Below are 57,671 nucleotides of genomic sequence, written 5' to 3' on the forward strand. Positions count from 1 at the left end.
TTATATAATCCTTCCAAAAACCTTTATTTATATATAAATCTAAAGCTCTTTGCATCAAACTAGATGTTGATATATCTGTATTTATTTTCGAATTTTGTATGCTTTCTTTAAACTTAGCTGGTGGTATTAAATATCCTATCCTTATACCTGGTAAAAATATTTTCGAAAAGCTTTTTATATATATTACCCTATCGTTTTGATCTAAACTTTTAAAACTCTTATAGATCATATTTTCATCATAAATTAACTCTGACAAATAGTCATCCTCTATAATATAAAAGTCATATATTTGTGCTAGTTTTAAAATCTGCATTTTCTTTTCAATGCTATAACTCATAGCTGTAGGGTTTTGAAAATAACTCATAGTATAAAAGCATTTAACGTTATTTTTCTTTAGTATCTTTTCAAACTTTACAATATCAACTCCATCCTTTTCCATGGGTACTTCAAAAATATCTGCTCTTCTCCATTTAAAAACGGATAGTGCTCCACTATAGGTTGGCTTTTCTATTATAATACTGTCATTTGTATTTATTAATGCTTTTGATATTATATCTATTCCTTGTTGTGCACCAGATACTATCAATATATCGTTACTACTTACCTTGTCATTCCAAAAAACATGACTTATGCTTTTTCTTAGCCCCTCATATCCTAATGCTTCTTGATAGATAAGAGCATCTGCACCATCTCTATCTAGCACCTCGTTTAATACATCCTTGAATAAAGCTACCGGAAAAAAGTTGCTTGAAGGACTTTCTCCTGTAAAATCTACATACTGCTGCAGTGATTCCCCAGATACCTTTTTTAGAATCTCCGAGTACTCTCTTCTAAAATTTTTACTTATATCTTTTCTCTTAGCATAAGTTCCACTTCCCATTTTTTGAACTGCATAGCCCTCATTTTCTAGTTTTTTATATGCATTAACCACAGTTATATTGTTTACACCTAGTAATTCTGATAATCCTCTTATCGATGGTAATTTTTCTCCATCTTCTATTTTATTAATATCTATAAGCTTTTTAATATGCTTTTCAATTGTAATATACTTAGGTGTTTCTTCTTCACCTAGTTCAATAAAATACTTTTTCATAACATCCTACTCCATATTTTAACCTAATATTAAAAATTAAACGAACTTAAATTTATGCACCTAAAATTTAAGTTCGTTTAATATATCCTAATTTATATTTAAAACACCATTATAGATAATCTATACTTAAAATAACGCCGATTTTATAGAGTTTGTTAAAATAAAATATCGATATAACCAAAGTATTATAGCTTTTCCATCATATTTTTAGTTTTATTTTAACAAACGCTATATACAACATTATTTTAAAAGTTCCTTTTAAATAAAGTACACATTTTCCTTAAATAAAACTTTGCCGTCCTCTGTTTTGTAATCTCTAGTTTCCCTTTTAATTAAGCTCTTTTCCCAAAGCTTACTTAGTATTTCTTCCATATTTATATCATAGCTAGAAAATAATTTATCATTTTTAATATCTTCTGCACTTAAGAAACTATCTTTTTCCCTCATATAGTCAATTAAAACATTTGTTAGATTTCTCATAGATGTATCTATATTTTTTTGCAAATAATCCAGTGTTTTATTTATAGTCTCTTCCGTATTAGTTGTATTAAAAAATAGTTCATCTACACACTTTCTAAAATTATCATTTAGATTCATAGCCATAGTCATAGCATCTTTACTTATCATATATCCTGAAGAGTTAACATACAATCTTGCAAATTCTTCCGAACATTTTACTGCTGCAGTGTATGCTGTATAAATTCCATTGTTATATAGATATTTTTTACATACTCCCATATGCTTTAATAGATCACCCAAATATACCATATTCCATCTTTCTCTATCTAAATCAGGATAATATCTTCCATTGTCATATCTAGCAGTTAGTTCCATATCTTTAGAAAATACAAGTCTTGACGAAGCAAAGATTCTATGTATAAATCCGCCTCTTAAATCTTCCTCATGAAGCTGCAAAAACTTATTTTTACTCATTAATTTAATATGAACAGGCACACCTTTTTCTTCAGTATAAATATTTTCTATATCTGGATTTTTTTTATTGAGTATAACAAAAAGGTCTATATCTGATTCGTCCCATAAGTCTCCCGTAACCATACTACCAAAAACCATTACTGCTAGAACAGATTGATTGCTCTTTAGTCTTTCAACAATACTATTGAATGCCTTTTGATACTGCAAGATTGTTCTTTCCATTTCTTAAATGTCCCCCTTTTTTAATTAATACGAATTAAATGAACATTGAATTTTTTTTTATTATATAATATATTTTAGTGTAATTACAATAGTAAAATTGCACAAATGAATAATTTCTTTCAACAACTCACATAATTACTTTTAATATTTTAGCCTTTTTTTTATCATTGCACTTTTCGCATTTAAACAAGTGAATGCAGTAGCTATCAGCATCATGTATTGGATGCTGAGGGCCATACGGATCAGAGTAATCCTGTACTCTTCCCATATCTAACATAACTCCACCACATATGTCACAGTTTAAATTTATTTCTTTCATTTTATTACACAAAGGGCATACGTTTTCCAAATTACTCACTTCTCCTTAATATCGATTTAAACAAATCCATTAAACTAATGATATTTTTCCTAATTATTTTAAATTAATTACAATTATTCTATAAAAATTTAGCACAAACAAACTTTATACTAAAATTTTTATTGTGAAGGATAAAACAATAATAAAAAGAAAGGCGTAATGCAAAACTGCACCTCGCCACTTATGTATATTTTACAGAAAATAAAAGTTTTCAGTTTAATATCGGTATATTGTGAAAATTTAAAAATATCATCATATTTAGTAACTCATTAATTTACGAGTTGTGTAAATTAACAATATAATCTTTACTTTTATTATAAACCTCATCATCTACTAAAGCTAAAATGTAAGTCCCCTCATCTTTATATTCTTCACTTTCAATCTTTGCATTTCTATGTAGGAAAGCCACAAGGGACTGTTCACTATAAGGTATAATATATTCTGCTTTTTTTAACTTATAAGGAATCAACTTGCAGATCTCAGATAACAATAAATCCAAATTTATTTCTTCTCTCGCAGATATCCTTATAGTTTGGATATTTTTATATTTTTCTTCAATATTATTTATGTTTTCCTCTGTAGTTTTATCAATTTTGTTTAGAACTAACATAATTGGCTTATCTTTTACACCCAACTGGTTTAGGACATCATTAACTGCATCAATCTGCTCTTCTACAATTTCAGATGAAACATCTACTACATGTAAAAGCAAATCAGAATAAGTTACTTCTTCTAACGTTGATTTAAAAGCCTCAACTAAATCGTGAGGAAGTTTCCTTATAAATCCTACTGTATCAGTTAAGGTAGATATTCTTCCATCTGGTAACTCAATAGCTCTCGTAGTTACATCAAGGGTTGCAAAAAGCATATCTGCTTCAAATACTTTTTCCTTTTGTACTGCCTCCTTTGGCATAGCTAATTCACATATTTTATTTCTTAGAGTTGACTTACCAGCATTAGTATATCCAACTAACGAGATTTTAGGCAAATCATTTCTTTTTTCTCTCTGAGTTTCTCTAACCTGCTTTATTTTTTTTAGTTCTCTTGCTAAATCATATATTTTTTCTCTTATATGTCTTTTATCTACTTCTAGTTTCTTTTCACCAGGACCTCTAGTTCCTATACCAGCTCCTGTTCTTGAAAGCACAGTTCCAAGTCCTGATAATCTTGGAAGCCTATATTTTAACTGTGCAAGCTCAACCTGTATTTTTGCTTCTTTGCTTCTTGCTCTTCGAGCAAATATTTCAAGTATCAGTGTAGTTCTATCAATAACCTTTGCACCTAGATTTTCTTCAAGATTTCTTACTTGCGATGCTGACAGTTCATCATCAAAAATAACTACATTAGCTCCATATGTCTGTCGTAAAAGATCTATTTCTTCAACTTTTCCTCTTCCTACATAAAAAGCAGAATCTATAGTTGACCTTTTTTGAATTACTTTGTAAACCACATTTACATTACATGCTTTAGCTAACTCAGCAAGTTCATCTATACTTTCTTCACTTTCTACTCCAACCAAAACCGCTCTTTCACTATCATCATCAATAATTTCTTTATTTTCCATAAAACCTTCAATATAATTTATTTCATCTAATAGGTTAATGTTTAAAACTTGCTGTATACTCAAAGGTTCCGTCATTTCCCCAATAAGTAAATCGTTTTCTACAGCACAAAATCCTAACGTTATATCAGTATAACCATTATCACCCACTCCAATAGCAGTCATACAGTCCAATCTAAGCTTTATTAGCGCAGATATATCTACAGCGGAAAGCCTTGAATTACCATTAGGATGTGTATGTATTATTCTGATACCTGACAGTTTCTTTTCTTTTACATCTATTTCCGGCATTTCTACAGTAGTGCTATCTCCGATAGCAACACTAACTACGCTTCCTTTTCTGTTAATTGCTACACTAATCTCTCTGTTTAAATATCGGGTGACATCGCACAGCAGCTCTATTAACTCTTCATTACATACACTATTTCTGGGAATCTTTATATCATAAGCTCTTTCTAATCTTTCTAATATTGAGTTTCTTATTCCTTCAATATTTCCGTATATCATAGCATCATCTCCACTCTTATATTATTCCAGTAACCTTGCAAATCAATACACAAAATATTATATTTTTCCAATACCCAAGTTTACTTGACAACTTTCATATAATTTTATACTATAAAAGCAATATTGTAAATATGCATGGGTTGGAGGATCACAATGGAAGATAAAGCAAGAAACATATTAATGACTCAAGAACAAATTGCCAAAAGAATACGTGAATTAGGTGAGGAAATCAGTAAAGAATATGCTGGTAAAAATCTATATGTATTATCACTTTTAAGAGGAAGTTTTATATTTGCAGCGGATTTAGTTAGGGAAATAAGTGTTCCTGTTAAAATAGGATTTATGACAACTTCTAGTTACGGCCATTCCGAGGAATCCTCTGGTTGCGTAAAGGTTGTAAATGATATACCAGATGATATAAACGGATATGATGTCCTTATAGTTGACGATATTGTGGATACTGGCATAACAATGGATTTCGTAGTAGGCCATGTAAAAGCATTAGGTGCTTCTAGTGTTAAGTGTTGCGTGCTATTAGATAAGCCAGAAAGAAGAAAAATAGATATAAAGCCAGACTTCTGCTGTTTCCAAATTCCAGACCTATTTGTAGTAGGATATGGATTAAACTACGGAGATCATTATAGAAACGTACCATATGTATTTAACTGGGAAGAAAAGTAACGCTTATAATATAAAGCTGTTGTGTGTAAGAATCACAGCAGCTTTATATTATTTTGTAACTCCAAAGCCACATCAGAGGCAGTAATAATAGATGGAGTTAATCTTAAATTAATGAAATAAATTGATGATATAAAGCATACAAATAATATTATAGCTATATCAATTGCTTTTATTTTATTATCTATTTTTTAGTTCTATTTATTTTATTCAAATCTTTAAAATTTGCTCTTATGTATTTATAAATGAAACTCCTTCTCCTTTAGTCGAATGAGTACTCGCTGAGTAAGCGATCATCACAGAATCAGCACTCTGTGTAAGTGATCATCTGAAAATCACAGATTTTAGATGCCTACTTAAGATTTTGGATGCCTGCTTATGTGTAATATTTATTCTTTATTTGATAAAATTACCATACTGTAGTTCATAATTACTTTCATTTATGTTATAATAGTTAAAAATTATTAAATAGACGTAAAAAAATGAGGAGGACAATTATGGGTAAAAAGCACAAAAAAGCCCCCTATACTGCTCTACGAATTACCCTTATTACTATATTTAGCTTATTTGTAGTATCAGTAATAGTTTCAACGGGAGTAGTCTTAGCTATGATTAAAAATGCTCCTGCATTAGATATAAATCAACTTCTAACTTTAAATGAGCCATCCGTTTTATATAATGGCAAAGATGAATTTATGGATGTTGTAGTCACTAATGAACAAAGAACTGTTATACCATTTAAAGATATGCCTCAAGACCTAAAAAACGCTTTCGTAAGTATTGAGGATGAGAGATTCTACAAACATCAAGGTGTTGATCCTAAAAGAATAACGGGAGCAATATATATAAATGTAAAAAATAAGCTTAGAGGTCAATCCTCTTTACAGGGTGCATCTACTATAACTCAACAACTTCTCAAAAATACTCTTTTGTCTTCTGAAGTGTCCCTTAAGAGAAAAGTCCAAGAAATATATCTTGCTCTTAAGCTAGAAAATTATCTAACAAAGGATCAAATCTTAGAAGCCTATATGAACACCATTTTTTTAGGGGGAAAAGCTTGGGGTGTTGAAGCAGCATCTGAGCAGTATTTCAATAAACCAGCAAAAGATTTGAATTTAATTGAATGTGCTTTTATTGCAGGAATAACACAAAGTCCATCTGTATATTATCCCTTTTCATCTGCGGCTAAAAAAGATCCTTCTTTATATTTAAATAGAACTCAAACAGTTTTGATGAAAATGCATGAAAATGGATACATTACACAGCAACAATACAACAGTGCTATAAATGACCTGACAAACAAAAAATTAACTTTTCAACCTCCTTCATCATCTAAAAGCAGACTTAATTATGAATGGTTTTCACTGCCTGCTATAGACCAGATAAAAAAAGATTTAAAATCCCAATATCGCTATAGTGATACGGAAATTCAGCATCTCCTAATGTATGGAGGTCTTAAAATATATACTACTATGGACAAAGATGTTCAGGACAATACTCAGAAAATTTTAAACGATGATAATACCTTTGGCATTACGTCTAGAAAAGATAAAAACGGTATAATACAACCTCAAGCCTCAGCAGTGATAATGGATTATCACACTGGAGAAGTAAAAGCAATCATTGGAGGTAGGGGTACTCAACCACCAATGTCTTTTAATAGAGCTGCCTCAGATAAATATTTAGTTGCTCCTGGCTCAAGCATAAAGCCTTTAACAGTGTACGGTGCAGCCATAGACTCAAAACAAGCTTCTGCCGCTACTTCAATAGAAGATTCTCCATTTTCAGATAATATCGCTAAATTGTATGGCCAAAGTGGTAATAGCTATCCAAGAAACGATAATGGCCAATATGGCCAATATGGTGAAACCATAACGCTAAGAACTGCTATAACGCACTCGGTAAACACAATAGCTGCAAAACTCGAACATGAAATCGGATTGAAGACTGGAGCAGAATATGCAGAAAAATTTGGGTTAACCTTAGATCCTAATGATAAAGTAAGTGTAGCCTCTCTTTCACTAGGAGAGCTTACTCACGGAACAAATACTTTAACAATGGCAGCAGCTTATGGAGTTTTTGGCAATAATGGTTCATATTCATATCCTAAGCTCTACCATAAAGTTGTTGATAGAAATGGAAGAATTATATTAGAAAATAAATCTGAAACTAAAAATGTTCTTTCACCAGAAAGTGCTTATATAATGTTTGATCTTTTAAAAGGACCTGTCAGCTCAGGTGGTACAGGGCCAAGTGCGAATTTCGACTCTATGCCTGTTAGAGGAAAAACAGGTACTTCTGGAGATAAAAAAAATTTATGGTTTTGCGGACTTACACCTTATTATTCTGCTGCTGTATGGATAGGAAATGATGATAGAAGTCCACTAGGTGGAAGTGAAAAATATAATTATGAATGGAATTTAACAAGTAACACTGCCGCAGGAGTATGGTCAGCTATAATGCAATCTGCTCACGGAGATCTTCCTCCAAAGGATATCGAGATGCCCTCTGGCATAGTGAGTGCTGCAGTATGTAGTGAATCCGGAAAAATAGCTACTTCCCTGTGCTATAGAGATCCAAATGGAAGTACTGTATATACTGAATTATTTATAAGCGGTACCGAGCCAAAAGATTATTGCAATATTTCTCACACACCAGCTAAAAGTAATTCTATTATTGACAAGATTTTAAAGCCATTTAAAGACAAGTCTGATACCAATACAAACAAAGAGACGAAAACGGATAATAAAAATTCTGACAATAAGAATACTAATACCAATAGCACTAATGTTAATAACGCTAATGTTCCTCCTGTGGAAAAATCCGTAGAAAAGGACAAATCACAGGATACTACTAATTCAAAGAATACTACGGATTCTAATAAAGAGTAAAATCTAACTATAGATATATATCGCAGTATTCATCAGTTAATATTTGATCTCTGTTATAAAAATAAAGGGCGTAGATCAATTGTTTTTGATCTACGCCCCATTTTTAATTATATGTTCTATCCACTTAATCTCTCTCTCATAGTCTTTAAAACCTTCTTTTCAATTCTTGAAACTTGAACTTGGCTTATTCCTAACATTTTAGCAACTTGAACTTGAGTTTTATCCTTGAAATATCTAAGCATAATAATTTGTCGTGATTTTGTGTCTAAACTTTTCAATGCTTCTTTTAAAGCTATTCTATCTATCATTTCGTTGTCTTCTTCAGGATTTTCACTTAGCTTATCAATAAGAAGAACAGGTGATCCATCATCTTGATGTATAGTATCATATAAGTATTGAAGACTATTTGCAGACTCTACTGCAAATATAATATCCTCCACGTTTACACCAGAATACTTAGACAATTCTTCTACGGTAGGATCTCTATTAAGCTCCTTAGTCAAAGCTTCTTTATCATAATGCAGTTTTTTGGCAGTATTTTTCACACTTCTACTTACCTTTATCATACCATCATCTCTAATAAACCTTTTAATTTCACCAAGTATCATAGGTACTGCGTAAGTAGAGAACTTAACATTATAGCTTTCATCAAAGTTATTCACAGCCTTAACTAATCCCATACAACCTATTTGAAATATATCTTCATATTCGTACCCTCTATTTAAAAACTTTTTACTTATTGTAGAAACTAACGGTAAGTTAACCTCTATTAACTTATTTAAAGCGTTTTTATTACCCTTTTTAGCTAGTCTAATCAGTTCAATATTATTTTCATAGTCATAGCTCACATTTTTCATCGCTTCTTCATTCATATTGTTCACCTAACTCAAAGACTTAAAAATCTTTTTCATTGTTAATCTTGTCCCTTTATTCTTCTCAGATTCTACTTTTAGACTATCCATAAAGGTTTCCATAACCGTAAATCCCATTCCTGACCTCTCTAATTCTGGTCGAGAAGTATATAAAGGCTGCATAGCAAGTTCAACATTTTCTATTCCTATTCCTGTATCCTCTATTACTATGGTAAGCTCATTGTCTTTTATATATGCTTCAATCTTTACTGTACCGTCCTTACTTTCATAACCATGAATAATAGAGTTTGTTACTGCTTCTGATACCGCTGTTTTTATATCTGTTAGCTCCTCTATAGTAGGATCAAGTTGTGAAGCAAAGGCCGCTACAGCTACTCTAGCAAAGCTTTCATTTTGTGATTTGCTTAAAAACTCTATTTTCATCATGTTTTCGTACATTTTTAATCCCCCCCGTTAAATACTCTTAGCTGCTTCTTCAATGCTGTCATATAATTTAATTATTTTGAACATTCCTGATAACTCAAAAACTCTCTTTACAGAGTCACCAACCCTAACTATACAAATGTCACCTTTTTTCATACTAAGTTTTTTGTATCTACCAATTACTACACCTATACCAGAGCTGTCCATAAAACTAACTCCTGAGAAGTCCATAATTAATTTTGTGATGTTATCCCTATCCAGTCTATCATCAATTTTATTTCTTACTTCTTCGGCACTATGATGGTCTAATTCACCAGCCATGGAAACTATAAGTTTATCATTTTTGTTTTCAAATTCTAAATACATATTACTCTTCGCTCTACTAAAACTATCTTTTTTATGTATCTGTCATCTGTAGTTTTAGCGTTAAGACCTCTGTCTTAACTTTAATTTCATATATCACAATCTATGACTTGATTATGATATAACTGTAATTGTATTACAAAATGTTAATTACAGTATATGCAGAAGTACTCTGCATAGTCCGAGCCAGACCTTCATTTCCCCCCCTTCTTTCTATCTTTATGTAATAATAATTGAAAAGTGTACATATAATAGAGTACTTTAATTATATTCTACATATGTAATATTTTTCCTGCAATTTTACATAAATGCTTCTAAAATTTATTATTGACATATTATTTATTTTTTATACACATAAAGCATTTCTTAACACCAAAATAAGATAAATTCTACTAATGAATCTGAAATAAAATATACTAGCATACTGAGTAGTTATTTTATTTCAGATTCATTCATTAATTAAAAGACAATTAATTAATGAATTGTCTTTTAATTAAATCATTGCTATAATATTATTTGTTTAATTATATAATCTACAATCATACAAAGTTACATAAATTTTGTAGATTTTTTTATTTTAAAGAATAATTTAAATTACTAAGGAGGTTAGTACTATGGATATGTGGTTAAAAGAAGGTCAAATAGAGGATGCTGCTATGACCTACAAGATAAAAGAAACTCTTGTTACAAAGAAAACTGAATATCAAGATTTGGCTATAGTTGATACATATGCTTTAGGCAGAATGCTGGTTCTTGATGGTATAGTACAAACTACGATAAAAGATGAATATGTTTATCATGAAATGATAAGCCATATTCCACTATTTACTCATCCAAATCCTAAAAAAGTTCTTGTAGTTGGTGGTGGAGATGGAGGCGCTATTAGAGAAGTGCTTAAACATCCATCAGTAGATAAGGCAGTACTATGCGAGATAGATAAAGATGTTGTTGATGAATGTAAGAGATTTCTTCCGGAAATAAGCTGTGCATTAGAAGACCCAAGATGTGAAGTGTTTATTGGTGATGGTATAAAATACGTTCATGAACATAAGAATGAGTTCGATGTTGTAATTGTAGACTCAACTGATCCATTTGGCGCTGCTGAAGGATTATTTGGTGGAAGTTTTTATAAAGAAATATTTGAATGCTTAACTGAAGATGGAATATTTATAGCGCAAACTGAAACTCCATTCTACCTTCCAGATGTAGTAAAGCGAGTTTATGAGGATGCTAAAGCAGTCTTCCCAATTACAAAACTATTCATGGCAGGTATTCCAACTTATCCGAGCGGATTTTGGAGTTTCACTGTAGGTTCAAAGAAATATGATCCAGAAACTGCTGATCTATCAAATACCATAGATATAGAAACTAAATATTATACTAAAAAACTTCATAATGCATGCTTTGTTCTTCCTAAGTTTGTCGAAGATCTAACAAAATAAAAATTTTGCATCGCAAAATTTTTATCAATTGACAATTGACAGAGGACAATGGACAGTGAAGGTGAGTTTTCTTCCTTACGTCAGAAAACTAATTTATATTAATAATACCCGTTTCACTAAGGTGAAACGGGTATTATTAATATAATTAAAGATTTTTCATAGTGTAAGGTCGAAAAATCCTCCTTCATTGTCAACTGTCAATTGTCCTCTAAAAATTGCGTCGCAAAATTTTTATATTATAATTCAACCTTATCCATTGTTATTTATAAGCTTAATCTCTTCTTCAGTTAAATCAAAAAAGTTGTATAGTAAATTTTCATCTTTAAACTTCTCAAAATCTTCTATTAGTGGAATATACAATTTGTTAAGATTATTAGGATAGTATTCAAACAGATCCTCTCCTAACTTCTTAGCAAAGGTTTTAAAATAAAACTCGTACAATTTACTGTTTAGTATGTATAAAAGATATTCATATGAAATAATAGAACTATTCTTTAAAGTTAAGCAATAAACATCTGCACTAAAATAACTACCTTTGTCTAATGCAAATCTGTTGCTACTTGACTTATAAGGAAAAACAATTTTTTCTTTTTCGAATATATCCTGTGTTCTTCCCCATTGAAGATGATACCATATTCTTAATCCTTTTTTACATTCTCTTCTATTTATAAGCCTTTCTTTGTAGTTTTTAATGTACCTTATAGCATTAGGGTACTGCTGCTCTTTTTTAATTAAATTTGAATATATAATATACTTATCCTCTCCAAGGATGTTGTTTTTCTGTATAAAACTGCTTTTTATCCAGGGCTTTATAATATCTACTTCTATATTTTCATTTCTTATAATGTCATGATCTACAACAAAAGCCCTATCACACCCAGTTATTATTCCTTGATGAAAATTGCACAAATTCCCGAGCAAATCAAAACCTTTTTTCTCTATTTTTTCTACTATATTTCTCTCAATTTTATCAACTAATCTCCAACTCTTGTTATCTAAGTATTCTCTATCTACAAAAAATTTTTTATGACAATTATCTTTTTTTAAAAAAACTGATTCATAAAAATCATCTTTAAACTTATTTTTAAGCTTTATAGGTTTTATAACTTCTATTTTGTTATTTTTCAATATATCACTATGTAGAAAAATGATTACCGGATCTATTCCAGCTTTCTTAAAAGGTCTTATTCCATAAAAGTCAACTATTTTATAAATAGATGTCTTATTTATAAGTAGATTTCGTAATTCTTCTCCACTTGGAGATTCTAAAAAGTATCTGGATGTAATAAAAGATAATTTCCCATTTTTTTCAAGTTTCTCTAACGCACTTTGAAAAAAGCAGTAGGATATATCTCCTTTATCTTTATATATTCCCTTATATTTTACTTTAAGAAGCTTAGAATATTCTCTATCTATAGCCTTGTGTCCTATATAAGGAGGATTTCCAATAAATATATCAAACTTTTTATCGATTGAATCTAGCAAGAAATCCTTAACTATAAAGTTTTTTTCATAAACATTATAGGCTATATTAAATAAGTCTATAATTAAAATCTTTACTGCATCCTTATCTATATCAAATCCGTGCAAATTGTTACATATGATGTGCTTATCAATATTGGTAACTGTTAAATTCATATTGTGCAGCTTATTTATTGATTCTAAATTTCTTATGTAAATCTTTCTTAGATGATTAAAACAAGGAATTATTATATTTCCGCATCCACAAGCGGGATCAACAATTTTTAAATATGGATTATTAACAATTTCTTCATCACTTATTATATTTTCTAAAATAAATGTTGAAATTTCTTCTGGAGTATAAATTATACCCTTTTCTTTATCTCCTTCTCTTAATCTACAATATTCTTGAGAAAAACTCTGCTTTTCATCGACTTTTAACATTTTTTTATAATTATATATAGCCGTTTTCTTGTATATAATATCCAACGGTTGTAAAATTATATCATAAAGTTCATTGATCTTATCAAAAAATCTATTGCACATTTTTTATCTCTCCACTATACATTAAGTATAAACTACAAAATTAAGCACATGATAAAGTATATCATATAATTGGCAGGTGATAACGTATATGAATAAAAAAATACTTAGTTTATCTATTGTATGTGCGCTTTCTCTTTGTTCTTGTAGTAGCAAAAATTCTATTTCTAAAGATAAAGCTCCAAATAACACTATTTCAACTTCCGTTAGTGAAAATAATAATGAGGAAGATGGCATTGTAGAAGATAAAGAGATTGAGTCTAGTAATATACAAAATAATTCCCTTAATAAAAATACTGAACCTACAAAAGAACAACAAAACAATGCTGATAATAACTCCACTTTAAGAAACCTTGATATTTCTAAGCTTGATAAAGCAGAGAAAAATTGGTTTTTTCAACCTAAAAAAAATAATGAACCTTCAGGCGAGCCTCAAGATATACTCAATCTGATAAATAAATATTCAGCTTACTATCTAGGAGATACCTCAAAAAAAGTCTTATTTTTAACCTTTGATGAAGGTTATGAAAATGGCTATACACCTAAAATCCTGGATGTTCTTAAAGAAAATAATGTAAAAGCTGCTTTCTTTGTTACAACGCCATATATAAAAAGTAATAGAGAATTAATAAAAAGAATGGCTGATGAAGGACATTTAGTTTGTAACCATTCCACATCGCATCCTTCAATGGCAGCTGTAGCCGCAAAGGATTCAGCTAAATTTGAAAAAGAATTTTACGTTACTGAAAAAGCTTACGAAGAGGTTACAGGGAAAAAGATGCCTAAGTTCTTTAGACCTCCTATGGGAAAATATAGTGAACTTTCTCTCTATTATACTCAAAAATTAGGTTATAAAACTATATTTTGGAGTTCAGCATATCATGATTGGGATGTAAATGATCAACCGTCTCTACAAAATGCTAGAAAAATTATAATGGACAGAACACACAATGGTGGAATTATATTGCTGCATGCTGTTTCAAAAACTAATACCGAACTATTAGATTCTGTAATTAAAGAGTGGAAAAATAATGGATATCAACTAGAAAGTTTAGATAAACTACCATAGTGCGGGTAATTATGCTATAATAATATATCAACAGTGTATAAAGTAAGTACATTTTACGTTTGGAGAGATGTTATGAGAATTACCCAAGAAGTAGATTATGCTTTAAGAGTTATACTTTACCTATGCAAACTAGGTTATGGAGAAAAAATAGAAGCAAAAGTTATCTCAGAACAAGAGAATATACCTTTAAGATTTCTTCTAAAACTTTTAAGAAAGCTGACCCATTCTGGTATTATTAAATCTTATAGAGGAGTTAACGGTGGTTATGCTTTAAATGCACTACCACAAAACATAAGCTTAAAGGATGTTATCGAGGTAATAGATGGTCCTATATATATGAATAGATGTCTTTGTGACCCTAGTTATTGTAATTTAAATCGTGCGAATAAGTGCAATGTGCATAATGCCTTAGCTAAAGTTCAAAGCAACTTAGTTAATGACTTGAGAAATATAAATTTTAAAGATATTCTCGACGGAAAAGTATAATATTTCCTTGCATAATCTTAATAAAAATAGTTTATATATAGAAGTTCTTATAAATATCATAAAAGGAACTTAGAATTTTTTGCAGGATTTTTAAATCTTGCATTCAAAATTCCAAGTTCCTTTTTGCATTTTTTAAAATATTTCACTGAAATGTATATATAAATTTCAAAAAATCAAGAATAGATTAATATTATAAAGTTACATTTAGTTGTATACATTTACATTAATTATGATTTAAGAATAGCAACTTTTATCATATTATTAATAATTACACATATGTGTTACAATATTTCACAACACTCTATAAGTCTGAAAAATGAATTTTAATTTAATAATTTATTCATTTGTATATTATATTTATACTTTTATTTTATAAAGGGGATGGTTCACCATGAGTAAAAATAATTTTCCTAAGCCACAAGGACTATATGATCCTGATTTTGAAAAAGACAGCTGCGGGGTAGGTTTTGTAGCTAATATTAATGGAGTTAAATCGAACTCAATATTAGATAAAAGCCTGGAAATACTAAAAAATTTACAACACAGAGGCGCTGTTGGCGCTGATGCCTCCACTGGTGATGGTTCTGGCATTATGATTCAAATACCACATAAGTTTTTAAAGAAAGAAACAAAAAAAATTGGATTAGTATTGCCTGATCCTGGAGACTATGCTGTTGGAATGGTGTTTTTGCCACGAGAACCACATGTAAGACTTTTCTGCGAGGGAATATTTGAAAAGGTAATACAAGAAGAAAATCAAAGATTACTTGGATGGAGAGAGGTTCCGGTAGATGAAAAGGCTTGCGGAGAATCAGCTAGAGCTACAATGCCTGTAATAATTCAAATCTTTATAGCTAGAAACAACCAGTCACAAAATACATTTAGACAAAAACTTCTAATCATAAGAAAACAAGTTCAAAACTTAATTAAGAATTCTCAAAGATCAAATATAGATGGGTTTTATATTTGTAGCTTATCAGACAGTACAATAGTTTATAAAGGACAAATTTTAGGACATAAACTTAGTGAGTTCTACTTGGATTTACAGAACTCAACTATGGAAACAGCAATTTCAATTGTACACGAAAGGTATAGTACAAATACTTTTCCATCATGGAATCTAGCCCAACCTTTTAGATATATTGCACATAACGGTGAGATTAATACTATACGGGGAAACATAAATAAGATGAATGCTAGAGAAGGTGTTATGTATTCTAAAACATTTGGAAATGACTTTAAGAAAATACTATCTGTAATCGAGGATGGTGGAAGTGATTCTGCCTCACTAGATAATGCATTTGAATTATTTGTTCAAAACGGACACACTATGGAATATACAATGATGATGCTTGTTCCTGAAGCCTGGCAGAATGACTTAACCATAAGTGATAATAAAAAAGCTTTTTATGAATACCATGCTAGATTAATGGAACCATGGGATGGTCCTGCAACTATTGCATTTACAGATGGTGTTAAGGTTGGTGTCGCATTGGATAGGAATGGATTGAGACCAGCTCGTTATTTAGTAACAAAGGACAATCTGGTAATTATGTCGTCAGAGACTGGTGCAGTAAATATTGATAATCATTTAATAACTAAAAAAGGTATAGTAGATGCCGGAAATATACTTTTGGTTGACACTTCTCAGGGAAGAATAATATATGACGATGAGATTAAAAAAAATATATCTAAAGCAAAGCCTTTTGAAAACTGGATAAAAAGAAACAAGTTAACTCTTAAAGATATAAAACAATCTTATGAGACAAAAGTAATGAGAAAAGAAACTTTATTATTAAAACAAGAGATGTTTGGATACACAGAATCTGAACTTAGACAAATAATTGCTCCAATGATTAGTACTGGTAAGGAGCCAATTGGCTCTATGGGTTTAGATATTCCTTTAGCTGTATTATCTGATAGACCTCAACTTTTATTTAATTATTTTAAACAAACTTTTGCACAAGTTACCAATCCGCCTATAGATCCTATAAGAGAATCATCAGTGATGTCTTTAACCCAATATATCGGAAATCATGGAAAACTTCTTGATGAAATAGAAACAGAAACAGATAGAAAATATATTGAAATTAAACTTCCAATTATATCTGATTCAGAACTAGAAGATATTAAACATCTTGATAACGAGGATTTCAAAGCAATTGCGATTCCAATAACCTTTGAAACGGACCGTAAAAATGGACTTAGAGAAGCTTTAGAATATTTATGTAAGCGTGCAGAAGATAGTATCATAAATGGTTATAATATTTTAGTGTTAAGCGATAGAAATACCAATATATATAATGCACCAATTCCTAGCCTATTGGCCTTAAGCGCTGTTCATAATCATCTTATACAGAAAAAATTAAGAACTTCTGCAGACTTAATAGTAGAAACTGGTGATGCTAGAGATGTTATGCACATGGCCCTTTTACTTGGCTACGGAGCAAAAGCTATTAATCCATATATGGTATATCATATAATTTCGAACATGGTTGAAAGAGGCAAATATACTAAAAATATAATTAATGCAGAGGATGGATTTAAAAACTACTGCAGCGCAATTTGTGATGGATTATTAAAAATTATTTCAAGAATGGGTATATCTACACTACAAAGCTACAATGGTGCTCAGGTATTTCAAAGTATAGGAATAAGTACAGATGTAATAGATCAATATTTCCCACACACTTCTTCAAGAGTTTCAAGTATAACATTAGATGACATAGCAAGTGAAGTTATTCAAAGGCATTGCTCAATCTATGAAAATGATAGAAATTTAAGCAATAAAGATGAGGGTCTTTTAAATCCTAGTGCAGTAAAATCCCTTAGAGATTTATCTATCAACAATCATTATAAATCTTATGTTGATTATCGTAATAGTGTAGATGAAAAATTTGTAACTATACGAGATTTGTTAGAATTTAATACTGGAAGAGCTATCCCTTTATCAGAAGTGGAATCAGTAGAAAGCATTTTAAAACGCTTTACAATTTCAGGTATGTCTTTTGGTTCACTAAGCAAAGAGGCTCATGAAACAATTGCAATTGCTATGAATAAAATTGGTGCCACTAGTAACTCTGGAGAAGGTGGTGAAGATCCTAATAGATATAAATTAAAAGCTACTGGCGAAAATGTTAAGAGCGCAGTTAAACAAGTTGCTTCAGCAAGATTTGGAGTAACTACTAATTATCTTGTGAATTGTGATGAACTTCAAATTAAAATAGCTCAAGGTGCCAAACCCGGAGAAGGTGGTCATTTACCAGGCAATAAAGTAACTGAAGAGATTGCAAAAGTTCGTAATTCTGTTCCTGGAATAGATTTAATATCACCTCCGCCTCACCATGATATATACTCAATAGAGGATTTAGCTCAGCTTATATTTGATTTAAAAAACGTAAATCCTTCTGCTAGAATTGGAGTAAAATTAGTATCTGAAGTTGGCATTGGTACTGTCGCCGCTGGTGTAGTAAAAGGACATGCCGATGTGATAATGATTAGCGGCCATGACGGAGGTACTGGTGCTTCACCGATTAGTTCAATGAAATACGTAGGGCTTCCATGGGAATTAGGAGTTGCAGAGGTTCAACAAACCTTATTATTAAATAATTTAAGAAGTAGAGTTACTATTCAAGTAGATGGCAAACTAAAATCAGGCCGTGATATCGTTGTCGCAGCTCTACTTGGAGCAGAAGAATATGGTTTTGCTACAACTGCTCTTATATCTCTCGGCTGTGTAATGTGCAAACAATGCGCTTTAAATAGATGCCCTGCTGGAATTGCAACTCAAGATCCAGACCTTAGAAGAAAGTTTAAAGGTAAGCCAGAGCATTTGATAAACTATCTAACTTTTATCGCACAGGAAACAAGAGAAATAATGGCTGAGCTTGGTTTTAGAACAATAAATGAAATGATTGGTAGAGTTGATATATTAAAGTCTAAAGAAATTATTAATGATAAATTAAAACAATTAGACTTATCACAGATTTTATATAAACCAGAGCTTCCTTCTCGTATTATAGGAAAGTGTACTATTCCTCAAAATCATAATATAGATAATATATTAGATAGAGAATTAATTAAAATATCAAAACCTGCACTTGAAGAAAAAGCCAAGGTTGAATATGTATTTAATATTAAGAATACTGATAGAACTGTAGGTGCTATGTTAAGTGGAGAAATAGCTAAAGGATATGGTGATACTGGATTACCTGAAGATAATATTGTAGTGAAGTTTAAAGGTTCTGCTGGACAAAGCTTTGGAGCCTTTGCTGTTAATGGGCTTACTTTAGTTCTTCACGGAGAAGCTAATGATTATGTAGGAAAAGGATTGTCTGGAGGGAAAATAGTGTTAGTACCAGATGAGGATTCTATCCTTAACCCTAGTGAAAATATCATTGCTGGAAACACTATTCTCTATGGTGCGACCTCTGGTAAGGTATTTATATCTGGAAAAGTAGGTCAAAGATTTTGTGTAAGAAATAGTGGAGCCATAGCCATAGTTGAAGGCATTGGAAATCATGGTTGCGAATATATGACAGGAGGAACTGTTGTTATTCTTGGCTCTGTTGGTAGAAACTTCGGCGCAGGAATGAGTGGTGGAATAGCTTATATACTAGACGAAAAACAGGATTTTATTAGTAAATGTAATCAAGAAATTGTAAAAGTAAATCCTATAGTTAATTCAGAAGACATTATTGAACTAAAAAAACTTATTACTGAGCACTATTATTATACTAACAGCATAAATGCTAAAGCGCTGCTAGATAACTGGGATAATAGTATTAATAAATTTCTAAAAGTCACTTCTCCTGTATACGAAGAACAATTAAATATAACTAAAACACATAATTAAATTTAGATAAAAAGCTGCGGCAAACTCAAGTTTCCGCAGCTTTTTTATTTACTCCGCTAATTCTTTAATAGCATTAGCATAAACAGGCTTCTATTTCTATCTATCTCTAATTACTTTCAATAAAAATTTAGGAATAGATGTTAATCTTTTTATTCTCCACGGTTCTTTTGATACCCTATAAAGCCACTCTAGCCCAAAGTTTATCATCCATTTTGGGGCTCTATTAACCTTACCTGAAAAAACATCAAAGCTCCCACCGACTCCCATAAATATTTTGCAGGTAAGTTTATCCATATTATTTATAATAAAATTATCCTGTCTTGGAGAACCCATAGCTACAAATAATGCATAAGGCTTCTTTTGCTGTATATCTTTTATAATTTCTTCACAGTTATTTAAATCGAAATATCCATTATGGCTTCCGATTATGTTTAAATTCCTATGTTTATTTTTTAAGTTATCTATACAACCCTGCAGTATGTCATCTTTTGCACCTAAAAGGTACACACCTTTATTTTCTTTTTCGCATTTTTTTATTATTTCTTCCATTACTTCTATACCTGCTATTTTTTCTTTCACAGGTGTCCCTATAATTTTTGATGCTACTACAGTTCCAATACCATCTGGAATTATCACAGCTCTATCTCCTGTAAAATTTGAAAATAAGGAAGTATTATTAAGTCCATTATATAGAACTTCCGGGTTTCCAGATATTATATTAACTTTTTCAAACTTTTCAACATAATTCATAAGCTCTTGTTTTGTATCGCTAAAAATATTATATTTTAATATTCTTACAAACATAAGTTCCTCCAATTTTAAATTTCTTACGCTAAAAATAAGGTTACATTATATTAGCTGTTAATGTTAAAAAATTAAGTAGGTTATTACCTACTTAATTTATAAAATATTATTAAAATGCGCCTTCTTTTTTAGCTACTGAAAATACTGTTCTGAATAAGATTTTTATATCAAACCATACTGAGAATTCTTTTATATATGTTAAATCAAAATAAATAGTTTTTCCTAATTCTATTTCTCCTCTTCCACTTACCTGTGCTAAGCCTGTTATTCCTGGCAGCACTAAAAGTCTCTGTTTATATGCCTCTGGATAAAACTTAACCACATCTGGAATTTCAGGCCTTGGTCCCACTAAACTCATGTTTCCAATTAAAACATTAAATAGTTGAGGAATTTCATCTAAGCTTGTTTTTCTTAAAAAATCTCCTGACTTTGTAATTCTATTATCACTTTTGCTTTGAAATACAAAGTTTTCTAAGTTGCTAGGATCTATATCTAGCTCTCTTTTTTTATCTGCATTTACAACCATAGTTCTAAACTTATATATAGTAAAATTTTCTCCGTTTAATCCTACTCTGGTCTGCTTAAAAATAGCTGGTCCCTTCGAGTCCATTTTGATCCATATGGAAAGTATTATAAATAAAGGGGATAGTATTATTATACCTATAGCTGATAATACTAAATCCATCATTCTTTTTATAATGAATTGCGCCCTTTTATCTCTAATATGCTTTTGCAAATCTATTTTTATACTTTCAGCTTGCATGAACATCCTCCTATAAATTTATATAAATATATCTACAAGTATACAATATACCAAATATAAAGTAAGTTTACAAGGTCTTTATATGAATTACAGATAATATTTATGTAAATTTTATAAGAACCTCTTTGACTCATTTACTAATATGGATCCAGTAAGAGTTACAATAAAGGCTTTAACTCCAAATTCTGCACTCCCTACTGATAAGGACAATCCTATATAATATCTCATGAAATAGAATAATATTAATGCATGAGATAAATATATGGCATAAGAATTTTTTGAAATATAGCTTATTATCTTCATAAAAATATTTTCTTTCCATTCTATACTAAATATAAAGAATATAAGAAATATAGAATATAACACCACAGTAGGTCTCATAAATGTAACTGCATACTCAAGATCTTTTCCAATTCTAATACTGGATGCAGCATCATATAACATTATACATGTTGATGCCAAAAATAAAATCAAAATTAAAAACTTATATTTTTTGGTCAACATTAAAAACTTTTCTAGGTTCTTTCCTATGAAGGCACCAAATGAAAAATAAAAAATCCAATCTAATAAGTTTTTTTTATCAAAAAACCACTTGAGTTCATCTGATATTATATAGTAACGTGTAAATATGATTATCCCAAATGTAATAACGAAACTTACTAAAAGCCCTCGCTTTGTTTCTACAAATTTATAAATGAGAGGATAAACAAGGTAAAACTGAACTATTAAAGGAATATAATAAAAGTGATAAAATGCTTTTCCATAAATTAAACTATTTACAACATTATTAATTTCAAAATTTTTATTTGTAAAGTATATATATATCAAGCACCATAAAATATAGCTAGGGATAATTTTATTAAATCTACGTCCAAGAAATTTAAAATATCCCTGCTCTTTCTTATAGCTTAAAGTAAGTCCTATGCCCGAAATTAATATAAAAGCGGGCACAGAAAATCTCGCGATTTGATTAATTACCATAGATGCATTATATGTACGATAACTAATATTATTCCCAGTCATCATGATTCCGGAAACATGTATTAAAACTACTGCAATAATAGCAAATGCTCTTATAACATCCATTTGTAAAACACGTTTATTATTAATTTTTCGCCCTCCTCTCTATACTTATGAAAAGAAGCAGGAAATTTATAATTATTAAACCTATCTAGCTAAGTTGTTCTGTGTCTGCTCACTTACAGAAGCAGTACCTCCAAATATGATTTGATCAGAATACTCGCCTAAATCTAGAAATTTCTTTTGCTGATTATTATTGTCACTAATAAGTATCAAAGGAGCATTTAGCTTTGCAGCTAATACACTTCCAGATAATGCATCTGGGAAATCTACACCTGATGCAAAAGTAGCTATTTTATTATTTAGCTCAAAGCTCTTAGCAATATTTATAGATGTACTATATCTATCTTCTCCCCATATTCTAACAATATTTTCATCAGAAACTCCAGATAATTTTTTTACGTTTTCTTTTACATTATCAGATATTACACTAGTTCCACCAATTATATAAATTTTCGATGGTTTTATCTTCTTGATAGTTTCTTCGGATTCAGCTGGCAAAGCATCGGTGTCTGACAGAACTATAGGATATCCTTTAGCTGCTGCTACCGCTGATATACTGAGTCCATCAGCAAAAAAGTTGCCTGATGCAATAACTACAGGTGTTCCATTACTTGCATTAATTTCATCATTTATAGCTTTTATACTTCCATACTTTTCTCCATCCTGAAGAATCTTTATATTACTATATCCAAGACTTTTCAGGCTTATGATTATGCTTTCATTTATATTACCTTCATTACCCAGTATGTATATTTTTCCATTCTTATTTAAATGATTCTGTACATATTGTAGTGTACTTGAATTCTCAGAATCACTTATTCCTGATAACAGTATTGGAGCATTTATTTTTTTAGCAAGCACACTGCCGCTTAGAGCATTAGTAAAATTATATCCTGAAGTAATTATTATGTTATCCACCATTGAGCTGTTAAATTCCTCAGCAATTCTCTTTGCTGTCTCAAATCTATCCGCTCCACTTAATCTCCTAGTTGTATATTGCTTTGACTTCAATGGCTGCCAATCTTTAATACTCTGCTGAACTTCGTCTGGTTCATTTAAGTACTTTCCTGAATGTTCTTGTGAATAAAGCTTCCATTCATTATAATTCAAAATTTGGTCGTATCTATTAACTACATATCCATTATTCTTATAATAAGTATTGAAATCAAAAGAATTATCTACAGAAGTTGCATCTGTTAATTGAACATTATAGTTGCTATACCCTGTTAAAAACAAGTTATTTTTAAACCAGTTATTAGTTGATTCCTCTAGCATGTACACATCGCACCAATTGTTTCCATAAAACACATTATTATTAATAGTGTTGTTAGTTGCATTTGATCCAATGGCTACTCCATAAGCATGATTATTATATAATCGATTATTTATTATTGTACAATTACTTCCACCATTTGGGCTTCCATAGAGCTGAATTGCTGCACCGGCAGTATCGTGAATATCATTATTTTCAAAAGTCCAATTATATGCCCCGTAACCTATATAGATTCCATGGTCTTTAGGTCTATCTACTTTTAAACCTATATTATATATCTTGCAATTTTTAACTGAACAGAAACTTGAACTCTCTCCATCTATACCAGAAGTTCCATAAGGTCTATAGATAGGATAATCTAAATCCCAAATTACTAAGTCAGACATATCTATAAATCTGCTATTATTTGTTATATAAACACCTGCTCCAGTATACTGTGTCATCTTTATACCTTGTATTTTCCAGTAAGAACTGTTATTTAAAGTTATAGCATCCGGTGCTATTTTCCCTCCCCAGTTAACTTTATAATCACCAGTCATAGTAACTTCTTCATCTTTATAGTTTTTTACAGTAAACCAGGCATCTGTAGAACCATTTTTATTGTAGACATCTGTAGTCTCATGGTAGACTCCTCCCCTTATTTCAAGAGTATCTCCTGGTTTTAGCTCATTCAATCCTTTTTGAATTGTTTGATAAGGTCTTTCCAAACTACCATCATCATTGTCATTACCTTTTGGAGAAACATAATAAGTTTTTCCACTACTAGCATATACTTTTTCATATCTATTTTCCACAAAAAATTGAAAACTTAAGATAATAAAAAAGGCTAACAAAAATATTTTATAGTTAACCATATTTTTAACATTTATCTTTTGCATAGTATAACTCCCCCTCACCTAATATATTATAAGTAATTCTAAAGAAAAATATAAATTTAAGACAAAAGATTTCTAAGCTTCAGGTGCTATAGTACCTGAAGCTTACTAAATCTTATATAACTCAACTGCTATATTTTTCATGTCCAAGCAATCAAAGCTTATTATACCATAAATATACATGGTTTTCATCATCGCCCTTCATTGTTCTTTCAAAGTTAACTATAATTTAATAATTTAATTTACAAGTGGCAGCCTAAAGATATTTCTCATCTTTAAGCTGCCACCTATAAGATAGCTATTTTTTAACCGCTTTTCTTTTCTTTAACCCGTCTATTATCTGATTATATTCTTCCACCTTAAACAAATATACAGATAAAAAGTATACCAACATTCCTATTACAAAGGAAACTATTAAAGATATTAAGCTACCTTTCATTTCTGATCCAAATTTATACATACTAACCTTATTAATAATAAATATGATTCCTCCCATAATAGCTGAGGAGGCTAATATTTTGAAAAAACTATTTGTCAATTTTCTTAACTCTATACCTTCCAACTTTTTATTTAAATTCCACGCCATCAATATAGTTGTTATGATAGCTGATATTGTTGTTGCTAGAGTAAGTCCTGATACTTTCATATACTTAATAATAAATATATTTATACCTATATTTATAGCTATACCTACAAAGCTATTTATCATAGGTGTCTTCGTATCCTTTATTGAATAAAATGCTTTGTTTAAAATGTCTCTAATACCATAAGCAATCATAGCAGGACAGTAAAACAACAGTGCACTTGCTGTTAACTTGGCAGCCTCATCATTAAAGGCACCTCTTTTAAAAATTACTGTAATAAGTGGCTCTCTTAGCACAGCTATAGCTACTGCTGCCGGAACCATTATAAGCATTATAATATTTATGGCTCTTCCCAGAGCTTTCTTGTATTCAGCCTTATTCTCCTTAGCAGCTAATTCTGATAAGGTTGGATATACAATCATGGCTATTCCTATCGCAAATACCTCATAAGCCAACGTATTTATCTTATTAGCATAATCTAAGACAGTAACTGCACCAAAGAATATATTAGTTGCAAAAGACCTGTTTACAAAAACATTTAATTGCACTACTGAAGTACTTATAATAATAGGCAGCATTAATTTAAACATATGATGTATTTCTTTATCTTTAAAATTTACAATGCCTTCGTATCTATATCCTAACTTTATATACTTAGGAATATTTATAACAAACTGCATAAAAAATCCTATTACTGTAGCTACTGCAAAACCCTTTATTCCATACTTGCTTGTTAAAAATATTAAATACACTATATAAACTATGTTTGAAATAGCCGCCATAGCTGCTGGTTCATAAAATTCTTTATGTGCCTGAAGTACTCCTGTAATAACACTTTGAAGACTTATGAATATAAGCGATATAATCATTATTCTAGTTATTTCCACGGAAATTGAAAGCACCTTTGGGTCGCTCCAGAAACCATGTGCAAAAATATATATTATGTATTTGGCAAATATAATTAAAATTACGGATAACAGTATTGTAACTATAGATGACACATTAATAACATTGTTTACAAACTTATCTCTAATCTTTTTCGTACTTTTCTGTAAATGCTCTGTATAAAGTGGTATAAAGGTTGTTGTCAATCCGTAGCTTATAGTGGTAAGTAGATATACCATTCCTAATGCAAAATTATATATGTCTGTGATATAGGTTGCTCCAAATTTAGCTGCGATGAGTGCATCTCTTACTAGTGCTAATACTTTGCCAAGTATTATAAGTACCATTACTATAACTGAACTTTTTATTAGCTTTTTTTCTGACATTATCTTCACTCCACCTATTTTTCTGAAAGCATTTTTATATAAGCATTATAGTACTCTCTACAAAAGCTTTCCATAGAATACTTCTTTTGTACAAATTCATATAAATTCTGTCCCATAGCGTCTAATTCTTCTCTTCTATTATAAGCTTCCCTCATTTTTACATATATGTCCTCAACAGAGTTAGGATTTATAAGAAACCCTCTTTCTTCATTAATAGTTTCTTCAATATCTCCTACCATTGAACATATTGACGTTTTTTTTACTAATGCACTCTCTAATATTACTAATGGCGGCGAACCACCTTCACTAAAGGATGTCAAAATGCTGATATCTGATGCATTTATAAAGTTCACTACGTTTTCCTTAAATCCTGTGAAAATTATATATTCTTTTAACCCTAACGCTTTAACTCTTTCCTTTAATTTTTCTTCTAGTTCACCATCGCCTACTAAGATAAGTTTTACGTCTTCCTTTTCTTTTTTTAATTTATTAAAGGCCTCTATAAGACTTAGATGATTTTTAATAGGATGCATTCTTGCTACGTTCACATATACAAAATCCCTATCATCTATATCATATCTTTCTCTTACTTCATTTTTACTTTCAGTAACCTCTATGCCTTTATAATCTATTCCATTGTTAACTAAAAACTTTTCACTTTCAAACCTATCATTCTCTAATAATCCCTTAATATATTTAGATACACATATATGATATCTAAAACTCTTAATTCCCTTTATACTTAGAGGTGTAAAAAATATATGCTTAAACTTACTATTCAAAAAATCCTTTTTATAATCACTATGTACTGTGGCAGCAGAAGGTATATCTAATTTATTTCTTAATAAATAGTATAAAAAGAACGCTTTAGCTCCATGAAAATTTATTATATCTATATTGTTTTTCTTTACATAATCCAAAACTTCTCCATTATAAAAGGACTTGTTTTGAAATTGGACTATATCTATACCCTTTTCTTTTGCCTTATCATAAAGAGGCCCCGTTCCTATTGCACCTATAACACAATGAAACTTATCTTTTGAATAATAAGCTAAATTTAAAACGTGATTTCCACCACCACCATTATCATTCCCAGATATAATTTGAAGAACTTTAATTTTACACACCTCCATTTATTTAGAGGACAATTGACAATTGACAGAGGACAGTGAAGGAAAAAAACTCACCATCATTGTCCTCTGTACTCTGTCAATTGTCCTCTGATAAAAATTTTGCATCTCAATATTTTTATTTTATAAACTAAAAATTGTATTTTCCTATTTTCTTTTTTTCCATCATAATACTCTCTCCTATTGCTAATAGCAGCCAGAAGAAAGTTGTAGTTTTAGGCACGAAGAATAGGTTGTCTGAAAAGTTCATAAATAAAAATGCTACCACTGAAGCCAAGAAACCTGTATAAAAATATCTATAAAGCTTATCCTCAGCAAACATTATTATATTCTTTATTTTTATTAAAGAAGATACTAAAATCCCAATAAAAAATATACTTCCCACTATTCCAAGTTCACTTTGAATCTTTAAATATGAATTGTGGCAAGGAAATCTTTTATATTCATAATAAGCATAAAGCTCAGGATACTTTTCTACATAGCTATCATATAAGCTTACAAAATTGCCATTACCTACTCCTAGCAAAGGATGATCTTTTATCATATACCAAGCAGTTTTCCAAAGCTTTAATCGAGTAAAGTTTTCAGAGCTGCTTCCTATTTCCCTAAGCCTTCCTCCTATTTGAGGAATTAAAAATACTAAGGCCGCTATACCACCAATAGGTAGTAAAAGCCTCCAGCTATATACTATTGCAAGAACTACTAGCCCAATTACTAGTCCTGCCATAGCATTTCGCGAATATGAAAAAATTATATTTATTAATAAAGAAAATGATAGTATACCCAAAAATATTTTCTTTTTAATACTTTTTTCATATAGCATAAGCATTATTACTGGAAAAATAGCTAATATTAAAAAAGCACCAAAATTATTTGAGTTGTCCAATGAAACTGTCACTCTAGGTCTTCCTAAAAAACCAGCTGTTTCATTAAACCCTTTTGCTAATTCAAATCCAGTAAAATACTGATATATTCCAAATAAACTCATTATAGTAACACAAACTATATAGCTATTAATAAAACCTTTTATATACTTGCTCTTATTAAACTCATATTTTATTATGAAAAATAATAATACATATGTTGCAAATCTAAAGGTTTCTGACACCGCTAAACCTTTCTCTGTTGAATAGGTCACCGATATACTCATTATTATCAATAATCCTGCCATAAACAAATTAAGGTAATCAGTAAAAAAGTCTTTTATACCTATAATAAAATTTGTTCTCTTTTCCTTAATAAAAAGTAATTGTAAAAAATAAACTAAAAAGATTGAAAATAATATTATATCGCTCCTATGTGCATGTGCTTTATCAGTAATTATCAGTGGATTAGCTATAATATATAAGCATATCATTAAATATAATATGTAATTAGCTATCTGCAATTTCTCCCACCTACTTTATTAATATATTAATTATGAAGCCCCTTCTCCTATCGTCGAATGAGTACTCGCTGAGTAAGCGATTCACTTCAAATCATAGATTTGAGTTCTCTGCTTAAGCGATCATCTCAAAATCACAGATTTTGGATGCCTGCTTATGAAACTCCATCTCCTTAACACTATCTTGACATTTTAGTGTTCTTTTCTATAGCTTTATTAGATTTTAATAAATAAAAGCTAACTAATCCCTCCATAAATCCAATACCATAACTTAGGTGCAATATTGGAAATATTAAAGGTATATATTTTAATAATTTAGGGTTTCCTTTAGAAACCTTAATAGAAGCTCCTATATCACAAATTAAATATAAACCTAACTCCAAAAACCATAAATAAAGTATAGGTTTAAAAAATAAACCTAATGCTGCTCCTAAAGCGTTAGTTGCTACAAACAACATAGGAATTAAATGTCGTAAGGATGCTGGTTTCCCGTGCTTTTGCATTACCCTAACCTTCCAGAAGCCATATTGGTAATATTGTTTCCATAACTTTTTAAGTGATGATCTACTATAATAGGATGATTTTACTTTTGGAGTTAGTAGTACTTTGTATCCGCTTTTAACAACTCTATAATTAAGTTCATCATCCTGATTTCTTACTAATTCTTCATCAAAATATCCTATCTTCTCTAAAACTTCTTTCCTATAAGCACCGAATGCTACAGTATCTACATATGTTTCTTCCTGCGCATATCTAAAAAGAGCATTTCCAACTCCAAAGGGTGAGCTCATAGCATAAGCTATAGCAGTTCCCTTGTCATCTTCACTTATTGTCTCTATTGGTCCACCGGCACAACCTACTTCTTTATTTCTTAATGCCTCTACATTGTATTTTATAAAATCCTTATCTGCATAAGCATGAGCTCCAAATATTATAACAATATCAGCTTTACTTTTTCTAATTCCTTCATTCATTCCTTTAGGTGCAGATAAACCTGGATTATCAACAATCTTTATATTGCTGTGTTTTTTCTCGTATTCCCTAACTATATCTCTAGTATTATCTGTAGACATTCCATCACAAACAAAAACTTCAAAGCAGTCTTTAGGATACGTTTGGTTTATAAAAGTATCTAGACATTTTCCTATATACTTTTCTTCGTTTCTACATGGAATAATTATTGAAACAGTTTCCACTATATTCACCTACCTAAATCATAAAAATGAAACTCCTTCTCCTATCGTCGAATGAGTGCTCGCTGAGTAAGCGATTCACTTCAAATCAGAGATTTGAGTTCTCTGCTTAAGCGATCATCTCAAAATCACAGATTTTGGATGCCTGCTTAAGAAAAACTATTTGCTTTTCTTAATAAATTTTCTGAGTACTAATTCCTTTATACTTTTTAATTCTTCTATGTCTATTATTATTGCCACTATTATAAATACTAATATTCCTGCTAATGAAGAAACTGTAATCTTAACTAACACTGAAATCATAGAATTATAACTTAGTGAAAGAACGCTGTTTAAAACTTTTATAGTTATTACCATAGGTATGGATGCAGCTATTGTTTTTACTGCTGTAGTAATAACCTGTTTTCCATTTATACTTCCAATCTTTTTCCTTAAAGTATAAATTAAAAGTCCACAGGCTACATACATAGATGTAGCATTAGCTAAAGCTAATCCTCTAAGACCTATAGTCTTTTTAAAAATAAAAATTAGTACTATATTAACTACCATTGCTATAGCACTATTAATCATAGGTGTCTTAGTATCTTTTAAGGTATAATAAGCCTTGCACACAAAATCTCTCATACCAAAAGCTAAAAGCCCTATAGAATAAAAGGTTAAAAGTAAAGCTGTTTGTATTGTAGCTTCTTCTTTAAAAGCACCTCTTTGAAATAAAATATAAACTATCGGCCTACTTTGAGCCATAACGATAAAAGACATAGGAAGTATCATTAAAATTAACATTCCCAAGGACTCACTTAATGTCCTTTTCATTTCTCCTATTTCATTTCTAGCCATTTGTTTTGCCATCTTGGGATAAATAATCGTGGATAGAGTTACTACAAAAATATCTACGAAAAGAGCAAATACTCTATATGCATAATTTAAGTATGTAACACTTCCCTCTCCAAAATGTGTAGCTTGGGCTCTTTCAATAAATGTATTAATCTGTTGTACTCCAGTTCCCAGTATTACAGGTACAAGCATTATACACATTTTTATTATCATAGGATCTTTAAAATTTACTTTAAAGCTATATTTAAAACCAACTTTTTTCATGGCAAAAATTTGAGGAATTATCTGAGCAAAAGTAGCAATAAATGTTACTATTGTTAAACCTACTATGCCATGTTTACTTCCAAATAATATTAAATACCCTATAATGATTACATTTAGGGGCAGTGCTACCAATGATGGAATAGTAAAATTTCCTTCTGATTGTAGTACCGCATTAAAAATATATATTACAGCATTAAAAATTAAAGTTGGTATCAATATATTAGTAAGCCTTTGAGTAAACTCTAATTTTGCTCCAGTGAACCCTGGATTGAGCAATCCAACTATAGGCTTACTAAAAATTATACATATAATTGATATTACAACAGTAACAATTATAAATACATTTAAAACATTACATATAAAATCTATTGCCTCTTTTTTTCCTTCTTTTAATTTTTCATTATAAAGAGGAATTAATGTAGTAGTTATTGCTGCTCCTATCATTATAAATAATACCATAGGAACATTAGATGCCTGAAAAAAGGCATCTAAGTCACCTGTATTATATTTAGCAGCAGTTATGCTGTCTCTCAAAAGGCCTAGAAATTTACTTATAAAAGTACAGATTACAATTAATCCTGCTGTAGTCGCTAACTTACCTTTATTACTCATATAGCATCTTACCCTTTGTTCTGTTTATTTGGATGAATGAAATACTTAATCCAAACAATAAGTAGTTAGGTAAAAAATATGTAACTGAACTTGGTGAAAAACTTCCTATAGTGAATCCCACTAAAGATGTAAACAGAGAATAGGCAATAAACTTATTAAGACCATCCCGTTTTAAACCAATTATTAATAAATTGTATAATAGATATAAATAAAATACACCATATACTATTATAAATAATCCAAAGTCTCCTAATATTTCAGTTGCAAGTCCATGAGGACTATATATTCCATGAGTATTGTTCATATCCATTAGATGTTGAATAGTATTACCAGCTCCGAATCCAAGTACTCTTTTATCTTTTATAACACCTTCAACAACAACATCATATAATATAGTTGCTCTTACGTTTTCAGATCCTTCTTCACCAATATCAGCTTTACTAATCTTGGTCATCTCCCCTATTTTACTCATTTTCTCTATCATCTTTTGTTCATATTCAGCTCCATGCTTAACCATCATATAACTATATTTATATATGCCTGTAAATGCTACAGCAATAATTAAAGGATATACTAAAGCCTTTAAGTTTCCTTCTTTAAGAATAATTAAAGTATAAACTATCATTATTAAACATACAGCTAAAATATTTGACCTTGAATTTGTAAGCACTAAAGCTGTAAATGTAAGCAGTGTAGCTATTCCATAAAACAATTTACTTGCTGTAGTTCTAGCGTAATAGAATAAGTACATTAAAAAAGGAATTCCCATACCTAGAAATGTAGCATAGTTATTTGCATTAAAAAAGAATACAACTGGTCTGCTTCTTAAAACTATAAGTTCTTTTAGTGTAAGTTTATCCATAATGCTATCAAAATAATGCTTTACAGGTAACAGAGTTCCTGTTACAGCTTCTGCCATACCTATTACAACTGTAAGTAAAAATACAAATCCAACAACTTTCAAAGAATTATAAAATCTCTCCTTTGAAGTATTAAACATGATAACAATAAAAACAAATGCAAACATCATTGCATATATTACTATATATTTCATATTTAAGTCTTTATTTTTTGACCAAATAAAGCTTAAACATATATATGCAAACCAAAGTATGTAAAAATACACAGCCTTTTTATTTATTTTTCTTAGTTCATGCTTATTCATAAATGCATTGAAAAGTGAAACTATACCACATAAAACTAGCATTACATGAAAATAATATAACTTTTCATGCCTTGGAAAATAGGATGCATACTCAAAAATACTTGAAATTAAAAGTGTATAGTATACATTCTCATATAAGCTATCTGATTTTGTAATGCTGCAAGCTGCAACAATACTTAGTAAGAAAAGGCCATTTATTATAAAATTCTTATTAATTATTGAAAAAACTAAAAGAAAAATAAAAGCCACAAATACATAAATAGTGCTTTTCTTGCTTAGTCCATACATCCATTGGTCCTCCTATTTGAAATAATTTTCTCATATAAATCCTTCATTGTCCCTGCGTTTTCAATCCAATTATATTTTTCTTCTGCTAGTTTTCTAGCATTAATCGAAAACTTTTTAATTCTATCTTCATCTTCAGTTATTATCTGCAATTTTTCTTTAATTAAATCACTGTTTTTAGGATCAACGGTATATCCATTATAGTCGTCTATAACTATTTCTTTTAATCCTCCAACATTGGTAGATACCACTGGCCTTCCACAAGCACAAGCTTCAACTGCAGCTACTCCAAAGCTTTCGCTTAAAGAAGGAAGACAAACTATATCCATCATATTAATATAATCAGGAATCTTGCTGTTGTCTATATTACCTGTAAAGATAACTTTAGATTTTATTTTTAGATCATCACAAAGTTTTTCAAGATTTTCTCTCTCTGGTCCGTCTCCAACTATCATCAGCCTTATATCTTTTTTAGTTTCTTTTATTAGGTCACTAAAGGCTTTTACCAAATATTCTATTCCATATATTTTGCGTAAATTTTTAATTACTCCGATAGTAATATATTCATTATTTAGGACAGGAGTTTTAATATTAAACCTCTCAATATCCACACCAAAAGGAGTAATAGTTATATCATCTTTATCATAATATTTTTTTGTTTCACAAGCCATGTCCACACTTGTAGAGCAAACTGCATCTGCACCTTTTAAAATAAAACTTAAAAGTTTAGCATTTAAGTTATTTGATTTTGGAAATTGGTAAACGTCACTCCCCCATACAGAGATTATAAAAGGGTGATACTTACTTATTTTTCCATATAATCCGTAGCTAGTAGCATAATGGCTGTGTAATATATCAGGCTTTATTTCAGTTATTAACTTTTTTATGTATTTTATTATAAAGAAATAGGATAATTTACTCTTAAATGGTGGTTTTACAACAATTAATTTAACATTATCCTTATAGTTATAGCTAGTGCCTCTCATAGATATTAGGTATATTTCATTATTTAAACTTGAGAAATAATCTACCCATTTCCTTGTATGAATACTATCAGCATCTGCTAAAAAACATATTTTAGCCATCAAGTTACAACTCCTTAAAATATTTGACAGTTGGCAACTGACCGCTTTTATAACGTCAATTACCCACTGTCAACTTAATAATATACTAAACCCAATTATAAAAAACAAACTAGATAATTATTGATTCTTTAGTAACTGGTCTTCTGGAACTCTTCTAAGCTCTTTTGCAGGGCTTCCAGCAACTATAGTTTCTTTCTCCACATCTCTTGTTACTACACTTCCTGCAGCTACAAAACCATCTTCATTTATTATTTTTCCTGGTAAAATAGTTGCTTGAGCTCCTATTCTTCCACCTTTTTTAACTGTAACGCCCTTAAAGTGTTTATATCTTTCCTTTGAGCGTGCGGCAAAGTTATCATTAGATGTTACAACTCCTGGTGCAATAAACACGTTGTCTTCAACTTCTGAGTAAGCAGTTAAATATACATTAGTTTCTAGTTTACAGTTTGAACCTACCTTACAGAAATTTTCTACAGCTACTCCTCTTCCTATAATAGTTTTACTTCCTACAGTTACATTTTCTCTTATAGTAGCAAGGTCAGCAACTAGAGTTCTTTCTCCAATTTCACATCCACAATAAATTATTACACCTGCTCCAACTAAACAACCTTCAGATATTATTGCTGGCGGTAATTCTTTTTCATCTTTAAAAATACTATTTACAGATCTCATCGGTTGTTTTCCAACAACTGTGTTATCATCGATTCTAACATTACTACTTATCTTTGTTCCTTTATGTATAACAACATTATGTCCTATTATACAGTTATCTCCTATAACTACTTCATCTTCTATAACCACAAATCTTCCTAAGCTTACATTATTACCTATGGTAGCTTTTTCAGATACATAATTACTCATCATTAATTCTCCATTCCTATTTTTACTAGTGAATCTTTTTTACTCCAACCATATCCATAGTTGAGAAGTTTTCCATAGGGAATTTTACCGGCATTCCTGTAAGCCTTGACTTATACGCTGCAAGAATTATTGACATACCTTTTTTACCTTCTTCTCCATTTATAAGCGGTTCTTTATCATTATTTACAGCGTCTATCATATCTTTAAATAAAGGAGTATGCCCAAATCCATAAACTGTATCAGGATCTCCTTCCTGTGCTTTTAATATCGCTTGTTCATCATCTCTATTATCTGCAAATCTCCATGTTTCCATCTTATTAACTGCAAGTCCGCCAATACATACGGTTCCAGTTTCACCAAATATGCTTAGAGTTTCTTCTAAATTTTTTGGATATACACAAGCACTTCCCTCTACTATTCCTATAGATCCATTTTTGAATCTTATAACTATAGCACCAAAGTCTTCTGCTTCTATGTCTCTTAAGAATGTATCACATTGAGCGTAAACGGTATCTATTTCTCCACCCATCATCCATTGTAACAAATCTATATTATGTATGCATTGATTCATTAAAGTACCACCATCAAGTTCCCATGTTCCTCTCCATGGTGCTTGCTCATAGTAACCCATATTTCTATTCCAAAGTATTCTTGCAGTACCATTGATTAGTCTACCGAATCTATTTCCTTCAATAGCTTCTCTTAACTGTTGAATTGGTTTATTAAATCTATTTTGGTGGCTTACACATAATTTTACGTTGTTATCTTTTGCACATTTTATCATTTTATCCGCATCTTCTATTGATAAGGCCATAGGTTTTTCAACCACAATATGTTTCTTTTTATTCATACAGTATATAGCTATTTCTGGGTGATATCCACTTTCAGTTGCTATAGCCACTACGTCTATTTCTTCTTTTTCAAGCATTTCCTTATAATCTGTATAGACAGCTACTTCTGCAATTTGTCCCAATTTAGTAATATACTCTTCTTTTTTCTCTTCTGCTTTTTCTTTAACTGTATCACAAGTAGATACCAATACTGCCTCTTCCTTGTTATCAATTAACGCTTCTACATGCTTGTATGAAATTCTTCCACATCCTACGATAGCAAATCTTAATTTTTTCATAATAAAGCACCCCTTAATTTCATTTAATAAGATAAGCCCATTGGGCTTATCTTATTTATAGCTTATGAATTTTTTCTCTGTTATTTTCAACATCCTTTGTAGCATTTCTTGTGTCATATACTATCTTAGCTCTTGATACAATCTCTTTATATTCATAGCAGCTGTGATCTGTAGTTATTATAACTATATCTGAATCATCAATTACTTCTTTCCAGTCTACAGTATAATACTTTTTGCCATTGTGCTTGAATTCTGGTATATATGGGTCATCTATTAATAGCTCAGCACCATTCTTCTCTAAATGTTCCATAACCTTTAAAGTAGGTGATTCCCTTGGATCATCAATATCCTTCTTGTACGCAACTCCTAGAAGAAGCACTTTTGCTCCATTCATTGCTTTTTTATCTCCATTTAAAAGCTTCATAGCAGTGTCTACTACAAACTCTGGCATAAAGTCATTAATTTCTCCTGAAGTTTCTATAAGTTTTGTATGATAATCATATTCTCTTGCTTTCCATGCTAAATAGAACGGATCTAGTGGTATACAATGTCCTCCAAGTCCTGGACCTGGGTAAAATGCCATAAATCCGTATGGCTTAGTTTTTGCAGCTTCTATAACTTCCCAAACATCTATACCCATTCTTTTACAAAGTATAGCCATTTCATTTGCTAAACCTATATTTATATTTCTAAAAGTATTTTCAAGTATCTTTTCCATTTCAGCTACTGCTGGTGATGATACTCTAAATATCTCTCCTTCAAGAACATTTTCATATAAAGTAGCAGCAACTTCAGTACATTCTGGAGTGCAACCACCAACTACCTTAGGAGTATTTTTAGTTTTAAACTCTTTGTTGCCTGGATCAACTCTCTCTGGTGAAAATGCTAAGAAAAAGTCTTTTCCGCACTTTAAACCACTTTCTTCAAGAATTGGCTTTAAAACTTCTTCTGTTGTTCCTGGGTAAGTTGTACTTTCAAGTACTATAAGCATTCCTCTTTGTAAATATTTCGCTACACTTCTAGTTGAATTTACAACATATGAAATATCTGGCTGCTTATATTTATCAAGTGGAGTTGGAACACATATACATACTGTGTCTACATCTTTTACGAAACTAAAATCAGTTGTTGCTCTTAATTTACCTATTTTAACTAATTCCTGCAAATCCTCGTTTACTACGTCTCCTATATAGTTAAGACCTTCGTTAACCATTTGCACCTTTTGCTCTTGTACGTCAAAACCTATAACTTCATATCCTGCTTTAGCCTTTTCAACAGCAAGTGGAAGTCCTACATAACCTAGTCCAACTACACCAAGTTTGGCTGTTTTGTTTTCTAATTTTAACATTAATTCATCTTTTAACTGTGACATTTTTTTCCCTCCTGTATTTCCTGTTAAGATCTTTTTCTTATATATGTTGGGACCTTTTTTTCTACAAGCTCAAATATTTCTTCTTTGCTCATTTTAGTAACATTTCTAAACTCTTCTATAGATTTTTCAACATAATTTATATCTATTCCATTAGGTTTTTCAACAAAGATTTTGTTATGCTCTGTAGATGTTAATGCTATTTCATCCATAAGAAGCTCTTCATACAGTTTTTCTCCTGGCCTAAGCCCTGTGTATTCTATTTTTATATCTACATCTGGCTTATATCCTGAAAGAGTTATTAGGTCTCTAGCTAAATCTACTATCTTAACTGGTTCACCCATATCAAGTACAAATATCTCTCCTCCATCAGCTATAGCTCCTGCTTGAATAACTAATTGTGCTGCTTCAGGTATAGTCATAAAAAATCTGTTTATCTCTGGATGAGTTACAGTAACTGGTCCCCCATGTGCTATTTGCTTTTTAAACAATGGAATAACAGAACCATTACTACCTAAAACATTTCCAAATCTAACTGCTACATATTCTGTACTGCTTATCTTATCAAAAGCCTGAACCATAATTTCACAGAATCTCTTTGTCGCTCCCATTATATTCGTAGGATTAACAGCTTTGTCCGTGCTTATTTGCACAAATTTCTTAACTTTAAAATCATGACTGCATTTTAAAACATTATAGGTACCAATTACATTATTCTTTATAGCTTCTGCAGGGTTTGCCTCCATTAAAGGCACATGTTTGTGTGCTGCTGCATGAAATACCACATCTGGTCTATATTTCTCAAATATATCTCTTAAACGCTTTTCATCTCTTATAGATGCAATAATGACTTCTTTGTCAATATCTGGGTGGTTATGGTTTAATTCCATCTGCACATCATATACATTATTTTCATAAATATCTAATATCAATAATTTCTTTGGATTAAACCTAGCTATTTGTCTACATAATTCTGAACCTATGGATCCTCCTCCACCTGTTACAAGAATTGCCTTATCTTTTATATATTTGTTTATATTTTCACTATTAAGTTTAACTTCTTCCCTTCCAAGTAAATCTTCTATGTTGACATCTCTTAATTTAGTTATATTTACTTTTCCATCAATTATTTCATATAGTCCAGGTATAGTTTTTAATTTACAATCGGTATTTTTGCATATATTAACAATATCCCTTTTAGTTTGTAAATCTGCTGATGGAATAGCTAGTATTATTTCTTCTACATTCTTTTTATTACAAATATCAATTATTCTATTCCTTCCACCTAGGACTTTTATTCCATTAATCAACCTTCCTCTTTTTGAAGGATCATCATCAATAAGACCTACTATATCATAGTTTAAATCCTGATGTCTTTTTATCTCCTTTATATATAATGCAGATGCATCTCCAGCTCCAATTATAAGAAGTTTTGTTTTTTGCTTTTTTAGAGCCATATTATCTTTGTTGTCCTCTATCAACCTATAGGTAAACCTCGTTCCACCTAAAGCTACGACAGATAAAATCCAGAAAATAATATGCACTGGAAAAGGAAATCTGTAATATCTATTTTCTAAGAATCTATAATTTACGAGATAACTATATAGTATAAAAATTACATTAGCTAACGACACCGAATACACAATGGAAATTAACTCCTCAATAGATGCATATTTCCATATACTATTATAAAGATTAAAAAATTTGTTACATAGTAATGTTATAACTACTACTGGTACAATAGATAATTTTAAAAATAACCAATATTCCTGTGGTACCTTAAAATCAAATCTCAATAATAAAGCAAAATATAAGGATGCTATAAGAAAAACTATATCATAACCTATAAGGGTTTTATCTTTCTGCATGTTAACACTTCCTCAACTATTATTGTATAATTTCAGACAAAAACTCTCTTTATCTATTTTACCTCATAGAAAAAATTATTCAATATATTTTTATCAATAAAAGGTACACATATTGTATATATTGTGTTAATACCTTAATAATGGGTGTGTTAATTTCTCTCTTAATTACCATAGTTAAGCTAAATTTTTAGAAATACTCCCAAAATAAAAAGAGTTGTGTTCTACAACTCTTTTTATTTTAAACTTCTTTATTAGACGCAATCTCATCACATACTTCTTTAAATAATTCTTGCTTTTCTAAAGATAAAAGATATTCCATAAATGGCTTCTTTAATTCTTCTCTTTTTAAAGCATACTCAACTGTTGCCTGAAGGAAACCTAATTTATCACCAACATCATATCTTCTTCCTATAAAGTTATATGCATACATTGCTTCGCTTGTTATTAATGTTCTAAGTGCATCAGTAAGTTGAATCTCTCCACCTTTTCCCGGAATAGTATTTTCTAATATATCAAATATAGTTGGCGTTATTATATATCTTCCGAGTATCCCAATGTTGGATGGTGCCTCTTTTACTTTAGGTTTCTCCACTAAATCCTTCACCTTGTATACCCTATCTTCTATATACATTCCTTTAACTATACCATATTTATATACTTCTTCTTCTGGAACTTCTTGCACTCCTATAATTGAGGTTTTATACTCGTTATAACAATCTATAAGCTGCTTTAAGCATGGAATTTCACTATCAACAACATCGTCACCAAGCATAACTGCAAAGGGTTCATTACCAACAAAAGTCTTTGCACAATTTATTGCGTGACCTAATCCCTTAGGTTCCTTTTGTCTTATGTAATAAATATCAGCCATATTAGATATATCCTTAACTAAATTTAGCAACTGATCTTTTCCGTGAGCCTCCAATTCATTTTCAAGCTCAACAGATTTATCAAAATGATCTTCTATAGCTCTTTTGTTTCTTCCAGTTATTATTAATATCTGCTCTATTCCTGATGCTACCGCTTCTTCAATGATATATTGAATTGTAGGTTTATCAACTATAGGAAGCATTTCCTTAGGCTGAGCTTTAGTAGCTGGTAAAAACCTTGTACCTAAACCTGCTGCTGGTATTATGGCCTTTTTAACTTTCATCTTAATATTCCCCTTTACTACTAAAATTAAATTGAACCTATATATTAATCCTATTGAGAATTGTTTATTATTCCTTCTAGTTCAACAACTATTTCATCTTTAGGATCCAATTTTTTAGCAATATCTAAATGAAGTTTAGCATTTTTAATATCACCAGCATTTAAGTAACACATTATAATATTGGTACATATTTCTACAGATTTTGTTACTTCAAAAGCCTTTCTGAAATATGCTATAGCGGCTTCGTAATCACCTAATGAGGCATGATTTATTCCTAACTCATTTACTACTTCTATTATATTACTGTCAATACTCATAGCATCATTCAAGTAGTATATTGCCTTTTCATAGTTTTCCAAAATTCTATATGCTATTGCTATATAATAATGCAGAGTAGCATTATCTCCAAATTCTTCAATTAGTGGAATCAAAAATTTTAAAGCTTCCTTTGGCGCATCATACACCATCTCTTTGCCTTTTTCAAAATCTATTATGGATTTTAATTCATGTTTAAATTCTGTAATCTCTAAAGTTTCTTTACCACCTCTAGAGATGTAATTATTAATACAGAAAAGAGCTTTATCATAATCCCCCTCTTCTCTTCTTATCAAAGCCTCATAAAAATAAGGAAGCGCATAATTTTCCTTATTCTTTGCCTTTTCTATAACTTCTAATTCTTCACTTTTATACATTTTATCAGAATTTCTAAGGTTATCTCCAATTGTAATTAGCTTATCATAAATCTCTATTGTATCCTCAATTCTTAATAAACCCTTTAGCAAAATATATGCTTCTTCATAATATTCATTCTTTACACATTGAGCTATTTCACTTTTTATAAAATTATTACTATCCTTAATACTACATATCAACTTTTCATAATATCCGTTAAATCTGAAACTTTCATCTGCACCTAATACATAAGTCATCCCCTCGACAAAAAAGCTCATTGGTATTTGTTCTAGATTGGCTTCAGCTTTAACTTTATCTACTATATTAGAAGCTTTAACAGGAAAATATATGTCTTCATTAATTTCTACGTTAAAGAGTTTTTTTATATTTTCTTTTTTTATTTCTAAAAACAACACTTTGCTAAGTTTACTTGCAAAATATGATTTTACATCCATAAACTCTAACACCTACTTTATATATTATTTATTTGAATGTACCTTATTACCATAAGCTTTATTTAAAACCAATATACTAACAATTGCAAGACTTATCTATAATTTCGCAAACCATTTTCTCGAATTCTTCCATTTTTTCTTCTGAATCATGTAAATCAGTTCCTATTACAGACAAGTAAATCTTCATCTTCGGTTCTGTACCTGAAGGTCTTATAACAAACCATGAACTATCTTCTAATATAAACTTAAGCACATTAGACTTAGGCAAATCTATTCTATTCTCTGTTATATTTACTAAATCTTTCTCTATACTTAGCTTATAATCCATTTTTCTTATTATTCTATTGTTTCCAAGGCTGTGACTCATAGAATGCCTTAAGTATTGAATGGAATTTTCTATTTTCTCCTGTCCCTCTTTTCCTTTCAACTCAATTGAAATTAATTTTTCTTTATAGTAACCATACTTTTCGTAAAGGTTCATAAGAGCCTCATACAAGTTCATACCTCTACTCTTATAGTAAAGAGCCATTTCACATATAAGTTCTGCAGTAATAACTGCATCCTTATCTCTTACGAAATCTCCTGCAAGATATCCATAGCTTTCTTCAAATCCAAAAATATATTTTTTATCTTGCTTCTCTTCAAACTCTTTAATTTTTTCTCCTATATACTTAAATCCAGTTAACACGTCAATAAGTTCTACACCATATTCTTTAGCTATATTCGCTGCCATTTCTGTAGTAACAATTGTCTTTATTACTGCGCCGTTTTCTGGAAGTTTATTCATTTCTTTTAATGAGGATAGTATGTAGTGAGTTAAAAGAGCTCCCATTTGATTTCCTGAAAGCACTTGATACTTTCCACTGTTATCTTTAACTACTACTCCAATTCTATCACAATCTGGATCAGTTCCAAATATTATATCCGGCTGAATTTCTTTAGCCATATCCAGTGCTATATTAAATACTCTTGGGTCTTCAGGATTTGGGTATGCAGCTGTAGGAAAGTTTCCATCCGGTTTTTCCTGCTCTTTTACTATAAAAACATTTTTATAGCCAAGTTCCTTCAGTACTCTTCTTATAGGTATATTCCCTGTTCCATGAATAGGGGTGTATATTATCTTTAATTCTTCTGCATGTTTATTTACGAATTCTTTTCTTATGGTTAAATCTTTTACTCTTTCTATATAACTTTTGTCAACTTCTTCACCAATTATATTTAATAAACCTTTTTCTTTCGCTTCGCTGTAATCCATAGTTTTAATTTCTGAAAAATCATCAATACTTTGTGTAAAGGAAAGAATTTCTTTTGCTGATTGATCTGTAACCTGTCCACCATCTTCACCGTACACCTTATAACCATTATATTGTTTTGGATTATGAGATGCAGTTATTACAATACCTGCTTTGCTTTTTAAATGTCTAACTGTATATGAAAGCATAGGAGTTGGTCTCAATGATTCAAACAAATATACCTTTATTCCATTTGCACAAAGATTTAATGCTGCAGCCTCTGCAAACTCTTTGGACATAATTCTAGAATCATAGGCTATACTTACTGATATATCTTCTTTATATTTATTTAGTAAGTATTCCGCTAAACCTTGGGTAGCTTTTCCAACTGTATATATATTCATTCTATTGCTTCCCATTCCTATAATTCCTCTTAGTCCGCCTGTTCCAAACTCTAAATCTTTATAAAACCTATCTTCTATTTCTTTTTCATCATTTAACTTTTTTAATTCTTCCTTTGAAACTTCATCCATAAACCCTGAATTTAGCCATAACTCATATTTGTCTCTATATAACATTTTCTACCTCCCACATTATGTAAGTATTTGACATTTATTATTATACTATAAAAACACTATAAAAACACCATTAATAATATAATTATTAATATATTTTTAATTAATTTAAACAAAAAACAGGTATACAATATTAGAATTGTTACCTGTTTCTTTAATATTAATCCTCTGGCAAAATGTCAGACGGTTTTTTATTTAAAGTTATGGATGCTATTATACTATTAGCGTCTTCTACAAAAGCTATATCCTCTGATAGTTCTAAATCCATAATTCTGTATACGTCTCCAATTTCTAATTTAGATAAGTCTACATTTACGGATCTAGGAATATTTTCTGACTTACACTCAACTTTAACATTGCTTTTTTCCTTTTGTACTGCTGCACCTTTTTTCATTATTAAATCTTCACCTGAAAATACTATTGGTATCTCGGTCTGTATAGTTGCATTTTTAGATAATTCTTCAAGATCAATATGCACTATTTTGTGGTGCACTGGATCTCTTTGTACTTCCTTAACCAATGTTCTATGTAACTTACCTTCTAACTCTACATTTAGTACAGCGTGTTCACCATTTTTAGCAACTTCTTTATTTAATTCTAACTCACTAATCTCAAACATCATGTTATTTATGTTTCTTCCATATAATATTCCTGGTATTACTCCAGTTCTTCTTACCTTTTTAGCTTCATGGGAAGTATTTTTTTGTCTTTTATGTAATTTCAAATTCTCCATAATAAAAATCCTCTCTCAAAATAATAAATTTCATACTAATCATTATTTACAAACTTTGCCTATATTATTCACTAGTTCTATTAATAAAAATATTATTTTATAAAATTTACTCTTATTGTTGCATTTACAATATATTTAACATATAATTATATTGGCTTAAATGAAAATGCAGGCTAGCCCTTGAAACATCTGAGTTCAAAGGGCATATTTTTATGAAAGAAGGTGCTTTATCAAGGTGTATAAGTTAGATCAAAATGAAACTCCTTTATTCGACGCATTAATGGAGTATGTAGATAGAGAAACCATTCCTTTCCACGTTCCTGGTCATAAGAAGGGAATTGGTATGGATGAAGAATTTAAAAATTTTATTGGGGAAAACCCATTCAAAATTGATGTTACGGTATTTAAGCTAGTTGACAGTCTTCATCACCCTACGGGTCCAATAAAGAAAGCTCAACAATTAGCTGCTGACGCATATGGTTCTGATGCTGCGTTCTTTTCAATACATGGTACTTCTGGAGCAATACAGGCTATGATTATGTCTGTAGTTAAAGCTGGTGAAAAAATAATTATTCCAAGAAATGTTCATAAATCTGTTACCGCTGGAATAATACTAAGCGGTGCTACACCAGTGTATATGCAGCCTGCATTAGATAAAAATGTAGGAATAGCTCATGGAGTTACCCCTGAAACCGTTGAAAAAACATTAAAGGAAAATCCAGATGCAAAAGCAGTATTAATCATAAATCCAACTTATTACGGAGTAGCGGCAGACATAAAAAAAATAGCTGATATAGTTCACAGCTATGATATTCCTCTAATTGTTGATGAGGCTCATGGACCACACCTTGGTTTTAATGATAAATTGCCAATATCAGCAATGGAAGCTGGGGCTGATATTTGTTCCCAAAGCACTCATAAAATAATCGGTGCCTTAACTCAATGTTCATTATTGCAGGTTCGTTCTGAACGCATAGATATAAATAGAGTTCAGCAAATTTTATCTTTGCTGCAAACAACCTCTCCTTCATATATATTGATGGCTTCTTTAGATTGTGCAAGAAGACAAATTGCCCTGCATGGCGAAGATCTTCTTAATGCCACTATTGAGCTATGTAATTATGCCAGAGAACAAATAAATAATATACCTGGTTTTTATTGCTTCGGCAAAGAAATTCTAGGTAATGAAGGAGTATTTGCCCTTGACCCTACAAAAATAACAATAACTTGTAGAGATCTAGGAATAACTGGTTATGACTTAGATATGATATTATCAAATAAATATCATATACAAGTTGAACTTTCCGACCTATATAACGTATTAGCTGTAGGATCCTTTGGTGATACTAAAAGCAGCATAGATACTTTATTAAAAGCTTTAAGAGAAATAAGCGATGAATACTATGGAAGAGGAAATAAAAAATCAGACTTCATTGATGTTCCTTCAATACCAATGCAGGTAAAAATACCAAGAGAGGCATTTAACAGTGTAAAAACTCCTGTTTTACTAAAAAATAGTGTTGGCATGGTAAGTGGAGAGTTTCTAATGGCTTATCCTCCTGGAATACCTATACTTTGTCCTGGAGAAGAAATTACTCAGGAAATAGTTGATTATGTTCAAACACTTAAAGAAACAGGCTTATATGTTCAAGGAACAGAAGATCCTGAAGTAGAATCTATTAAAATTGTTAAGTAATTAAGAACTAAAGATGAGAATACTCTCATTTAGAAATGGGGAAAAATTTGTTTTCATACAAATTCTTCCCCATTTTTTATTCGGTAGCTACCACCTCGATATAACAGATTCTAAAACTCATCTGATGCCAAGAACTCTGTTTATATCTGTATTCCTTTTTGTAGAGCTTTCTTATTTAACTCGAATGCTTTTGGTGGAACTGCTGTTTCTAGAACACCATTCCAATCTATATCTTCTAAATTGAGCGCTTTAATCAGTGCTCCAAGTAAAACTACATTTTGTGCTTTTATATTTCCAAGTTCCTCAGCTATTTTAGTTGCATTAACTACTATTGTGTTTTTAACTGTTTGTTTTAGTTTTTCATTAACATTTTCAGGGTATTCTTCCTGTCCTATTAAAACAGGTACTGGATGTATTTCGTAATTATTTACTACTAAATATCCATCTTTCTTTAAATAGGAAAGCCATCTCGCAGCTTCACTTTTTTCGAATGATACTATTACATCAGCATCCCCTTTTTCTATAAGTGGAGAATATACCTTTTTCCCAAATCTAACTTGAGTACTAACGCTGCCTCCTCTTTGAGCCATTCCGTGAACCTCTGACATTTTCACATCATATCCATGTTTTAATAAACCTTCAGTTAAAACCTTTGAAGCAAGTATAGTTCCTTGCCCTCCTACGCCTACGAATAATATGCTTTTAACATTACACATATTTACTCACCAACCTTTTCTATGGCATTGAATTTACATACTTGTTTACATAACTCACAGCCGTTGCACATATTTTTATTTATACTTACAACATCATTTTTAAATTCAAGTGCAGGACAACCTGTTTTTAGACATGCCTTACACTTCTTGCAGCTTTCAATTTGTATGCTGCAGTGCATGTTAGCTCTCCTCTTTATTACGTCCTTCTTTAAAGCACAAGGCTGTTTTGTTATTATTACAAATGGTTCAGTGCTATCATGTGCAGCTTTTACCGCTTCTTCTGTAGCTTTCAAATTATAAGGGTCTACAACTCTTAGATTTTCTTCCTTAATTCCAAGTGAAAGCACAACCTTTTCAATATCAACAATTGGAGCTGCCTTACCTTGCAGAGTTCTTCCAGTACCTGGGTTTTCCTGATGTCCAGTCATTGCCGTAATACTATTATCTAATATACAAGTAACAATAGGTGTATTGTTGTATATGGAATTAATAAGTCCTGTAATCCCTGAATGGAAGAAAGTTGAGTCTCCTATAAAAGCAAAAACCTTGTTATTTCTTCCTGCCATTTGATTTGCTTTTTCTAAACCAATACCAGATGAAACGGATGCACCCATACATACGCAAATATCTGTAACGTTGAGCGGTGCAACTAACCCTAGTGTATAACATCCTATATCTCCTGATGCTATAACATCTTTATATTTTGATACAGGATAAAATATTCCTCTATGTGGACATCCTGGGCATAATACTGGAGGTCTTGATGGCGCTTGAATATCTGTTTTATAGCTTACTGGCTTGCTTTTACCAAGCATAGCTTTTCTTATAATGTCTGAATTTAGTTCTTCACAAATAGGAATAATTTCTTTACCAGTACACTGTATTCCCATAACCTTAATTGCATTTTCAATATATGGTTCATTTTCTTCTACTACATACAATTTTTCAACTTTTGAAGCAAATTCTTTAATTAGTTTATCTGGCAGCGGATAACTCATGCCTATCTTTAATATAGAAGCCTTATCACCTAGCACCTCTTTTACGTATTGATAGGATATTCCACTAGTAACAACGCCTATCTTAGTATCCGACATTTCTATTTTATTTAAGCTGCAGCTATTTGAGTATTCCTGCAGTTTTTTGAGCCTCTCTTCAACTTCATAATGTTTTTTTCTAGAATGCGCTGGTATCATCACATATTTTTGAATATTTTTTTCATATGGTTTTACTCCTACTTCTTCTCTTTCTCCAAGCTCTACTACGCTTTTAGAGTGAGATACCCTTGTTGTAGTTCTAAAAAGAACTACAGTATCAAATTGTTCACTTATTTTAAAAGCTTCCTTCATAAAATCTTTGCATTCCTGTGAATCAGAGGGTTCAACCATGGCAATCTTTGCATGTGGTGCAAAAAGTCTGTTATCCTGTTCATTCTGAGATGAATGCATGCCTGGATCATCTGCACTAACCACAACAAATCCTCCGTTAACTCCCTCATATGCTATAGTGAAGAGCGGGTCAGCAGCTACATTTAACCCAACATGCTTCATTGTAGTCATACTTCTTGCTCCACCTATAGCTGCACCAGCTGCAACTTCTAAGCCAACCTTCTCATTTGGAGCCCATTCAGCATATACTCCATCATATGTAGAAAGATTTTCTAATATTTCTGTACTTGGCGTTCCTGGATAAGCTGAAGCAACAGTACATCCAGCTTCATAAGCACCTCTTGCTATAGCTTCGTTACCTGTCATAATGACTTTCATAATTTATAATACCCCCATCCTATTATCTAATTATAAAATTTTATAAGCTTAATTATAGAGAAATCAACCAGAAAGTTAATTTATACAGAGGGATATGTTTCCAATGCTGAAGTAGATTTAAAAATTTTGTGCCAGTCTTAGTGAAGGGTTTTAAGAGAACCTTAGAACTTTAGAGTTGTTTGAGCACAGCGAGTTCTCGAAAGTTCTTAGGTTGTCTTGAAACACAAGCTTTAGACTGGCTAAAAGTTTTTAACGTGCTGAAGCTTGGAAACATATACCGGCGTATAAGTTAACTTTCGGCCTTAGAACCCTATAAACGATTTCAAGTATATTATGAAATTACTGATCCAAGTGCTATTGAGTAAAGTTTAGATTCAGCGCTGTCAGCTCTCGATACTAGAACTACAGGGCACTTAGCTCCCATAATAACTCCTGCACTTTGAGCATTGGCAAAGTATGTCATTGATTTTCCAAGGAAATTACCTGATTCTATATTTGGAACTAAAAGTATATCCGCATCCCCTGCCACATCGCTAACAATTCCTTTATGTTCAGCTGCTATCTTAGATATAGCATTGTCTAAGCCTAAAGGACCATCAATTATACATCCCTTGATCTGCCCTCTCTTATTCATTTGGCTAAGTACAGATGCATCCAAAGTTGCTTGCATTCCAGGGTTTACTACTTCAACTGCACAAATTGGTGCTATTTTAGGCATGTCTAACTCTAATTTATGTGCTACCTTAACAGCATTATTTATGATTCCTATTTTATCTTCTAAAGCAGGATATGGAACCATGCCTCCATCAGTTAAAAATATAAGCTTATGATATGTAGGAACTTCGTAAACCATAACATGTGAAAGTAATCCCTTACCTCTTAATCCTGCTTCTTTATTTAAAACAGCTCTCAATAGGTCTGCAGTACCAAGTAATCCTTTCATGATGTAATGAGCTTGTCCATTAGATACAAATTCAACAGCTTTTGCTGCTGCTTTTAATATGTTCTTTTCATCTACTATTTTTATATTATCTAAGCATAATCCATTTTCTTCAGCTATGCCTTTTATTTTATCTTCATCACCAACTAAAATTGCATCTACGATACCAAGCTTAACAGCCTCAGTTACTGCGCTTAAAACCTCTTTATCATGTGCTGCCGCCACTGATAAAGTCTTTTTTTCTTTTGACTTGGCTAAACTTAAAATTTCATCTAACTTTTTTACCATAATTCTTTCCCCCTTATTATATTAATAAGTATCGTAAGCGAAACATTTATAATAATTAATTTTCTAAATATTTGCACTTAATAACAATTATATCATCAGATTATGGCATTTACAATGCACAGTTATACTGGCAGTGAATTTAAAACTTTATAAAATAAAACAAGTGATAAATCCAAAAGGAATTTATCACTCGTCAGATATTTTTACGCTATGTTAATTGTAAGTATCTTAGATATAAATTTAGTATATAATTCTATCAGTAACGTCTTTTACTGTTTTGCATCCTGTTAATACCATAGCAGATTTTAATTCACTTTTTAGAGTATCTACATAAAGCTTAACACCTTCTCGCTCTGCACCAAAAGATGCTGTTACAAAAGGTCTTCCAACAAGTACAGCATCAGCTCCTAATGCTATCATTTTAAGAACGTCTACACCATTTCTTACTCCACCATCTGCAAGTATTGTAACCTTACCTTTAACAGCCTGTGCTATTTCAGGAAGTACATCTGCAACTCCAGGAGTTTGGTCTAATACTCTTCCTCCATGGTTAGAAACCACTATTGCATCAACACCAGCCTTAACAGCAAGTTCTGCTTCATCTGCTGTCATTACTCCTTTTAATATAAAAGGTAATTTTGTACTATTTACAATTTCTTTAATATCTTCTACAGTTTTAGGACCAACTGGTTTCCCATGGAGTGCTAAAGTTATAAGCCCTGCAGCGTCTATATCCATTCCAACAGCAAAAGCTCCCGCTTCCTCAGCAAGCTTAATTTTCTTTATTACATTACTATTTTCCCAAGGCTTTATTACAGCAATTCCTTCTCCATTAAATTTCTTCAATTGTTCTAAATTTGTTATTAAAAATGAGTCTACAGCAGTATCTCCCACCATAGGATAAACACCTGCATCTAAGCATCCACCTATTACCCATGAGATGTATTCTTCTTCTGTAAACTTGCCGCCCATGTTTAATGTAGTACCAGATACAGGTGCTGCAAATACTGGAACATCCATCTTCCTTCCAAATAATTCAATTGAAGTATCAGGATCTTTAGCATCATGTATTACTCGCATATTTAATTTGTATGAATCTAAAGCCTCTATATTAGCTAAGAATGCATCGCCAGTTCCTTTTCCGCCCATCCCTGGTACTTCTCCAGCACAGGCTTTACCATTGCACACTGGACAAACTCTGCAGCTTCCATTTAGATTTTCACGAGCGCTTTTTAATAATTCTTTGTAGTTCATTAATATCTCCCCCTTCTTTTGACATACCAAAACATACTGGTAAGCCATCATTCCGTTAAAGTATTAAATTATTTAGATTTACAATTTAATTATAATTTATTAATTTTAAATCTCAACTGTTATTTTAATAATCGAAGAATCTTTAATTTATCATTTGTTTTCTATATCTATCTTATCAAGTTCATCTTCTTCAGTATAAATCTTGATTCCATTCCTTTTTAAAAGCTCAGCAGTAACTCCATTTCCATCAATCTTATTTCCTGTAAAAGTTCCATCATAAATTTTACCAAATCCACAGGAAGGGCTTCTTGCTTTTAATATAGCAACTTTAGCATCACACTCTTCTGCTATTTTAAGAGTTTCATATGCCCCTCTTATAAATTCTTCCGTAGCATCATCACCTTCTGGTCCTAAAATTCTAGCCTTTCCATCTAATATGTCAGCACCTGTTCCTTTAAATATCTCGTGTGCAGCTCTAGGTGTACTTTGCCCTCCTAGTTGTTCCGGACAAACTGGTATAGCTTTACCCTCTCTCAAAAGCTTTAGCGCTCTTTCATCCAGATTATTTCCACCATTATACTTAGTATTAATTCCACATAAACAAGCACTTACTATAATCATGCTATCACCTCGCATTTAATATAAAAAGTAGCCTTCTACTTTAACTCTACAACTGTAACTCCTGTACCACCTTCGCCATACTCTCCTAATCTATAATTTTTTACATGAGTATGTCTTTTAAGCATGTCATTTATTGCATTTCTAAGTACTCCTGTACCTTTTCCATGAATAATGGTTACTTCCTTTAATCCAGCCATATAAGCATCATCTAAATATTTATCCACAGTATATGATGCCGCTATTGAATCCATACCTCTCAAATCTACAGATGAAGAAACAGATCTTAAATTTAGTTTTGCTTCTCTTTTCATCATTTTCTTTTCTTCTTTTGATTGACCTTTAGAAGCTCTTAAATCTTTAAGCTTAACATTTATTTTCATAATACCAGCTTGAACCTGTACCTCTCCCTTGTTGTCAGGCTTTGATAATACAATAACTTTTTGATTTAAAGAAGGTAAGAAAACCTCCTGTCCTTCCTTTACAACTTTTAACTCTTCGCCATCTTCCTTATTAACATAATTTGCTTTACTCTCAGCATCTTCAAGCTTTTCTTTAAGTTTTCTTCTCTCCACTTCTAACTTTTGTCTTACATCAGAGGCATATCCCATCTTCTCAAGCTCTCTCATTTCCTTAAGAATTTGATCCGCCTCTTCTTTAGCTTCTTTGATAATTTTCTTTGCTTCCCTTTGCGCCTCAATTAAAGCTTTCTCTCTTGTATTTTGCAAGCTATACATTTTTTCTTCATACTTATCTTTTATTTTTGCTGCCTCAAATTTTAATATTTCTGTCTCTCTTGCATGATTTTCTGCCTTTATACTTTTTTCTTGAAGATCCTGTATTAGATCTTCAAATTTGAGAGCTTCACTAGCAATACTTTCTTTTGCATCTCCTATTATAAATTCAGGAAGACCTAATCTCTTTGATATTTCAAAGGCATTTGATTTTCCTGGTACTCCAATTAGAAGCCTGTATGTAGGTCTTAAGGTTTCTACATCAAATTCTACTGAAGCATTTTCAACTTTTTCTGTTTTCAAAGCATATGCTTTAAGCTCACTATAGTGAGTTGTAGCTACTATTCTGCAGCTTCTTTTTTTCAAATGTTCCAATATAGATACTGCTAGTGCAGCTCCCTCAGTTGGATCAGTTCCTGCACCAAGCTCATCAAATAATATCAATGACTTTTCATCAGCATTTTTTATAATATTTACTATATTAGTCATATGAGACGAGAAAGTAGATAAGCTTTGTTCAATGCTTTGCTCATCTCCTATATCTGCAAACACTTCTTTGAAAAAGCTTACAGTAGAGTTCTCCCTCGCAGGTATCATAAGGCCACTTAAAGCCATAATCTGCAATAATCCTACAGTTTTCAATGTAACAGTTTTACCACCGGTATTAGGACCTGTTATAACTAGCGAAGTAAACTCTCTTCCTAGGTGCATGCTCATTGGCACTGCTATTTTTCTATCAATTAAAGGGTGTTTTGCCTCTATAATATCAACCACACCTTCATCATTTACTATAGGAGCTGTACAATTTGATTCACTGGCAAATTTGGCTTTTGCAAATATAAAGTCTAGCTCCCATACAATGCTGGCATTGTTCTTAACTACTGTTATATTGTCATAAACTTTCCCTGAAAGTTCAGCTAAAATTCTATCTATTTCAGCCTTCTCCTTAAGCATAAGTTCTTTAATTTCATTATTTAAATTAACTAAACTCATAGGCTCAATGTACAAGGTAGCTCCACTAGAACTTTGATCATGAACAAGTCCTGGTACTGAACCTTTATGTTCAGCCCTAACAGGAAGAACATATCTGTCTCCCCTCATAGTATATAAGTTATCTTGAAGATATGCTGAATAACTTCTTATAAGAGAGTTAACCTTCTCTCTTACTGATGCATTTTTATCCTTTAATGATCTCCTTATGTTATAAAGTGCTGAACTTGCTCTATCAGAAACTTCATCCTCACTTTCTATAGCTATAAATATCTGCTCTTCAAGATTTTTTAGAGGAACAATACCCTCGCATATATCTTCTATCACCCTAAAGGATTCCTCTTCTTCTTTATGAGATATATAATCTTTAAATTTTCTTGCAGCTCTAAGTACTGCTGCTATCTTTAAAAGCTGGCCCGGCATAAGGGTAGAACCTTTTTCAGCCCTACTTATTCCACTTCTAATATCATAAACACCCTCAAAAGGTGGAGCTCCCTTAGTAACTAACAATTTGAAGGCTTCTTTTGTTTCTTCTAAATGTTCTCTCACCTCATAAATGTTATCATAAGGCTTTAGGTCATCTATTAAATCTTTCCCTGCACTAGTAACGTTGTACTTCTTTAATTGTTCTTTTATTTTATCAAATTCTAAAATTTTTAAAGCTCTATCATTCATTATATTAACCACCTTTTCATCTAAGGCACTATATAGATTATTCTACTCCCCTTTTATAGTGTCCTCTTGTAAATTTGCTAAAATCATCTTTCCAGCATTCTTCTTTAACAGCCTCTAAAATTCTTTTAGCTTCATCATAACTTTCATCTATTAAATCAATTCTATAAGATCTTACGCCCATTGTTCTCAATTCTTTAATATTAGATATTAAATTAGTAGGAACATTATTATAAATATAACTTCTGCAGAATCTATCATTTTTTAGAACAAATTCCTCTCCTTTTCTATCCTTTAAAACAAATTGTCCTTTTTCACAAGCTCTGCTGCAGTCTTTACATGCACTTTTACCACCAAATACACTTCCAATAGGACAGTATTCACTTACCATAAGCTCAACTTTTCCATAAACTAATATCTGTGTAAGGGATTTATCTTTCTTAACTATATCTAACAACTCTTTTCTATTTAATTCAACACTTAAACAGTTTCCGCATAGAAATTTGTTATAGAAGTCTAATGCATAGCTATTAAATATATTTAATTTATAATCTCCTAGTATTTTTGTATTTTTATTAAACTTACTTATTATTCCCAGATTAGCAGTTATTAATCCTTCTATATCTGTAAGCCTTGATTCTATAGAATCACAAATATAGTTAAACTCTGATTTTATTATATTGGGAATCTTAAAAAATACTTTTTTACCTTTCAGTTTATCTAAGCAGTTAAAGCCTAAATTAGAAAATGGATTTATAGCTGCATATTGAAAATCTGATTCAAGAAATGCTCTAATATGTTCTTCATTATTTAAGAATATTATAGTATTAGGAATTTCTAAATAATTTGTTTTAGCATTGTTAATTGCTAAATTATTATTTTCACTATTATTCTTTCTTTCTAGTGTATTTTTATCTTTTTCTAATTTTACTAAGTTATTTTTATTATCAGAAGTCAATATGTGCTCTTCTATCTTAGTTAACAGTTCTCTTCTTATTTCATTAATGGAGGATACAGGTAAAAATCCTTCTTCAAAACCTACAAAGTCTATTTCTGTAAATTTAAATGGAATATCTCCGGTTTTACTTAGACTCTCAATAATTCTTTCTCTATCCAGTGGTCTTTTTATAGCTTTTTGAACAATCTCACCTTTTACTTCGAAAGTATTATCTTTATATAATGTAGATAACGCTATTGACTCACCAACTTTAAATTTTACCTTAAGTTCTAATTCTATTTTTCTTTCAAATGCATTTTTATAAAAAGTCTCTAGTTCTTTTAAAAGCCTTGAATCAGATGTTTTAAATAAAACATCTCCATTTTTATATTCCTGAGGAAGTAACTTTATCTTATCTCCCTTAAATGCCTCATCAACTTCTTTTCCATTCTTTAATATCTTTGAAATAATAAAACCCTTTTCACCACTTCTAATTCCATCTTTTAAGGATACATTTTCCTTTAATACTAATGTTAAATCCTTTTGAACCTTTCCAAGCTCAACTCCTGTGTTCTTTGGGAATGAATAAGCCATCATATCTTTGCCAGTATTACCAAATAGGTATGCTCTAGAGAATCCTTCTCTATTAAATAGCTGCATAAGCTTTTTCTTTTCATGTTCTAAGTCAAAGCCTTTGCTATAATCCAAATTCTCACCTGATGAACTTTTATAGTATTCATCGATTGCTTTTCTATACGCTTGAACAACGCCTGCTACGTACTCTGGCCTTTTCATCCTTCCTTCTATTTTCAGTGAAGCTGTACCGCTTTCAATTATTTCTTTTACATTTTCTACAGTACATATATCCTTTGGGCTTAATATGTACCCTTTTCTCTCTGACTTATTTTTTTTATCAATAATTGTATATGGAAGTCTACAGGGCTGTGCGCATCTTCCTCTATTACCACTTCTGCCACCAATCATACTACTCATTAAACACTGTCCTGAATAACAAACACAAAGTGCCCCATGAACAAATATTTCTGTTTCCACACCCAAATCCTTAGATATATATCTTATTTCGTCTATTGAAAGCTCTCTAGAAAGAACTATTCTTTTAAATCCAAGATTTGTTAAAAGTAAAGCTCCTTCAGCATTATGAATTGTCATCTGAGTAGAAGCATGTAATTCAAATTCTGGTAAATGTTTTCTAACTAAACTTGCAAATCCCATATCTTGTATTATAAGAGCATCTACTCCTATTTTATATAATAACTTTGCATACTCCAATGCTTCATTTATTTCATTTTCTTTCAAAATAGTATTTATAGTTATATATACTTTTACATTATATAAGTGACAGTATTGAACTGCTTTAATCATGTTTTCATCATCAAAGTTCGATGCATAGGCTCTAGCAGAAAACTTATTTCCACCTAGATATACTGCATCTGCTCCTGCCTGTACCGCTGCATATAAGCTCTCAATGCTGCCTGCAGGCGCTAGTAGTTCTATTCTTCTCATGTTCATCTCTCCTAAAATATTCTAAAGTTCATTATACAATAGATTAAGCATATTTAAAATGTCATATTCACTATTATTTATCTCCCTCTAATGTACTTTTAATAACAAGGATTAATCATATATTATATAATAGCATAATAAAAGCAGTTATTATATTTGTAGAGACAACCCATTTATAATAACTACTTCTATAAAATCAGAACTCTATATCGCTCATCCAATCTTGGTTATCTAAATACCATTCTATAGTTTTCTTTATTCCTACCTCAAAGTTAGTTTCTGGATACCACCCTAGTTCATTTTTTATTTTAGTTGGATCTATTCCATATCTTTTATCATGTCCTTTTCTATCTTCTACATATCTAATTAAATCCTCTGTTATCTTCTTATCTACATTTTCATGCAAATATTTTATAACTATCTTAACTATTTCAATATTAGTTTTTTCATTATGTCCACCTACATTATAAATCTCTCCTACTTTTCCCTTATTTATAACCATATCTATTGCCTTACAATGGTCTTCCACATATAGCCAATCTCTTATATTTAATCCATCTCCATACACAGGTATACATTTATAGTTTAAACAATTATTTATTAATAATGGTATTAGCTTTTCAGGGAATTGATATGGTCCGTAATTATTTGAACACCTTGTTATATTTATTGGCATTCTATAGGTATCATAATAAGCTTTAACGATTAAATCAGCACTAGCCTTACTTGCAGAATATGGGCTATGAGGGTCTAATGGCGTTGTTTCAACAAAGTAACCATTTTCTCCAAGTGAACCATATATCTCATCTGTTGATATTTGAATATACTTTTTTCCTTCTTTAAAGCCTGTTTTTGTTTCCCATGATTTTTTAGCCGTACTTAATAATGTAACTGTTCCCAATACATTAGTCTTTACAAATATTTCTGGTTCTCTTATACTTCTATCCACGTGGGATTCTGCTGCAAAGTTTACGACGTGATCTATATCATATTTTTTAAATAATTCTTCTACTAATTCTTTATCGCATATGTCCCCTTTAACAAATACATAGTTAGGTTTATTTTCTACCTCTTTAAGGTTTTCTAAATTTCCTGCATAAGTGACTTTATCTAAGTTTATAATTCTTATG

The 57,671-nt window shown here is 30.9% G+C and carries 42 protein-coding genes (2 of these 42 only partly in view); 7 read left to right on the plus strand and 35 right to left on the minus strand.

What is annotated here, in order from left to right:
* From pdxR to hflX, 4 genes are all read right to left on the minus strand, one after another.
* Positions 1-1,093, minus strand: the 5' portion of a protein-coding gene (pdxR, locus tag ACZ5N4_RS22995; protein ID WP_464204807.1) for a MocR-like pyridoxine biosynthesis transcription factor PdxR. 317 nt of this gene lie to the left of the window's left edge; only the first 1,093 of its 1,410 coding nucleotides appear in the window; it begins with the start codon at positions 1,091-1,093; the stop codon falls past the left edge of the window.
* A gap of 258 nt (positions 1,094-1,351) precedes the next feature.
* The gene (locus ACZ5N4_RS23000) at positions 1,352-2,248 is read right to left on the minus strand and encodes a nucleotidyltransferase domain-containing protein (protein WP_464204808.1); all 897 of its coding nucleotides are present in this window, start codon (positions 2,246-2,248) and stop codon (positions 1,352-1,354) included.
* 127 nt (positions 2,249-2,375) lie between these two features.
* Complete coding sequence (locus ACZ5N4_RS23005; protein WP_464204809.1) at positions 2,376-2,597, minus strand: hypothetical protein; 222 nt, start codon at positions 2,595-2,597, stop codon at positions 2,376-2,378.
* Positions 2,598-2,880: 283 nt separating this feature from the next.
* On the minus strand, positions 2,881-4,674 hold the full coding sequence (gene hflX / locus ACZ5N4_RS23010; RefSeq protein WP_464204810.1) for a GTPase HflX: 1,794 nt from the start codon (positions 4,672-4,674) through the stop codon (positions 2,881-2,883).
* A 153-nt stretch (positions 4,675-4,827) separates the two neighbouring features.
* On the opposite strand from hflX, the gene hpt reads away from it, so the two are divergent.
* Both hpt and ACZ5N4_RS23020 read left to right on the plus strand, forming a co-directional pair.
* Complete coding sequence (gene hpt / locus ACZ5N4_RS23015) at positions 4,828-5,355, plus strand: hypoxanthine phosphoribosyltransferase (protein ID WP_178907808.1); 528 nt, start codon at positions 4,828-4,830, stop codon at positions 5,353-5,355.
* A gap of 494 nt (positions 5,356-5,849) precedes the next feature.
* Positions 5,850-8,243, plus strand: a complete 2,394-nt coding sequence (locus tag ACZ5N4_RS23020) for a transglycosylase domain-containing protein (protein WP_464204811.1) — start codon at positions 5,850-5,852, stop codon at positions 8,241-8,243.
* Positions 8,244-8,359: 116 nt separating this feature from the next.
* Here the strand turns inward: ACZ5N4_RS23020 and sigF are convergent, their stop codons facing one another.
* The 3 genes from sigF to spoIIAA are packed head-to-tail and all read right to left on the minus strand — an operon-like array spanning position 8,360 to position 9,904.
* Positions 8,360-9,115 carry an RNA polymerase sporulation sigma factor SigF gene (gene sigF / locus ACZ5N4_RS23025; RefSeq protein WP_464204812.1) on the minus strand — a complete coding sequence of 252 codons (756 nt, stop codon included), beginning with the start codon at positions 9,113-9,115 and terminating at the stop codon, positions 8,360-8,362.
* A gap of 9 nt (positions 9,116-9,124) precedes the next feature.
* Complete coding sequence (gene spoIIAB / locus ACZ5N4_RS23030; protein WP_464204813.1) at positions 9,125-9,553, minus strand: anti-sigma F factor; 429 nt, start codon at positions 9,551-9,553, stop codon at positions 9,125-9,127.
* 15 nt (positions 9,554-9,568) lie between these two features.
* Positions 9,569-9,904 (minus strand): anti-sigma F factor antagonist, encoded by a 336-nt coding sequence (spoIIAA, locus tag ACZ5N4_RS23035; protein ID WP_464204814.1) that lies wholly within the window; start codon positions 9,902-9,904, stop codon positions 9,569-9,571.
* Positions 9,905-10,515: 611 nt separating this feature from the next.
* On the opposite strand from spoIIAA, the gene speE reads away from it, so the two are divergent.
* Positions 10,516-11,343, plus strand: a complete 828-nt coding sequence (gene speE, locus ACZ5N4_RS23040) for a polyamine aminopropyltransferase (protein WP_464204815.1) — start codon at positions 10,516-10,518, stop codon at positions 11,341-11,343.
* Between the two features lie 249 nt (positions 11,344-11,592).
* Here the strand turns inward: speE and ACZ5N4_RS23045 are convergent, their stop codons facing one another.
* Positions 11,593-13,350, minus strand: a complete 1,758-nt coding sequence (locus ACZ5N4_RS23045; RefSeq protein ID WP_464204816.1) for an Eco57I restriction-modification methylase domain-containing protein — start codon at positions 13,348-13,350, stop codon at positions 11,593-11,595.
* 88 nt (positions 13,351-13,438) lie between these two features.
* Between ACZ5N4_RS23045 and pdaA the strand changes: the two genes are divergently transcribed.
* The 3 genes from pdaA to gltB all read left to right on the plus strand — a co-directional run bounded on the left by pdaA (position 13,439) and on the right by gltB (position 19,757).
* Positions 13,439-14,416: a delta-lactam-biosynthetic de-N-acetylase gene (gene pdaA, locus ACZ5N4_RS23050; protein ID WP_464204817.1), complete on the plus strand. Its 978-nt coding sequence runs from the start codon at positions 13,439-13,441 to the stop codon at positions 14,414-14,416.
* Positions 14,417-14,488: 72 nt separating this feature from the next.
* Complete coding sequence (locus ACZ5N4_RS23055) at positions 14,489-14,902, plus strand: RrF2 family transcriptional regulator (protein WP_464204818.1); 414 nt, start codon at positions 14,489-14,491, stop codon at positions 14,900-14,902.
* Positions 14,903-15,293: 391 nt separating this feature from the next.
* Complete coding sequence (gene gltB / locus ACZ5N4_RS23060; protein ID WP_464204819.1) at positions 15,294-19,757, plus strand: glutamate synthase large subunit; 4,464 nt, start codon at positions 15,294-15,296, stop codon at positions 19,755-19,757.
* Positions 19,758-19,853: 96 nt separating this feature from the next.
* Here gltB and ACZ5N4_RS23065 read toward each other — a convergent pair whose 3' ends face one another.
* From ACZ5N4_RS23065 to ACZ5N4_RS23155, 19 genes are all read right to left on the minus strand, one after another.
* A complete protein-coding gene (locus ACZ5N4_RS23065) occupies positions 19,854-20,561 on the minus strand; it encodes a WecB/TagA/CpsF family glycosyltransferase (protein ID WP_464204820.1) in 708 nt (235 codons plus the stop codon).
* Positions 20,562-20,670: 109 nt separating this feature from the next.
* On the minus strand, positions 20,671-21,324 hold the full coding sequence (locus ACZ5N4_RS23070; RefSeq protein ID WP_464204821.1) for a sugar transferase: 654 nt from the start codon (positions 21,322-21,324) through the stop codon (positions 20,671-20,673).
* A 111-nt stretch (positions 21,325-21,435) separates the two neighbouring features.
* On the minus strand, positions 21,436-22,410 hold the full coding sequence (locus ACZ5N4_RS23075) for an acyltransferase (RefSeq protein WP_464204822.1): 975 nt from the start codon (positions 22,408-22,410) through the stop codon (positions 21,436-21,438).
* Positions 22,411-22,491: 81 nt separating this feature from the next.
* Entirely contained in the window at positions 22,492-24,558 is a 2,067-nt protein-coding gene (locus ACZ5N4_RS23080) for a cell wall-binding repeat-containing protein (protein ID WP_464204823.1), read from the minus strand.
* A 295-nt stretch (positions 24,559-24,853) separates the two neighbouring features.
* Positions 24,854-26,410: a murein biosynthesis integral membrane protein MurJ gene (gene murJ, locus ACZ5N4_RS23085; protein ID WP_464204824.1), complete on the minus strand. Its 1,557-nt coding sequence runs from the start codon at positions 26,408-26,410 to the stop codon at positions 24,854-24,856.
* Positions 26,411-26,424: 14 nt separating this feature from the next.
* Positions 26,425-27,537 (minus strand): glycosyltransferase family 4 protein, encoded by a 1,113-nt coding sequence (locus ACZ5N4_RS23090; protein WP_464211035.1) that lies wholly within the window; start codon positions 27,535-27,537, stop codon positions 26,425-26,427.
* 133 nt (positions 27,538-27,670) lie between these two features.
* On the minus strand, positions 27,671-28,711 hold the full coding sequence (locus tag ACZ5N4_RS23095; protein WP_464204825.1) for an O-antigen ligase family protein: 1,041 nt from the start codon (positions 28,709-28,711) through the stop codon (positions 27,671-27,673).
* Positions 28,712-29,103: 392 nt separating this feature from the next.
* A complete protein-coding gene (locus tag ACZ5N4_RS23100; RefSeq protein WP_464204826.1) occupies positions 29,104-30,129 on the minus strand; it encodes a glycosyltransferase family 2 protein in 1,026 nt (341 codons plus the stop codon).
* A gap of 147 nt (positions 30,130-30,276) precedes the next feature.
* Positions 30,277-31,827 (minus strand): murein biosynthesis integral membrane protein MurJ, encoded by a 1,551-nt coding sequence (gene murJ, locus ACZ5N4_RS23105; protein ID WP_464204827.1) that lies wholly within the window; start codon positions 31,825-31,827, stop codon positions 30,277-30,279.
* A complete protein-coding gene (locus ACZ5N4_RS23110) occupies positions 31,820-33,280 on the minus strand; it encodes an O-antigen ligase family protein (protein WP_464204828.1) in 1,461 nt (486 codons plus the stop codon). The genes murJ (ACZ5N4_RS23105) and ACZ5N4_RS23110 overlap by 8 nt, the downstream gene beginning before the upstream one ends.
* On the minus strand, positions 33,268-34,362 hold the full coding sequence (locus tag ACZ5N4_RS23115; protein WP_464204829.1) for a glycosyltransferase: 1,095 nt from the start codon (positions 34,360-34,362) through the stop codon (positions 33,268-33,270). The genes ACZ5N4_RS23110 and ACZ5N4_RS23115 overlap by 13 nt, the downstream gene beginning before the upstream one ends.
* A gap of 117 nt (positions 34,363-34,479) precedes the next feature.
* A complete protein-coding gene (locus ACZ5N4_RS23120) occupies positions 34,480-35,226 on the minus strand; it encodes a DapH/DapD/GlmU-related protein (protein WP_464204830.1) in 747 nt (248 codons plus the stop codon).
* Between the two features lie 22 nt (positions 35,227-35,248).
* Positions 35,249-36,352: a Gfo/Idh/MocA family protein gene (locus ACZ5N4_RS23125; protein ID WP_464204831.1), complete on the minus strand. Its 1,104-nt coding sequence runs from the start codon at positions 36,350-36,352 to the stop codon at positions 35,249-35,251.
* A gap of 55 nt (positions 36,353-36,407) precedes the next feature.
* On the minus strand, positions 36,408-37,724 hold the full coding sequence (locus ACZ5N4_RS23130; protein WP_464204832.1) for a nucleotide sugar dehydrogenase: 1,317 nt from the start codon (positions 37,722-37,724) through the stop codon (positions 36,408-36,410).
* A gap of 23 nt (positions 37,725-37,747) precedes the next feature.
* Entirely contained in the window at positions 37,748-39,589 is a 1,842-nt protein-coding gene (locus ACZ5N4_RS23135; RefSeq protein ID WP_464204833.1) for a polysaccharide biosynthesis protein, read from the minus strand.
* A gap of 238 nt (positions 39,590-39,827) precedes the next feature.
* Positions 39,828-40,742 (minus strand): UTP--glucose-1-phosphate uridylyltransferase GalU, encoded by a 915-nt coding sequence (gene galU, locus ACZ5N4_RS23140; protein ID WP_464204834.1) that lies wholly within the window; start codon positions 40,740-40,742, stop codon positions 39,828-39,830.
* A 50-nt stretch (positions 40,743-40,792) separates the two neighbouring features.
* Positions 40,793-41,869 (minus strand): tetratricopeptide repeat protein, encoded by a 1,077-nt coding sequence (locus ACZ5N4_RS23145; protein WP_464204835.1) that lies wholly within the window; start codon positions 41,867-41,869, stop codon positions 40,793-40,795.
* A 76-nt stretch (positions 41,870-41,945) separates the two neighbouring features.
* On the minus strand, positions 41,946-43,679 hold the full coding sequence (locus tag ACZ5N4_RS23150) for a phospho-sugar mutase (protein ID WP_464204836.1): 1,734 nt from the start codon (positions 43,677-43,679) through the stop codon (positions 41,946-41,948).
* Between the two features lie 157 nt (positions 43,680-43,836).
* Entirely contained in the window at positions 43,837-44,409 is a 573-nt protein-coding gene (locus tag ACZ5N4_RS23155; protein ID WP_464204837.1) for a 50S ribosomal protein L25, read from the minus strand.
* A gap of 235 nt (positions 44,410-44,644) precedes the next feature.
* Between ACZ5N4_RS23155 and ACZ5N4_RS23160 the strand changes: the two genes are divergently transcribed.
* A complete protein-coding gene (locus tag ACZ5N4_RS23160) occupies positions 44,645-46,105 on the plus strand; it encodes an aminotransferase class I/II-fold pyridoxal phosphate-dependent enzyme (protein WP_464204838.1) in 1,461 nt (486 codons plus the stop codon).
* 140 nt (positions 46,106-46,245) lie between these two features.
* Here ACZ5N4_RS23160 and ACZ5N4_RS23165 read toward each other — a convergent pair whose 3' ends face one another.
* From ACZ5N4_RS23165 to rfbB, 8 genes are all read right to left on the minus strand, one after another.
* Entirely contained in the window at positions 46,246-46,821 is a 576-nt protein-coding gene (locus ACZ5N4_RS23165) for an indolepyruvate oxidoreductase subunit beta (RefSeq protein ID WP_464204839.1), read from the minus strand.
* Positions 46,822-46,823: 2 nt separating this feature from the next.
* Positions 46,824-48,584 (minus strand): indolepyruvate ferredoxin oxidoreductase subunit alpha, encoded by a 1,761-nt coding sequence (iorA, locus tag ACZ5N4_RS23170; protein ID WP_464204840.1) that lies wholly within the window; start codon positions 48,582-48,584, stop codon positions 46,824-46,826.
* Positions 48,585-48,915: 331 nt separating this feature from the next.
* The gene (locus ACZ5N4_RS23175; RefSeq protein ID WP_464204841.1) at positions 48,916-49,812 is read right to left on the minus strand and encodes a phosphate butyryltransferase; all 897 of its coding nucleotides are present in this window, start codon (positions 49,810-49,812) and stop codon (positions 48,916-48,918) included.
* 240 nt (positions 49,813-50,052) lie between these two features.
* Complete coding sequence (locus ACZ5N4_RS23180) at positions 50,053-51,066, minus strand: alpha-hydroxy-acid oxidizing protein (RefSeq protein ID WP_464204842.1); 1,014 nt, start codon at positions 51,064-51,066, stop codon at positions 50,053-50,055.
* A gap of 150 nt (positions 51,067-51,216) precedes the next feature.
* A complete protein-coding gene (locus tag ACZ5N4_RS23185; protein WP_464204843.1) occupies positions 51,217-51,687 on the minus strand; it encodes a 2-thiouracil desulfurase family protein in 471 nt (156 codons plus the stop codon).
* 35 nt (positions 51,688-51,722) lie between these two features.
* Positions 51,723-54,083 carry an endonuclease MutS2 gene (locus tag ACZ5N4_RS23190; RefSeq protein WP_464204844.1) on the minus strand — a complete coding sequence of 787 codons (2,361 nt, stop codon included), beginning with the start codon at positions 54,081-54,083 and terminating at the stop codon, positions 51,723-51,725.
* Between the two features lie 37 nt (positions 54,084-54,120).
* Positions 54,121-56,541: a U32 family peptidase gene (locus ACZ5N4_RS23195; protein ID WP_464204845.1), complete on the minus strand. Its 2,421-nt coding sequence runs from the start codon at positions 56,539-56,541 to the stop codon at positions 54,121-54,123.
* Positions 56,542-56,737: 196 nt separating this feature from the next.
* Positions 56,738-57,671: the 3' portion of a dTDP-glucose 4,6-dehydratase gene (gene rfbB, locus ACZ5N4_RS23200; protein ID WP_464204846.1), read on the minus strand. It continues 80 nt past the right edge of the window; 934 of the gene's 1,014 nt are visible here — the last part of the coding sequence; the start codon falls outside the window, past its right edge — the gene reads right to left on this strand; its stop codon occupies positions 56,738-56,740.

Source organism: Clostridium nitrophenolicum (assembly GCF_055391695.1).

What these genes read in the sequence shown, in the direction of transcription:
- ACZ5N4_RS23045 (WP_464204816.1), bottom strand. Translation starts at nt 13,350, where the DNA reads ATGTGCAATAGATTTTTTGATAAGATCAATGAACTTTATGATATAATT.
- ACZ5N4_RS23135 (WP_464204833.1), bottom strand. Translation starts at nt 39,589, where the DNA reads ATGCAGAAAGATAAAACCCTTATAGGTTATGATATAGTTTTTCTTATA.
- ACZ5N4_RS23150 (WP_464204836.1), bottom strand. Translation starts at nt 43,679, where the DNA reads ATGTTATATAGAGACAAATATGAGTTATGGCTAAATTCAGGGTTTATG.
- ACZ5N4_RS23125 (WP_464204831.1), bottom strand. Translation starts at nt 36,352, where the DNA reads ATGAAAAAATTAAGATTTGCTATCGTAGGATGTGGAAGAATTTCATAC.
- ACZ5N4_RS23075 (WP_464204822.1), bottom strand. Translation starts at nt 22,410, where the DNA reads ATGGATGTTATAAGAGCATTTGCTATTATTGCAGTAGTTTTAATACAT.
- murJ (WP_464204827.1), bottom strand. Translation starts at nt 31,827, where the DNA reads ATGAGTAATAAAGGTAAGTTAGCGACTACAGCAGGATTAATTGTAATC.
- ACZ5N4_RS23145 (WP_464204835.1), bottom strand. Translation starts at nt 41,869, where the DNA reads ATGGATGTAAAATCATATTTTGCAAGTAAACTTAGCAAAGTGTTGTTT.
- hflX (WP_464204810.1), bottom strand. Translation starts at nt 4,674, where the DNA reads ATGATATACGGAAATATTGAAGGAATAAGAAACTCAATATTAGAAAGA.
- ACZ5N4_RS23130 (WP_464204832.1), bottom strand. Translation starts at nt 37,724, where the DNA reads ATGTCACAGTTAAAAGATGAATTAATGTTAAAATTAGAAAACAAAACA.
- iorA (WP_464204840.1), bottom strand. Translation starts at nt 48,584, where the DNA reads ATGAAAGTCATTATGACAGGTAACGAAGCTATAGCAAGAGGTGCTTAT.
- galU (WP_464204834.1), bottom strand. Translation starts at nt 40,742, where the DNA reads ATGAAAGTTAAAAAGGCCATAATACCAGCAGCAGGTTTAGGTACAAGG.
- pdaA (WP_464204817.1), top strand. Translation starts at nt 13,439, where the DNA reads ATGAATAAAAAAATACTTAGTTTATCTATTGTATGTGCGCTTTCTCTT.
- hpt (WP_178907808.1), top strand. Translation starts at nt 4,828, where the DNA reads ATGGAAGATAAAGCAAGAAACATATTAATGACTCAAGAACAAATTGCC.
- spoIIAB (WP_464204813.1), bottom strand. Translation starts at nt 9,553, where the DNA reads ATGTACGAAAACATGATGAAAATAGAGTTTTTAAGCAAATCACAAAAT.
- ACZ5N4_RS23195 (WP_464204845.1), bottom strand. Translation starts at nt 56,541, where the DNA reads ATGAGAAGAATAGAACTACTAGCGCCTGCAGGCAGCATTGAGAGCTTA.
- ACZ5N4_RS23185 (WP_464204843.1), bottom strand. Translation starts at nt 51,687, where the DNA reads ATGATTATAGTAAGTGCTTGTTTATGTGGAATTAATACTAAGTATAAT.
- ACZ5N4_RS23110 (WP_464204828.1), bottom strand. Translation starts at nt 33,280, where the DNA reads ATGTATGGACTAAGCAAGAAAAGCACTATTTATGTATTTGTGGCTTTT.
- ACZ5N4_RS23020 (WP_464204811.1), top strand. Translation starts at nt 5,850, where the DNA reads ATGGGTAAAAAGCACAAAAAAGCCCCCTATACTGCTCTACGAATTACC.
- ACZ5N4_RS23080 (WP_464204823.1), bottom strand. Translation starts at nt 24,558, where the DNA reads ATGCAAAAGATAAATGTTAAAAATATGGTTAACTATAAAATATTTTTG.
- ACZ5N4_RS23155 (WP_464204837.1), bottom strand. Translation starts at nt 44,409, where the DNA reads ATGGAGAATTTGAAATTACATAAAAGACAAAAAAATACTTCCCATGAA.
- gltB (WP_464204819.1), top strand. Translation starts at nt 15,294, where the DNA reads ATGAGTAAAAATAATTTTCCTAAGCCACAAGGACTATATGATCCTGAT.
- ACZ5N4_RS23070 (WP_464204821.1), bottom strand. Translation starts at nt 21,324, where the DNA reads ATGCAAGCTGAAAGTATAAAAATAGATTTGCAAAAGCATATTAGAGAT.
- ACZ5N4_RS23190 (WP_464204844.1), bottom strand. Translation starts at nt 54,083, where the DNA reads ATGAATGATAGAGCTTTAAAAATTTTAGAATTTGATAAAATAAAAGAA.
- sigF (WP_464204812.1), bottom strand. Translation starts at nt 9,115, where the DNA reads ATGAATGAAGAAGCGATGAAAAATGTGAGCTATGACTATGAAAATAAT.
- murJ (WP_464204824.1), bottom strand. Translation starts at nt 26,410, where the DNA reads ATGTCAGAAAAAAAGCTAATAAAAAGTTCAGTTATAGTAATGGTACTT.
- ACZ5N4_RS23180 (WP_464204842.1), bottom strand. Translation starts at nt 51,066, where the DNA reads ATGAACTACAAAGAATTATTAAAAAGCGCTCGTGAAAATCTAAATGGA.
- ACZ5N4_RS23115 (WP_464204829.1), bottom strand. Translation starts at nt 34,362, where the DNA reads ATGGCTAAAATATGTTTTTTAGCAGATGCTGATAGTATTCATACAAGG.
- ACZ5N4_RS23000 (WP_464204808.1), bottom strand. Translation starts at nt 2,248, where the DNA reads ATGGAAAGAACAATCTTGCAGTATCAAAAGGCATTCAATAGTATTGTT.
- ACZ5N4_RS23165 (WP_464204839.1), bottom strand. Translation starts at nt 46,821, where the DNA reads ATGTGTAATGTTAAAAGCATATTATTCGTAGGCGTAGGAGGGCAAGGA.
- ACZ5N4_RS23065 (WP_464204820.1), bottom strand. Translation starts at nt 20,561, where the DNA reads ATGTTTGTAAGAATATTAAAATATAATATTTTTAGCGATACAAAACAA.
- speE (WP_464204815.1), top strand. Translation starts at nt 10,516, where the DNA reads ATGGATATGTGGTTAAAAGAAGGTCAAATAGAGGATGCTGCTATGACC.
- ACZ5N4_RS23120 (WP_464204830.1), bottom strand. Translation starts at nt 35,226, where the DNA reads ATGATGAGTAATTATGTATCTGAAAAAGCTACCATAGGTAATAATGTA.
- ACZ5N4_RS23095 (WP_464204825.1), bottom strand. Translation starts at nt 28,711, where the DNA reads ATGGCAGGATTATTGATAATAATGAGTATATCGGTGACCTATTCAACA.
- spoIIAA (WP_464204814.1), bottom strand. Translation starts at nt 9,904, where the DNA reads ATGTATTTAGAATTTGAAAACAAAAATGATAAACTTATAGTTTCCATG.
- ACZ5N4_RS23055 (WP_464204818.1), top strand. Translation starts at nt 14,489, where the DNA reads ATGAGAATTACCCAAGAAGTAGATTATGCTTTAAGAGTTATACTTTAC.
- ACZ5N4_RS23175 (WP_464204841.1), bottom strand. Translation starts at nt 49,812, where the DNA reads ATGGTAAAAAAGTTAGATGAAATTTTAAGTTTAGCCAAGTCAAAAGAA.